Here is a 57671-nt window from a genome sequence, read left to right on the forward strand (position 1 = left end):
GATTGGGCGGGAGAGTCCATACCTTGGTAGCAGTTATATTAGCTAAATAAGACCATAAAAGATACGCCGTTAGTAAGCCATGAATAAGTCCATAAACTCATTTACCGGTGTTTGTTCTAGTCTTTCTTGATCGTCACACAATTCAATGATCTGCTGACAACGGCTGTCGACAAAGCGGGTTGCCAGACTGGCACGGAACTTTGCCTCCAATACAGGAATGCCTTCGGCGCGTCGGCGTTTATGACCGATGGGATATTCAATGGCAACTTTTTCTGTGCTGCTACCATCTGCAAAAAATATTTGAATGGCATTGGCGATAGAGCGCTTACTGGGATCATGATAGTCCTTTGAGTACTTTACGTTTTCTTCTACTACCATTTTGCCGCGTAGCTCATCGATGGATAGATGCTCCTCGTGATAGTCGTCCTCGTAGTGCTCCGCCATTAGATCACCTGTCAATAGTGGCACAGCTACCATATATTGTAAGCAGTGATCGCGATCCGCTGGGTTATCAAGCGCGCCTTCTTTTGAGATGATGCGAATCGCTGAGTCATGCGTAGTCAAAACTATTTTTTCGATATCATCCACTCGGCCTTTGACATGTGGATGCAAAATGACCGCTGCTTCACAAGCGGTCTGGGCGTGAAATTCAGCAGGAAAGCTTATTTTGAATAAAATATTTTCCATCACGTAACTGCCAAAATCACGCTGAAAGGTAAAACGGCGCTCGTCTTGTGGCTTTGTGGCCAGATCCTTATTGGTATGGCTAAATAGCACATCATAAAACCCCCACTGCGATGCGGTGAGTGCTCCAGGAATGCCCATCTCGCCACGCGCGGTGATATCTACTAGGCGTACTGCACGACTGGTAGCGTCACCGGCTGCCCATGATTTGCGGCTGCCAGCATTGGGGGCATGGCGATAGGTACGCAGTGCCTGACCATCAACGAGGGCTTGTGAGATAGCGGCCATGATACGCTCACGGGTTAACTGGTAGAGTTTGGCAATCACCGCAGTTGAAGCAAGTTTGACCAAAAACACATGATCCAGGCCCACACGGTTAAATGAGTTTTCAAGCGCGAGTACGCCTTGAATTTCATGCGCCATGATCATCGCCTCAAGCACAGTTTTCATTGTGAGCGGCGCTTGTCCTTGGCTGATGTTTTTCTGACTGATATAGTCCGCGACCGCCAAGATACCACCTAAATTATCGGAAGGATGGCCCCATTCAGCAGCGAGCCACGTATCGTTATAATCAAGCCAGCGTACGATACAGCCGATATCAAAAGCGGCTTTGATTGGATCTAGCCGATAAGCAGTACCAGGAACACGCGCGCCATGTGGTGTTATCTGGTCGGAACAATTAGGGCCTAAGTGCTTGGTACACTCAGGAAATCTCAGCGCCAGCAGACCGCAGCCAATGGTGTCCATCAGGCAATAACGCGCGGTGCTCCATGCCTCAGCAGCGTTCGATGATTCGTCATCTATTGAATAATTAAGCACATAATCGGCAATCTTTTGGATTTCGACGTCGTATTCCGGACGAACATTGCTCTCTACGGTTGCATTTTTTGTATTTGCATTGGCTGTATTTGAATGATTATTTGACATGGTTGTGTCCTCTTCCTTGAGTGTGCCGCTTTATTAACCAATGATTCTGGTTATCCTTTTAAAGCCATCGTCATTTAAAAGTAGCACACTCAATATGGAACAACCAATTTGAATTGTGTTAAGAATTAAGACCTTACTTGCCGTTTAAATCATGAGATATAGCAACCCTAAGATAAACAGCGCCGCTATAATAAACAGCAGAAAACTCAAAACTTTGGTTGTGGTTGATGCGGTGTCGGTGCTCTCTTTTTTGACTTTATTTTTCTTGGCGACATACAGTACCATCTTTACATGCTCGATATTGTCCTCGAGATAATGCTCGCCTTCAGGCACAAAGCCCAAAGACTCATAAAAACTTAGCAAGTACACCTGGGCCGAGATAATAATCGGGCGCTTTTTGCCATATTTTTTGCGGCAGTGGGCAATCGCTTGTGTCATCATTTGCCGTGCTAGACCGTCACCTCTATGCTCGGACAGTACGAGCACTCTACCAATAGCTGGCATAGTAGTGTGGTTGGTTTTGATGGCAGGATCAGCAACCGATAGATTTGATTTTAGTGTATTAAATTCGGGCGGGACGATGCGGCAATAGCCTACTAACGCTGCGTTTTGATGGGCAATAAGGTGCAAGCAATCGAAATCGACCTCATCCATATCTTGATACGCACAGTTTTGTTCGACAACAAAAACTTGCGAGCGTGCTTTTAGGATATGATAAAGATCAACTGAGGTCAGCTCGTCAAAGGTTTTTAGAGAAAATTCACAATTCATAATGGTTTAGGTTCTGGCAATAGGCGGTAAAATAGGGGCATTATAACGATTTAAACAGGCATTCACCATGCCTAACCATTGAGGGTTTGGCTAATCTTATCTAAGTTTAGGCTATCAGACATAGCGCTAAAGATCTCAAAATACTTACCGCGCTGGGCATACAGTACTTCATGTGTGCCTGTCTCAACCACTTCACCATTTTCTATGACTACCAGATCATCAGCATCGATGATTTGAGCAATGTTATGTGAGACCATGATGACGGTACGGTCCTTTTTGATGAGATCTAAGCTTTTTTTGACCTGCTGACTGGCGATAGCGTCTAGGCTGGCGGTCGGCTCGTCCAAAAACACAATAGGTGGGTCTTTTAGAAACATCCTTGCCAGCGCGATACGCTGCTGTTGACCACCTGATAAGGATTTGGCGGTACTCTCATAGCCATCAGCTAACCCTATAATCTGCTCGTGGATAGAGGCTTTTTTTGCCGCAATAATAATGTCATCAATGCTGGCATTCATATTGCCATAGCGGATGTTTTCACTGATCGTACCCGAAAAAATATGATTGCTCTGTAGTACTAGCCCAATGCGTTGACGCAGCTCGTGAGTATCGCAGTCAGTCAAATCATGACCATCTAAACATATCGTGCCAGCGTCTGGCGCGTAGAACTTGACTAACAGATTAATAATGGTGCTTTTGCCAGCACCAGAGAGACCCACTAATGCAGTGATACGATTGGGCTTGATGGTAAAACTAACGTTTTTTAGCGCTTGTGTACCATTCGGATAGGTAAAATCAACGTTTTTAAGCTCGATATGGCCTTTTAGATTGTCGCTACTGATGCCAGCAATATTTTCGACTTGTTTATCGTCTTCTAAAATATCAAAGAAACCTTCGGCATAGGTCAATGCATTATTGATCTGGTCGTAGATACGGTGTAATTGACGGATAGGGGCGGCGACATTCTGAAATAGCATGACATGAAACAAAATCATACCAATAGTCATCTCACCTTGTAGCACAAAATACGCGGTGAGTAAGATAATAACCACGACGCCAATCTGCTCGATAAAGGTTTTGATAGCGTCATAAACAAAACCAATACTGCGAATACGCAGCTGATTATCCGTCATTTCTTTTTGAATGGCTAAGTGCTTCTCAGCTTCGATAGACTCACGAACGAAAGATTTGACGACGCTGATCGAATTGATCAAGGAGATTACCAAACCACTTTTGGCTTCGCGAAACCCGCGCATCTGCCGACGAAAGCCTTGCAGACGGCGTGCTTGCTTTTGGCTGATAAAAAAGTAAATAGGTATGATGACAAGGCCGACCATGCCAACCCAAAAATTGGTCGAAAACATGATGATAAGTGCCACAATCGCATTGGCAAATAGCGGTAGCATATCGATAAAGAAGTTTTGCACCAGGCTGGTAAGACTGTTGACACCGTAATCGATACGGGTTTGCAGTTTGCCACTGTCATTCTCACTGCTGGTATAAAAAGCCATGCGATAGGTCAGGATGCGCTCAATGATGCGCTGTGATAAATCGCGCGACAGATTGATGCGAATTTTTTCACCAAAAAAACGCTGACCAAAAGAGATAAATATCGACAGTATCTCTTTAGTCAATAACACCGCGCTAATAATACCTAGCATACGCAGACCCGCCTGCCATGGCTCAGCAAGCGTGGCAATCTCGGTCAAGGTATCGACGGTATAACGCAGCACAAACGCGTTGACCTGCGCGGTAAAGGAGCCTAATGCGGTCAGCGCCAAGGTAGCGATAATAAGCAAGCGATAAGGTTTAGCAAATACCGCCAGTTTTTTTAGAATATCCCACAGCAGCGCCCGTCGTTCTTTTTTCTCGACGGGAGGTTTTTTATCTAATTGCACACGGCGTGGCTGGGGAGATGTTGGCATAAAACTCTATCGTAAATTAAAATAAGCCATGGCTACGCTTAAAATGCATCCGCTGGTACAAAAACTTCACCAATCATAATACGCCTTGCTGAGCGACTCATCGACACTTTTTTGGCTTGCCAGCGACCGTCGACTTGTTCTGTTTTTCCGCCGACGAGCAATGTCCCTGATGGATGACCAAAACGTACCTCTGTCAGCTCGCCAGCACCTGTCGCTTGATTGACGAGTGTGCCTTGTGTGGTTGCAGCAGCGGCAATAGCGACGGCTGCTGTACCCATCATGGCGTGATGCAATTGACCCATACTCATGGCGCGTACGACTAAATCAATCTCGTCTGCATCGACCGATTTACCACTAGAGGCCGTATAGCTCTGTGCTGCACCCACCCAAGCAATTTTAGGAATGTGTTGACTGATCTGTGCCTCGCTCACGTCTTTGAATAATCCCATCGCTACACCACCTGTAGCGCGGATTTTCTCAAGGGTGGCAAGTAGCTCGCTATCGCTATTGATGTCGCCTTGCAACTCCGTACCGGTAAAGCCCAAGTCTTCCGCTTTCATAAAAATGGTTGGGATACCAGCGCTGATAAAGGTGGCTTTGACGCTGTCAGAATTTAGACCACAGCCCGTCACATCGAAATCATCGACCAAGTTGCCAGTAGGGAACATGTCGCTGGTGGCATCTACAGGGTCGATAAACTCAATTTTTACTTCAGCCGCTGGGAAGGTGACACCGTCTAATTCAAAATCGCCCGTCTCTTGAACCTGTACCTTATCATTTGCATCTTTATAAACTGGGACATGGGCAATGATGGTTTTGCTAATATTTTCTTGCCAGATATGGACTTCGCAAATACCGCTATCTGCGTTGTCATCGATGCTGTTAGCAATCTTGCCAGCGTCCACCAAACCCATATCAATGGCACAGGCACCAACGGCTGCAGTTAAGTTGCCACAGTTTCCCGCCCAGTCAATCATTGGCTTTGCGATATTGACTTGTCCGAACAGATAATTCACATCATGATCTGAGCTAGAGGAGGCCGATAAAATAACCGTTTTGGAGGTGCTAGAGCTACCATTGCCCAAGCCATCGATTTGCTTACCATAAGGGTCGGGGCTACCGATAACACGTAGCAGGAATTGATCACGTGACTCACCAGCAACTTGGCAGCGTTCAGGTAAATCAGACAATTTAAAAAACGTCCCTTTTGAGGTGCCGCCGCGCATATAGGTAGCCGGAACTGATAGTTGCGGAGCAAAAGAAGGCTTAGATTTAGAATTGATTTTAGAATTAGTTTGAGCCACTGTATTAAGTCCTTTTTATATTGTTATAAGATTGGGTGCGGTGTCATTAGCAAGTAAGTATGAACGACTAAGGGCGCTTGTCAATAATGATAGCGACAAGAGATAATCGTCAGATAGTTGTCATCGACGGCGTATACCAACCGATTGGCATTATCGATGCGTCTTGACCAAAATCCGGATAGGTTCTCTTTTAGAGGTTCAGGTTTGCCAATACCTTCAAACGGATTACGCTTACATTCGGTGATGATTTTGTTAATACGTTTGAGTGTTTTTTTGTCTTGGGTTTGCCAGTACAGATAGTCCTTCCACGCAGCATCTGTCCAAGCTAGTTGCTCACTCATTATTAGACCCTTTGGGTTGATTAAAGTCTTTGAGTTCAAGTATTTTCAATATCGCTATCCGTATGCCCATTGTCATCGCTGCTTTCTGCTGTATCAATTAGCTCACGCGTGACAGTCTTGCCAGCTTTATATTGGGCAATAGATTCCGCTAAGTGCGCCGCATTAGCAGGAGAATTGAGTAGATAGACGGTTTCCATCAGGCTATTGTAATAATCAAGCGACATCACAACCGCATCATCAGCGTCACGGCGGGTTACGATAGTAGCGTTGGCATCATCGTTTACCGTATCTAAGACGGACTTTAGATGCTTTCTGGCTTCTGAAAAACTAACGACTCTCATGGCTCACTCCTCTCATGATGTACTTTATAACTTGTACAATATATAGTACATATTACGCCATTAATTAAGCAAACTCAATATTTAGCTACTACCTAATATTTAGATACAAATGAGGAAGCCAATGTATAGAACGTGAAAGCAAATAAAAGCCGATGTCATATAAACAAGTTATACAACATCGGCGACTTTTATATCTTGCTATTCATCATGCTAAAACCTACAGGATAATGCTAGACAATATCTAGCGTACCTTCGATAAACTCTTTAGCAAAACGTTGTAGCATACCACCAGCATTGTACATTTTTACTTCATCAGCCGTATCTAAGCGGCAGATAATAGGTGTCTCAGTGGTACTACCATCGGCACGATGAATCACTAGAGTCATCAGCCCGCCAGCAGACACTTCGCCCGTAACATCAAATGTTTCTGTACCATCGATATTTAGCGTATGGCGAGTCGTACCTTCTTCGAACTGTAGCGGTAGCGCGCCCATACCCACCAAGTTTTGGCGATGAATACGCTCAAAATCTTCAGCAACGACGGCCTCTACGCCAGCAAGACGAACGCCTTTGGCAGCCCAATCGCGGCTTGAGCCTTGACCATAGCCATCACCTGCGATGATGATAAGCGGCTGCTCACGGTTCATGTAGGTTTCAATGGCTTCCCACATGCGCATGACTTGGCCTTCTGGTTCGACGCGTGCCAGTGAACCTTGGACAACCTCACCACTTTCATCACGTACCATCTCGTTTAATAGCTTAGGATTGGCAAAGGTGGCACGTTGTGCGGTTAAATGGTCGCCGCGATGGGTCGCGTACGAGTTATAGTCCTCAGCAGGCAAGCCCATGGTATCTAAGTACTCGCCAGCAGCGGACGTACCAAGAATGGCATTTGATGGAGACATATGATCGGTTGTAATATTATCACCTAGGACAGCAAGTGGACGTAGGCCTGTCAGTTTGTTTTTCTTAGCCATTTTGCCTTCCCAATACGGCGGACGGCGGATATAAGTGGTCATTTCGCGCCAGTCATATAGTGGGCTTAACGCCTTACCTGTGTCTTTTTTGGCTTCATCAAACATAGGAATATATACAGAATTGAACTGCTCAGGCTTAACAGCCGCCGCAACGATGGCATCGACTTCATCATCATCGAACCAGATGTCTTTTAGATAGACGTCATTGCCATCCGTGTCTTTACCCAATGCGTCTTTTTCAATATCAAAACGAATGTTACCTGCGATAGCATACGCAATGACCAGTGGCGGTGACGCTAAGAATGCTTGCTTAGCGTATGGATGAATACGACCATCAAAGTTACGGTTACCCGACAGCACTGCCGTGGTAAATAAATCATTATCAATGATTTCTTTTTCGATATCAGGGTCTAGCGCACCGCTCATACCGTTACACGTCGTACAAGCAAAGCCAACCACATCAAAGCCGATTTCTTGCAATTCTGGCATCAGACCTGCTTCTTCTAGGTACATTTTGACCGTTTTTGAGCCGGGTGCTAAGGATGACTTCACCCAAGGTTTACGTAATAATCCTTTGGCATTGGCGTTACGGGCAACTAAGCCTGCGGCAACCATGTTGCGTGGGTTTGAAGTGTTGGTACAGCTAGTGATCGCAGCGATAATTACTGCGCCATCTGGCATTAGACCATCTTTTGGCTCTGGTAGTTTTTGATCGGGCGCATGGGCGATACCTTTGGCAACCAAATCATCAGTTGATACGCGGGCATGTGGACGCGACGGGCCTGCCATATTACGACCTACTGACGACAAATCAAACTCAAGCACACGTGCGTACTCGGCTTTTTCCATGCCGTCAGCCCATAGACCTGTCTGCTTGGCATACTGCTCAACCAATTTTATTTGTTCTTCACTGCGACCAGTCAGTCGTAGATAGTCAGTGGTTTGCTCATCGATATAGAACATCGCGGCAGTGGCACCATATTCAGGTGTCATATTAGAGATTGAGGCACGGTCACCAACGGTCAGCTGACGGGCACCTTCACCAAAGAACTCAATATAAGTAGAGACCACACCTGCATCACGTAAGAATTCAGTCATCGCCAGTACCAAGTCCGTACCGGTAATGCCTTTTTGTAATTTACCCGTTAATTTAACACCAACGTAATCAGGCAGACGCATATATGATGGGTTGCCTAGCATGACGCTTTCAGCTTCTAGACCGCCGACACCGATTGAGATCACACCTAGGGCGTCGACCATCGGCGTGTGACTATCAGTACCAACTAGCGTATCGGCAAACGCGACTTCTTCACCTGCTTTATTGCACACAACCTGTACGACAGGTGACATTTTCTCTAGGTTGATCTGATGCATGATGCCGTTACCAGGCGGTACGACGTTTACATTGTCAAAAGCATACTGACACCAGTTAATAAAGTGAAAACGGTCATCGTTGCGGCGCTCTTCAATCGCACGGTTTTTCTCAAACGCATCTTCTTCAAAGCCTGCATGCTCAACGGCCAAAGAATGGTCAACAATAAGCTGAGTTGGCACAATAGGGTTTACTTTAGACGGATCACCACCTTGCTCAGCGATGGCGTCACGCAAGCCTGCCAAATCAACAAAAGCAGTTTGTCCTAAGATGTCATGACAGACCACGCGGGCAGGGTACCAAGGAAAGTCTAAATCTTGCTTGCCTTCGATATGTTGCTTTAGCGCTGCAGTCAAATCCTCAGGTGGGCAACGGCGTACTAAATTTTCACACAATACTTTTGAGCAGAATGGTAGCTTGTCATAAGCACCTTCTTCGATACGCTCGACCGCTTCACGGGTGTCAAAGTAGTAAAGGTCAGTATCGGGAAGTGGTTTCTTGAATTCATCGTTCATGGGTTGAACTAGAGATTGTTTGCTATCAGTCATGGCGTAATTTCCTTGCTATTTTTTTTGGCATTTTTCTCAAGATTTTTAAATTTCTTATAATCATTGAGAATACTAATGTAACTTAAATGAGTACAGACAATTTCATCTCTAACTCTAAACTCTATTTCATCAAATTTTTTAGATTCGTAAAGATCCCAAACTGCTTTACCACTTTCAAATTTTTTACCAGGCAGGTATTTATTAAGTATGTGTCCCTTTGTCTTGGGATACGCAAAGCTTGAACTGTTATTGAAAGTCGCAATAGCTAATTGCGATATATCAATGATTCGGAAACTACTCTGGAATTGAAAAGCATCGTAGTTCGACATTATCTTGTAGCGTTTAAACAAATCAAATAACACAGGTACATCAGATGACGTTATACCTATACCACATAGAATTGGAGAAACTCTTCCATTGTTACCTTTTTTTGCCAAACCGTAGACTTCTTTAAGTAGCTCATATATCACAGTTAATAGTTCTTTTTCAGAATTATAGTCCCATAGCCAAAGGCATTGTATGGCTTTAGAACCTACTGATATTTCAGCTGAAAAATCTTTAGTGGGATTTGCTACAAAAAATGAACCACCTAAGAATTTGCATTTTTTATCCCATGGGTTATAGCATAGACCTTCTTTATCTCGACCAGATTCAGGCACATAAAACTCAAGATCAAGGAAGATAACTCTACATTTATCAATACTAATTTTAAAATTTTTCATTTGAAACTCAGCTATAAAAATATAGTGTTTTCATAAGCTGGTTATCTCAACTTATGAAAACGTATTTATCTTTCACTTAACGCGCACTCATATCTGGCACTGGACGTAACTCTTCACCCGTATATTCTGCACTTGGGCGAATGATACGGTTGTTAGCACGTTGCTCAAACACGTGAGCGGCCCAACCAGTCAGACGCGAACAGACAAAGATAGGGGTGAATAGCTTGGTTGGGATGCCCATAAAGTGATAGGCAGAAGCATGGAAAAAGTCAGCATTACAAAACAGTTTTTTCTCGCGCCACATCACTTCTTCACAGCGAACCGATACTGGGTATAGCACTTCGTCACCAACATCAGCGGCCAGCTTCTCAGCCCAACCTTTAATCACGACGTTACGTGGATCTGACTCGCTATAGATCGCATGACCAAAGCCCATGATTTTATCTTTACGAGCCAGCATGCCCATCATCTCTTCTTCAGCTTCATCAGGTGAGCTAAAACCTTCAATCATATCCATAGCCGCTTCATTCGCGCCGCCATGCAATGGACCACGTAATGAGCCGATGGCACCAGTAATGCAAGAGTGGATATCAGATAGAGTTGAAGCACAGACACGAGCAGTAAAAGTCGACGCATTGAACTCATGCTCTGCATATAAGATAAGCGAGACGTTCATGACTTTTTCATGTAGCTCATTTGGTTTTTCGCCTTTGAGCAAATGCAAGAAATGACCGCCAATAGTGGCATCATCTGTATCAGTCTCGATACGCACATTATCATGGCTAAAACGATACCAATAGTTGATAATCGACGGGAACGCTGCCAGCATACGGTCAGTTTGATCATTTTGCTGAGCAAAGTCAGTCTCAGTTTCAAGGTTACCGAGCATCGAGCAACCAGTACGTAGCACATCCATTGGATGCGCGTCGCTTGGAATGCGCTCAAGCACATCTTTTAATGCTTGTGGTAGCCCGCGTAGTTTTTTTAGCTTGGCTTGATAGGCATCAAGCTCGCTTTGCGTAGGCAAGTTACCGTATAGCAGCAGGTACGCCACTTCTTCAAAAATACACTTGTCGGCTAGCTCTGATACGTCATAGCCGCGATAGGTCAGACCAGAGCCTGATTTACCGACGGTAGATAGAGAGGTTTTACCAGCGACTTGTCCGCGTAGACCTGCGCCTGAAAGTTCTTTTTGTGCTGCCATGTTTACATTCCTTTTGTGGGTAGCTTTTTTGGGTGAAAACAGTATTTCTAACGATGTTTCTGATGAGAAACTTATTGGTTAATGACTGACTATAGCGCCAGTTGAGCGTTATGTAGGCTGTTCAGGCTGTGGACCGTCTAAGTCGACATTACAACGCTTAAACTCAGCTTCAATAGGGCCGTTCAAGACCTCCATCGCGCTGCCTTCGCCTTCTGCATTATTGATTTCCATATACTTGACACCCAGTGGCGACTCCATAAATGTCTGGATTTCAGTCATTTCTTCTGGGGTGGGGTCAGCCATTGGGGTTGCGACTTCTTCGCCATTCATGACGCGCAATTGCTCATTGCCAAAAGCAAGCAGCTTTTTACCTACATCCGACGTATAAAAGTTATCTAGCTCTTTTAACTCTGCATCGGTGAACTGACCTCTATAGAAGCTATCGACTTCGGCTTTACCCAAGTCCTTATCACGCGATTCAAGGCAGCTGACTTGCTCTTCACTGAGAGCACCACTATTGATAATTGGCGCAAACAGTAGACTGTTAACGGTATCTAACGTAATTGTCGTCATGACCAAGTCGTCTTGAGAGACAGCATCTGATGGCACAGCTTGGGTCGCAACTGTATCGGTTGCTTCACTGGTAGTTGTGTCAACGTTATCGACGGTTTCTGGCGTGTTATCACAGCCAGTTATGAGTAGTAGTGCCGCCAGCGTACTACTTAGTAGTGACGCTCTAAAAGCAGTATGAGAAGTAAGCAATGACATAAATAACCTAAAGGTAAATGAATACGAATTTTAAGAAGATAAAACACCCAGAGGTAGTTTATCTTCGCAGCGTTAATAACAACCAATTGCTAGTTACTTGTTACTAGCAAATAGCTTGTCTAATGTCTGCTCAAACTCATGATAGTTTAAGAAATCATAGAGCTCCATGCGAGTCTGCATGGTATCGACGACTTTGTCTTGTGTGCCATCATTGAGTAGATGCTGATAGACGTTCAGTGCCGCTTTGTTCATGGCGCGGAAGGCTGATAGCGGATACAGCACCATCTCGACGCCCACACTATAGAGCTGATCGGTGGTGTATAGATCTGTCTGACCAAACTCTGTCATGTTGGCCAGTACAGGAATGTCCAATACATCAGTAAACTTATGATACATCTCGATATCGGTTAGCGCTTCTGCAAAAATCATATCTGCACCCGCTTCTTGGAACGCAACAGCACGTTCAACCGCAGCATCCAACCCTTCTACCGATAAGGCGTCAGTACGAGCCATCACTACAAAATCAGGGTCAGTTTTGGCATCTAATGCGGCTTTTAGACGATCTACCATCTCTGAGATGCTGACGATTTCTTTGTTAGGGCGATGGCCACAGCGCTTTTGAGCGACTTGGTCTTCGATATGTACAGCAGCGACGCCTGCTTTTTCCATTTTTCTAATGGTTTGAGCGATGTTAAACGCGCCACCAAAGCCTGTATCGATATCTACCAGCAGCGGTGTATCGACTGCGTCAGTGATACGGCGAGCATCTTCTAATACATTATCGAGACTGGTCATACCAAGATCAGGTAGACCAAATGAAGCATTGGCCACGCCAGCACCAGAGAGATACAACGCTTGATGACCGACTTGGGTAGCCATCATCGCTGTATAAGCGTTGATAGCACCTGCGATTTGTAATGGTTGATTATTGTCATTTTTTTGAGTGAGAGCACTGCGAAAGCGCGCGCCTGCTGAAGAAGTTGTCATGCTAGTATCCTTGCAGATAGAGAAAGTATTATCGTTGTTGTGACTGATTATACCCAATTATTGACCTCTAAAAAGCTTGCTGATAGAATTATTAATTATCTAAACTAAAAAAGCATATTAAAATATTTAACAGTATTCATAATATGAATAGCATTATGTGTATGTTGATGTTCCACTAGAATAAGTATTCATATTGCTCAAATAACCGTATTAAATAATAGTGCATATTTTACATTTAGTTACAATTACTAGACCTATATTTTCTCCTTTTTTGAGAGTTAACCATCAAAAAAGCCCTAATAGTTTAGCTATTAGGGCTTTTGTTTGAGCCAGACTATAAATCTTAGTTTAAGAGAATAGACCTGCTAGGTTTGCTAAGAACAACAATGCAAAACCTGCTAAGAATACCAAACCTGCGATAGATAGTGCATTCATACCTGCTGATAGTTTCTTATGTTTTTTGACCAGTGAGTAATTCAACCAACCAAAGATAGGCGCAGAGACAAATGCCGATATCATGGCAAACTTAAGCATGGCGCCTAATTGCCCTGTGAAGAAGGTAATAATCACGAGCCCGCCACCGATAGCATAAGTCGTCCAAAAAGCGATCTGCTTTTTGTTGATTTCACTCTCACCTTTGAGCAAACGCCAGCACTCAGCGTTGGCGCGTCCATAACCATCAGCACAGGTAATAGTCGTGCCGAACATACACATAAAGGCGACAAAGGCCACCAGTAGTCTCGACCATTCACCAATAGTTGCGGTATACATATTAATCAGCTGGTTGATATACGCACCGCCAACCAATTCAATCTCTTGCCCTGAGCCATACTGGACAAATACACCTAATGATAAGAAAAACAACGCCAAAACCGCTGAAACCGCATAACCCACATTAAAATCTAACAAGCCTTGGCTGTGGGTCGTGTGATCTGCTTTCACCTTGGCAGAAGTCCACATAGAAGTGATCGCTGCAAATTCAAGCGGTGCTGGCATCCAGCCCATCAGCGCTACAATAAAGCCTAATGTCGCCAAATTCCAAGGAGAGGCGGCAACAAAATCTACTGCCATCACGGTGGGCTTGCCAGCAGCAATGATAACCGCTGCGATAGTCGCTGTCGTAAGCGCAATCATAATCCACTTGGTGACGCCATCGAGTAGCTTATAGTGACCGGCTATCAAAAAGAACCAAGAGACCGCAACGATGATGAGAGACAACGCCATCGTCGATAGTCCAAGGGAGGCGGGTAGCATAAAGCCCAAAATTACTGCCGCAATCAGTGAGACCGCACCAGTGCTAATGACCGCTGATAGGATAGAGAGAATAAAATACACCCATAGATATAGCTTTGAGCGTTTGGCGTAGCCTGCAATCAAGCTCTCACCAGTATCGTAGACATAATCCGTTGCAAAGCGAAAAAACGGATACTTAAAAACGTTGGCCAAAACAATCATGATTGCAAGCTGCCAGCCATATATGGCACCAGCCTGTGTTGACGAAATCAGATGCGATCCACCGATTGCAGCGGTCGCCATTAAAATACCTGGACCAAAGATGCGCCAACTAAAGCCTTCTTGCTGTGCTGTGGCCGTATCGTCAGTGGTACTTGGGTTATTGAGTGGTTGTGTGGTCATGAATACCTCTAAATGTTTAAAACGGCAAATTATCACTTACCTGTGTCAGCTTGCCAATGATCAGTAGACAATCGATTTATGAGTTGTTTTCTCTATAACGATTAATCTTGTATCGACTTTAGCACACCAATACGCTTCAGGAGAATGATTATTCTATTTATTAATAGTGATAGTTATTACTATTTGTTTGCATTGCCATTCTTTTTGGTTAGCATAATCACTCGCTAATATCAAGCATTAGTGAGTGATTATTTTTTAGCGGTTCTTTATAACACAATATCTATCCGATATCTGCTCATTTAAGCTTGAGAGACAAACTTTTGCGGTCGGTAAGTAATACCTCGCTGCTCGTATACTTGATAGATGGCGCTCAATAAATTAGAGATACTTGGGTGGACAAAGTCTTTGAGGGTATGTAAGTAGATAGGGGAGGTGACATTTTCGTGTACCAAACGTTGATAGCTTATTTGTTCGGTACGTACGGTCTTTAGGCTGGCAGGTACCAAAGTAATACCTTCTCCAGCCGCGACCAAACCTAGTGCTACTTGCAAGTCACTTACCGTCGTCGTCATATACGGGGATATGCCGTACTGTGCAAATAAATGTAGTAAAGGTTCAGTGATTGGTTTATTAGATGCAAGTTGCTCACCGGCATCAGCTCTGATTGGTTCATCTAACTGGGTGTTGTCTGAATAACTACGAGCGTGCGCCGAAGGCGTTACTGTGGCTGCTATCGGTAAATGCGTTTGATGGTATAAAATCAAGCGGTTGTTTGCCAGATCTATCAACCGCTGCTCCTCTACATAGGCAAGAGGATGCGATTTGGGTAGTGCGACCACATAGCGCTCATGACGCAGTAGTATTTGCTGAATCCAAGGGTCTTGATGCGCAAAACGCCCAAAACCCACGTCAATATCACCAGACTTGAGCGCCTCCATTTGCTGATATGAGCTAATATCTTTTAGATTAACCTCGATATCAGGGTTAGATTGCTTTAGCTTGGCGATGATTTCGGGTAGTAGACCATATAGCACCGAGGGCACAAACCCAATGTTGAGCGCAGTACTTGGCGCGGATAAGCGCTGGGTCATACTGGTCACGGTCTCGATTTCTGTCAGTATGGTGCTTATCTTATCGTAAAAGAAACTGCCCGCTTCAGTCAGATGCAGAGGTCTATGGTAGCGATCAATCAGCACCACACCGATATCGGTTTCTAGCTGCTTAAGTAGACGGCTCAAACTTGGCTGCGACAGCCCTGTTTTTGTCGCAGCAGCACTAAAGCTACGTAAATCTGCGACCGCAATAAAGGCATTAAGCTGTTTTAAATCCATATTATTGAGCCTATCATGATATATAATCTTCATTAGGTGTTGTCTGAATAGGTGTGTATGCAATCATTTGAGATGATACGCATAAATATTAGTGATATCGAACAAATTGTGCTTGAAGATAGGAGTGTGAGCAACTATATTGAGAACTAATGGTGCTGTTACATTTTAGCAAGAAAATTATCATTCATTTTAGCAGTCATTTACTGCCAGTAGAACGAACTGGCTTGGTGTTATTCTATGAGCGACGACAAAAAGAACATCGGTACTGACTTTGATGAAGAGTTGGCCAAACTGGTGCAAGAAAAGTCGCGTAAGCGTACCAAAAACAACATTTATGAGCGTTTTATTAGCCGTGTTGAAAGCACTGAAGATGACGAGAACATAAGTAACACGGATAAGTCAAAACCATTGAACACAGCAGACAAGCTACCTGCTTTTGAGCCTTTGAGTGCAACAGAGCTGCTACTTTTTGAAGAAGACAATAGCGATCAAGCGCGAGTTTTAGAACCAGTAGATATCAAAACAACAAATGCTACCTTTGATTTTTCGAATCAAAATGCAGTGTCGCAGACCAGTCGACCGAGTATAGATGCGCCTAGGAACAAGGCTGTTAATAACAATATTGTTAATAACAATATTGTTATTAACAGTGCTCTGAGCAAGAACGATCATACGCAAACCCAGCGCCTCGATACCAGCTTGGATGATCAGTATGTAGACAATAATGAGGAGACGGATACTTCTTTTACTGATGAGGATTCGGATACTAAAGGGTCATCATCAGAACCACATATCGCAGAGACAGCACCCTCACAGAGTACTGCCACCAGTAATAAAAAACCTATCATCATTGGTATGATTTTTGGTTCATTACTGATCGCTATAATAGTGCTCACACTCATATTCACAGGTGTATTATCAACCTCTACATCTGATGCTGATCGTAGTCTCGACAATAGCACAGAAGCAACAGTTGCAACCGATACGCCAGCTGTAGACCCTGATTCAACTACTGCTAATGCTGAAAATCAACCTACTGTAGAACCCAGCTCTGACGACGACGAGCTAGTACCAGTTGTACAACAAAGCAATCTAGAGGAGGATGTACAAAACATACCTGTGAGCGATGAGGGAGAGGAAGAGCCTACCAGCGATGTTGCTACCTCAGAGGCCGAGGCAGCCATCACTTATGAGGATTTCAGGGAAGAGTCACAGACCACACTATATCGCGAGACCAACGATTAATTCAGTATGTAGTATCGTGTTGGCATCTATCATCATCCCGTAACATTCTATCTAGCAACTGACACCATCTAACCGCTATTTTCTAAATTTATTAAAAACGCTGTAAAAAACTGACACTTTAGTGCCATCGGTCATCTGATCCTGCCCATTGGTACCAAAAGACATTGCAATGTAACAAAAATACCATATTATTATACATATAAGGCGATTAGCAAACCGTCAATCATATGGACTGATTTGGTACTTACTTATGGACAGCTTAAAAAATTCAGATAGTAAAGGTATAAATCGACCTACCAGCACATTATCTCCTACAAATAACAGTAAACGACGAAGCACTGTGTTTACCATAGCTAGTGTCTTTCTTATTTTTGTAGTCGTGACCGCATTTGTCTCTTATCGCATCTCATCAACCCTCTCTCAAACCTCAAACTCGGGGACTGGTTTGACTACAAACCATGACCTCTACCATGACCTCTCCTTGTTTTCTAGCCCAGAACACACCCAGAGCCTAGGTATCCAAGCCAGCCATGTCATAACTGATGCTAGAGAAACAGACACTATTATTAACTATAATGAGTTTAAACAAGAAGCTCAAAACATACTGTTCCGTGAAGAAGAGGAAATCATACAGGCGCAGTCCAATCCACATAGTATCGCGCCTACGATTAGCGCGGAAGGCTTTAGATCTGAAGCGGAGAAAACCTTATACCGTGATAGTGAGTATTGAGCCTCAATAGTTGATGGTAATGGTTACCGTATCGGTGTACTGATCGGGCATAAAATCCGTACTCGGGACAGTGACGTATACTGTCTGAGAAGTGCTCGTACCGGTCCCACTACCAGTGACGCCATTGCCAGTCGCGTTTGCTACGTTACCCCATATGGCACCACTAGGACCTGCAGTACGGCGTAACTGATAAGGTACCTTCAACACTAAACTACTGAGATCTAGCAAGCTGTTTTTGAAGGGTTTTAAAAAAATTGAGGCTTCGCGAACGAAACCTCAATTGGTATAAGTGTTTTATTTGTCCCAAAACGGCTCTTAACCAGTATTGCGTAAACCCGCTGCTAGTGCATTAATACTACGGATTAATGGATCCTCTACGTTAATGTCGTCAGAATCTTCACTGCTCACAGTATCTTGCTGTCTGGCACGCTTTAATAGCTCAATCTGTATATAGTTGATGGGGTCTAGGTAAGCATCGCGCCATTGAAGAGAGGCAGCTAGATTTTGCTGGCTAGATAAGAGCGCCTCTTGATCTAATAACGAGTTTAAGCCTGAGTAGGTTAGGGCGTGTTCATCAATGACCGCTCCCATTATTTGCTCACGCAATGCAGCGTCTTCACATAACTGGCTATAGGCCTGTGCAATATTCATATTGGCTTTGGTAAACGCCATCTCAATATTACTGATAAATACATTAAAAAACGGCCAGTGCTTATTCATCTCTTTCATGAGAGCTTCATCAGCTTTAACGCTATCTAGCGCACTACCGACACCATACCAAGCAGGTAGGGTAAAGCGTGCTAACGACCAACCAAACACCCAAGGAATCGCTCGCAGTGTGGTCTTACTTGGTAGGCCTTTTTTGCGATGAGCAGGACGTGAACCAATATTTAATAAAGATATTTCTTGTACTGGAGTCACTTCTGAATAAAACTGATAGAACCCTTCGGTATGATCGGTCAGTTTACGGTAACGGTGCTCGCCCGCATCTGCCAATCGTGCAAACAGCGCTTCATAATTTGATAACTCAGGAGGTTGCACCACGAATCTGGACGAGCAGGCTTTGAGGGTGCCTGTGATAGCCATAGTCAGTTCAAACACAGCAGTATCCGTATTGGCATACTTGGCATAGAGCACTTCACCTTGCTCAGTCACTTTAATCTGACCATGTAGTGTACCAGCCGGCTGTGCAGCAATGGCTTTGTGCGTTGATCCACCGCCACGGCTGACTGAACCACCACGACCATGGAACAAGCGTGTTTTGATGCCATATTTCTCAGCAATACTATTAATGGTCTGCTGGGCACTATACAACTGCCACGCAGAGGTGATGATTCCGCCATCTTTTGAAGAGTCCGAATAACCTAGCATGATCTCTTGTGTGTTATCGGCACTTTGTAGCAAACCACGATACAGTCGATTGTCTAACACGGCAGGTAAGATTTTATCGATGTTTTTGAGATCTTCGATGGTTTCAAACAACGGCGCAACTGGCAAATCAGCAGACAATTGACCTTCATCATCCACTCTGCACAAGCCTGCAAATCGCATGAGCAGCAACACTTCTAGTAGCTGGCTGGCATTATTGGTCATTGAAATCACATAACTACCAAAAGTATCCTGTCCTACTAGCTTACGTAAGGTAGCGACTGAATTCATCAATGACAATTGCTCACGTGTCTTGTCTGTCAGGTTGTCAGTATAGATAAGCGGCGTGCCTGGTTTTTCTAGCAAGCGCGTCAACCATTCTTGACGTTCGGTTTCGCTTAGCGTCTGATAATCAGGCAGGTTGGAGGCACTAGCAAATATATCCGCAATCACTTCGCCATGGTAGGACGACTCTTGACGGATATCGAGCGCTGCCAAATGAAAGCCGCAAGTTTTGACCAAACGAATGACATCTAGCAGTAATCCTTCTGCGTGTGCCGTATCGTGTGTATTGACACTTCGACGGATAATGCGCAGATCTTCTAGTAATTCTTCTGGATTGGCATAGGCATCTTTTTCGGCTTCACTGTCCGTACCTTTGCTTTGGATGCGGCGATTGGTGGCTTTGACTTTAGTCAGGATTATAGAGAGCAGGCGACGATATGGCTCATTACTATAGTCATCGAGGTTATAGTCAAACACCCGCTGATCGAGCTCATCATAGCTTTTAATCTTGTCATATACCTCAGCTGAAACGGTGACAATAGTGTCACTATGAATCAGCTGGCGGCGCAGTTTTTTGAGTAGCACCTGATAGTGACGCAGCACGGTATCAGCATGCATCAGTACGGCAAGTTCTGTGGTCTCAAAAGTCACAAAAGGATTGCCATCTCTATCACCGCCAATCCATGAACCAAAGCTCATAAATGCAGGCAGTGGATAGTTTGTGAGCTCTGGATAGATATCGACAATGGCTTTTTTGATATTACGATATACTTTAGGAATGGCATTGAACAAACTGGCATTAAAGTAATGCAAGCCATTGTTAATCTCATCATATACCAACGGCTTACGGGTGCGCACTTCGTCAGACGACCATAATAGATCAATCGTTTGCGCCGTTTGTTCTTTAGCTTGCTCGTAGGCAAAGCTATTTTCAGACACGTTGTTTAAAGCGTCGCTATGCGTGAATAGACTTTGTAAGATATTCATCGTTGTACGGCGACGCGCTTCGGTAGGATGCGCCGTAAATACAGGTGTAAACTTCAGCTGATCAATCAGCTCTTGCATTTGAGCAGGCTCAATATTGCGCTCACGGCACTCAAGCAAAGTACGGCGAAATGATCCTTCCCAGCTTTGCTCAGATTGCATACGCTGCGCATGACGCTGCTCACGCAAGTAATTCTCTTCGCTTAGATTGGCTAGGAAAAAATAGATAGAAAAGCCGCGTATGACGTTTTTTAAGGTTTGATTATCCAAAGAAGCAATAAAATCGATAAGCTGCTGTTTATGTGCCTCATTCGGCTCACGACGCTGTTGAATAAAGCCTTTGCGCAGTGTCTCAATTCTATCTAGCGTCTGCTCACCAGATTGGCGAGAAATAGCATCGCCTAATAATGAACCCAACAAGCTGGTGCGTTTACGTAATACGTTGTTATCTAACGTCATCTTCAAACTCCTTCTCAAATGAATGGATATAATACTGTGGTTATCTTATGCGCAATATCCTATAGTTTTTTGCAATTTAACATAAATAGGTGAGACCTGCTTAATGTTAATGGTCAATTGTTTGTTTTGTTGATCATTATCATGCTATTGCTTATGTTTGGCTCAGTTGGTTTCTAACGTTCTTCATACATCTAACAGGTTTTGGTACAAGTTTGTCCTAATTACGTTCTAGGATTGTCTTGCAATTTATTTACCTCGTAGCTCATCTATATAATCAGCCCAATCTTGCATCATCTGTATCCTAGTATCGATTTCATCGAGTCTGTTGTAGGCCCCGCCATGTGTGTCTTTGATACGATGACCCAGCTGTAATTCTGTGACGATATCTGAATAGCGTAGCTCAGGCTGTTCCATAAGCAAAGTTTTAGCAGATGCTCGAAATCCATGCGCACATTGCACGTCTTTATATCCAAGACGGTGGAATATCTGCACCAGCGTCGCTTTACTAATATAAGCATTGCTTGAACCGCGCATCGAGGCAAATACATATTCCTTATGCCCAGTAATTGACTGAATGTTTCGTAATCGCGTAATCACTTGCGTGGCTAAGGGAACAACTAAGTGCGAGACCATGTCATCGCGTCCTTCGCCTTTGGTCGGAGAGAACGCCCATGTATTAGTACCCCAATCGATATCATCCCAGCGCATCGAGCGCAGATCGATACTACGTACAAACACATAAGGCAATAAGTTCATAGCCTCTAATGTGATTTTACTTGCGCCTTTGAATTCAGACATATCTTTTAGAAGCGTCGCAAATTGATCTGGTTTGGTGATGGCAGGCAAGTGATTGCCTGAATTGGCAGGTGCAAGCTCACCACGGGTATCAATCGCCACATTTCTATCGCACAACCCTCGAGCAACAGCGAATGAGAATACTTTTTCCGTATATAAACGAGTACTCGCGCCAACAAAGGTGGCTTGATTGTCATTGTTTTGAATTGACTCACACACACTCAGTATCATCTCGCTGGTAATATCGTTCATTCTCAAATCACCAATCTCGCTACACATATACCCCAAACATAAGTCCCAAAATTTAAGGGTAGAGTCACTAAATGCAGATTTTTTAGACTTATTTTGATGGCGACCTGCTGTTTTGTGGTCGCGCCATGCTTGTGCAATCTCAGAAAACGTTGCATTTTTGAGGTGTGTGTATCTGTTGACTTGTTCTTTTTGCTGAATAGCTTTAGGGTCAGAGCCTTTGGCGACCATGTTGAGGATAGTCTCGGCTTTGTACTTCACCTCATATAAATCAATATCTTCGACTTTACCGAGCATCATTCTGGGGCGCTTGCCCTCGATATGCGGATGAGAGTAACGCAGGTAGTATTCTTTTTTGCCGTTTGGATAGACACGAATGCTCAAGCCTGCCACACCTGAGACACTAACTGAATAGTCCTTGTCTAGGTATTCAAGCTTATTGATATCGTTTATGTGATCGACAGCCATAAGGTATATCCGTAAATTTGATTGGGCAGTTGCATAAGGTTAATAACCAAAGAAGAGTATTCTTCAAAAACGTACAAATAGTCATTGGACACCAATATGGACACTGGTATTTGTTATAAAAATAAAGAATCTCTTATTTTATAAGGTCTGAAACGTACAATTATCCCCAAGGTTCACTTGGGGATAATTGTACCATATTTGCCTATATATCCAGTAGACTACGTAAAAATTGAGTTATAGAGCATTTTTAGCCACTATTTAAAGACATAAATTTATAAAAAAATAAGCCAAACACTTTATTTGGTAAGCGTTACAGACGATTAATTACTAAATCAGTAGCCTTCTGCTTGCATAGAGTATAATAAACAGGGTAGTAGTACGGTTCTATGCAAGTAGGAGAGTATATTTTGAGGTCTGTATTTATATCTTTTATCCTAAAAATGAATAAGTTCTACAAGTAACAGATAATTAATTACAGAAATCTGAGAATAGCAGTGAGTGTTTTATGGACTACTTACGCCGAATCTATAGAGGATATCAATAATATTTAAATAGAGTAGGATAAATGACAAAGAATAAGATAAACTGCCACCGCAAGCGTTGACTTGATATGTTTTATTTCAGACCAAGCAGTGGTATTAGATTACCAAGAGCTATCAGCCAAAACGGATAACGCTGAGCAAGAGAATAGAGTAATCAGCTAGGAGTATAGTAGGTCGAACATAAAAGAGCGCTTATAAAAGATTATTGATATTAAGGTGAATTACTATGGAACCAACACAAAACGCTATAGAACATAAACCTGTATTCATGCCCAAAGTCAACAGTGATAATCTGGTAAAAACAGATATGGTAAGAGTTGAGCGGCATGTGGGATTTGCGAGTAGACAAAAGAAAAAAACGATCAATGACTTGCATCAAGTCATTCGTAAAAAGTATGGGTTTAAACAAGTGCTGGAGCTGTCCAGCAAATCAGGCAATAAACTGAGTTTTCCGCTGAGTCCATTTAGCCTACAAATCACTAATGAGTATGATGGCAAGCAGTATAGTGTCGAAAATGCTTTTCAAGCCAGCATGGTGTTTGAAGATGGTGGTCCTTACGAAGACTTGCTGACCGTAGCACCCAGACAGGCCAGAAAAGATGAGCGATTGATGACATCGGGAGAGCTCACTGGTTACGACTACTTCGGTATGGAATGGGACGTAGAGCCATTGACGACGTTTTATGATTGGCTATATGTGAATGCACTAAAGCAAAATCCTCATTTGCATGAAGAGGTAATGCAATATCAAGCCTTTACTGATATTACTTTTAATCCTGCAAAATCTATTCATAATGCAGCCTACGCACTGGCTCTGTTTGTGGCACTAAATAAACGTGAGCTGCTCGGTAATATCGAAGATCCAATGGCGTTTTATGACTTATGCAATGAGTTCAAAGTTAGCAATACTGAGCACCTGTTAGAAGAAGGTTGGATTTAATCGCTAGGCTAGCGCTCAATTGAGAGTAATAAGTAGTTTGAAATAAAGGTTGGGTTGCAGACAATAGTACTAATCCAGATCTGAATCATTCCGCAAAATGTCATTTGCGAAATTGAGACTACCGAGGATGATTCGGTAGTTCATAGTAATGATAGCGATAACTTATTAAATACTTAGAAAGCAGTTGTCGCAAATTTTGCGACAACTTAAGTAATAGAATAGTTTTAACTTATTCTGGTTTTCATGTACTTAATGTACAAGGAACTATGAACATAATCTATGAACCCAATCTTTTATAGACTTCATTTAACATAATATACATTATGCGAAAACAAACCAACGATTTTAATAATTGACTGAACAGCAATTAGTCATAATATAATTTGTATTTTTTGCCGTGTGTTTTATCTTGGCTCAGTATTTTCAATATTAGTTTGTCCGTTGTTAGCGACAAGTTTCAAGCAAATGATTACGCAAAGTATCGCCATCTTTGTTTAAGATCACGTCTGCAACTTGGCAATTGGCATTCTTATCATCACATGATAACTCATAATAAATATCGCTACCTTGCGCTAAGCTGACGTGAACCAATCCTTTATCAGTTACTGAAAACTTTTTATCCTGCCTATAGTCAGGATCTTGAGAGTTCCACAACACATCATAATCCACATTGCATGACATTTGGTGCTTATCAAAATAATCCTGTTCGAGCTGTATGGCTGCTTGCAGATCATCATCAGCATACTGCTGTAACACGGTAGGATTACTCATACCTTCGTCATCGATGTCTTGTTTATACATCTTGGTGATGGCAGCGATTTTCATAGCGGCTTTTGTGTCATCTATTTGTGTTACATCTGCTATAGCACTACCGACGGTTGTCAGTCCTATGATTGATAGCAATGTTAGCTTTCTATACGTTGACATGTCAGTCTCTACAAGCTTTATCCTATAAGTGTTACGGTCTATTACATCATAGCCATATTAGGACTATGATGTAATATCGTATCATTCAGGTTTACTTACCAAGATCTTGATTACATAGTGCTTTTATATTGTTCCCTTTATCGGTTTCTATGATGATTTGTAGAACTAATTCATTCATTGCCAAGGACCGTTTTTATGGCTATATTGACCACTTCTTATAAGAAAAAACCTGTAACATTGGCCTGTAGTAGCTTCTTATTAGCTACTTTGACTGCGACTGGTTGCCAGTCTACCGCTGAGTCCATCGAAACTACCAATTCTCAGACTATAAGTAGCCCATCAATGGTTATTAGTACTGACATAAGTAATCAAACCCTTAGACAGCAAGCATTACGTATACAACACGCACTGGCAAATAAGGACTTTTCTAGGATTACTAATGACATTCATCCCACACGTGGCGTTCGTTTTTCCATGTATGCTTATGTACGTCCTGAATCTGATAAAGTCTTTAGTCGCATGCAATATAAGCAGTATTTGAATCAGTCCAATATTCGCTTTACTTGGGGCAAAAAAGACGGCACTGGCGATTTACTCATCACGACACTACCTACATATTTGGATACATGGGTGAATGGTAAAACGTTCGATAACGTAGCCATTAGGGTTAACGAGTCAACCAATAATGGTAATTCAATCAATAACCTAAAAGAAATATACCCACAATCAGAGGTTGTAGAGTTTTATTATAATGGTACTGAAGCGTACGCGGGCATGGACTGGCGTGTACTGCGCTTGGTATTTGACGAATATCAAGGCAAACGTTATCTCGTTGCGGTTATTAACGATCAATGGACGACTTAAACACTGCAAAGATGGATACCAAAATTAAGGAAGAATTATCGTAGCGTACTACCCTTTTCTGATTTTTAATAATATATATTCATTTAAAAGAATGTTTTATTGTTTTGACTCGAGAGGCTCTTGACGAAAAAACTTCACCATAATCTCATAAATATCGGGATAAGCATCTACCAGCTTTTGCGGAGTTTCAAAAAACACCTCACTAAGCACCGCAAAAAACTCCGCGGGATTGGTCGCTCCATAGCGGTCTAATCCTGATTTACGATGTGTTTGAAAATCCTCAAAATCGCGGCTCATAATCTTTGTCCATCGTGCAGGATCCATATCGGGTTGCATCGGTGGAAAGCCATTGGCACGGCCATTCATCATATCGAGTTTATGGACAAACTCATGAATAACCACATTGTGCCCATCGCGTTCGCCTGAATGTTTGGCATCCTTCCATGAGAGAATGACAGGCCCACGCAGCCATGCTTCTCCACTACGATGCTGAGTACCTTCGTGGACAATACCGAACTCATCTACTGTGGTACTACTGCTCTTGTATGATCCGGGATAGATGATAATAGACGACCAGCCAGCATACCATTCAAGACTTAGGTTCAAGATCGGCAAACACGCTTGTAGTGCAATGGACTGTCTGACAGCATCGCTAATCTCAAAGTCATGGGCACCAGTGATTGATTTGTCAGCTAAGAATAAAGTCGCTAAATCAAATAAATGTGACCTCTCATCAGCATTTAATCGATCTAAGATAACGATACGTTTGGCAGCCTGCACCCAATCAGCATGAGTGAACTCACTATTGTCTAATATACGCTGCTCACGCCAGTCTTTTATAATGCCAAACATAGTCGCTACCCCTATTCTTAAGTTATATGTTATCTGTTTTTTATTGGTACTAAGCCTACTTGCAAGCCAAATGGGCGAAATACTTGATTAAGCAGATCCACACTATAGTTGCCATTATCATTTTCTATATCTGATATTGTCTTACGCGATACTTTTACGAGCGTTGCAAACTGCTCTTGGCGTACGTTTAATACTTGTACACGCAATATCTTTAATGCTTCACCTTGAGTAAGTATACCGTCTTGTAACTGTTCGACGACGTTGTTTTTGAATACCTTGCGTGCATGACTATCAAGTGGCAGCGCGTTTTTTGATGCACGCTGTTTTTGGTGATTATTGATGAGTAAAGCCTTGCCTTCATGAATATCTTTATGGTAATTCATCATCCTACCTTTATCTTCGATACGTTTGATAGTGCCTGTGCTATCGGTCGATCTTTGAGTTTCTCAATTATGCAGGTCACACAGTTCATATAGGTCATGTTAATTCAGCAATCGCCATGCTTCTAAATTTTGGGGTAAATAATCAAAACCAATGGCTGGAAAAGATAAAATGCGCTCAGGCACACCCCTATCAGCTAAGCGCGTCTTCAAATTCAACAGATTTTTGGCTGTGGTTTTAAGCTCGCCTAATAACACTTCAGGCGGTACTATGTCTGCTAGCTGCTCAGCGATCAAATCAAAGCGATAGCGACCTCCTGATTCAAGCTTATCAGGTGACCGTGCATCTGCCGTTTTCCATTTTATGCTACGCGGTATCCCCTCAGGGTCTGCACGCATCGGTGCAAAGTCGTATATAGGTGTCAGCCAAATCTGGTCTGCATCTCGCATAAAAGCATGATTACGTCCATGATTGTCTGAGTTGCCAAAAGCAATATTTAATAAATCGCGCTGTACCCATTCGATGACAAAGGCTTGCTTATCAAAATAAAAGCCCTCATCCACCATGTTTGAGCTTTCAATAATTGCAATAAGTTCATGTATCACTGCATAATGATCCAACATAGCACCAGCACCCTTCTTCAGCATGCTATAAATAGACTCCATCGCAAAGCGCTTATAAGGCGAAGCTAACTGACCTATCTGAATATCAAAACGAGGCAACCACAATGAGGGATACCTATCACCTTCGATTAGCCTCATACCATCAATATCAATCGTCTTAAACCCCATAGCCGTCAACTCATGATAATAATGATACTCTGCACGCAAGATGTCACAGTCTAGACTCGTCCGCTGACCTCGAGGGTATTTGACCAAATAGTACCTGTCCTCGCTGTCCGCCAGTTGCTGATTATCAATCCAAATTGCTTCGTCATCACGCCAGCGTAATAGTAACTTGGGGGCCTCACCGCCAGCACCCGTTGCACCGCCTGCCATGGCACCCTGCTCGCTTGCATACTCCAAAAAATTGACGTCGCGATCCGTGATGTCAGCCAGCGTAAATAAACGCTGCTCGTCTTGTGTAGGTAGAGGGACAGCCTCTTTGATACGCAAATGACCTATCGGTGCGATAGTTGCACGCCTGAGCAGCTCATAATCTTGCTCTGTCTTTGATAGCCGCGTTAAATCTAAACGTTGCATCCAATATCTGCGACTAGCGCCAGCCGGTATCATGTCATCTAAGACAGGTAACCAACCCTCTGTTATTGTCGTACCAAATAGTTCTACAGGATAATTGATAGATACGGCAAAATGATTATCAGCTAAAAAATGCTCATAGCTATAATTATCACTGCCTTTATTATCTTGAGACAGACTTGTCGTCTCATCACTATATATAAGCTCTATCAATTCTTTGTCATCATTAAATATTAGCTTAGCAATGTCTTGCCAGCTATCATCAAGAAAGGCTTGTATGGTTAGTGATAAATCAGTCATATCAACTCAGATATATGATAAATATATTACTCATTATATATAGAATTTATTGATTATGAGTAATATATTTATCATATCATACTAATTTACAAATTTATGAGCGTTATATTACTCATAAAACTGTATTATTTTTTACCTTATTCATCCTCTTCTAACCTATCGAATCAAGCTGTACTTCAACCACACGCAGCGCCATTGATTTCCAGTCCAAGTCCAAACCATCAGTAAATACCACATGATGACTGATACTGACGTACCCGTGCACAATTGCCCATATGTCTAGAGCGATTTGCTGACGCTCTATCATACTCGTATCTTCGGATAAGTAAGATCCTGCGACTCGTACCAATTTTGCAAATGCGCTGTCCCGTGCAGCAATGGCTTCCTCTGATGGCTGATAGCCTGCATCAGACTCTCCAAAAATTAGCCGGTAATGCGCTTCATATTTTTCAGCCACGTTGAGATACCCCAAGCACGACTCTAGTACTTGCGCTTTGCTGGCTCTGCCATCATCAGGTATGACATCCATGGCTTCACGTACCAGATGAAACCCCTCGATATACAATGCATCTAATATGCCCTGCTTACCTTGGAAATGACTGTATATGCCGATGGTAGATAGTCCTGCACGCTTAGAGATAGCACGTACACTCAAAGCACTCCCGCCACCCTCCAAAAACAGTTGGGAGGCTGCATTTAGGATTTTAGTTCTAGCGTCCATTAGATTCTCACTATGTCTTGACAATTATAACAGTGTTATTTTAGTATATAACACTGTTATATACAAACAGTTGTTATTAAATATCATGGATGAATCATTACCTTAGGAGCAAGGATGCGATGAGTATTCAACAACTAGAAACGGACTACCTAATTATAGGCAGTGGTGCAGTCGGCATGGCTTTTGCTGACGTATTGCTAGCAGAGACAGATGCCAATATCGTTATCGTTGATAAGCATCATAAGCCAGGCGGTCATTGGAATGATGCCTATTCATTTGTCACACTACATCAGCCATCATCATTCTATGGCGTCAGTTCGCGCGAGCTGTGCGGCGGTACCCTTGATAATATAGGCTTAAATAAAGGGTTGTCTGAGCTAGCGACAGGCGCTGAGATCATGTCTTACTACGATAAAGTCATGCGGCATACCTTTTTACCTAGCGGGCGCGTCCAGTACTTCCCTATGTGTGAGTATCAAGGAGACGGTCACTTTACGTCATTGCTGTCAGGCACTACTCACAAGGTCAAGGTCAATAAAAAAATCATCGATGGTACCTACTTTAAAACCTCCGTGCCAGCAACCCACACGCCAAGTTTTGATATTGCTGATGGCGTCAAGTTTGGTCCATTGAACGACTTACCAAACCTAACTGAACCATGCGATGTTTATGTGGTGGTTGGTGGCGGCAAAACAGGCATTGATGCGGTGTTATGGCTATTAGAAAACCAAATTGATCCCGATCAGATCACGTGGATTATGCCTAGGGATGCTTGGTTGATTGATCGTAAAAACACCCAACCATCACGCGACTTCTTTATGCATACTATTGGGGCACAGGCGACTCAAGCAGAGGCAATTGCTGAAGCTAAAAGTATCAGCGATTTGTTTGATCGTTTAGAGCAAGGTGGCGTGTTGATGCGCATCGATCCAAATGTACGACCGAAAATGTTCCATGGTGCCACCGTCAGTAGTGAGGAGATAAAACAGCTACGCCGAGTCAAAAACATCATACGTAAGGGCCGCATCACTCGCATAGATAAAGACACCATTCATTTTTCTGATACGCATATCCCAACGACGACCAACACTATGCATATTGATTGCTCTGCCCGTGCGGTACCAGTAACAGAGACCTATACCGTATTTCAGGATAACACCATCATCGTACAAAACATGCGTACTTACCAGCCTGTATTTAGTGCCGCATTTATCGCGCACATTGAAGCCAGTTATGATGACGACGCCATCAAAAATAATCTATGCCGCGTGGTACCACTACCCAATCATGACACGGACTGGTTGGTAGGTATCGTGGCACAAATGCAAAACCAGATGCGCTGGTCACAAGAGCCTGCACTACGTGAATGGTTGGTGAACAATCGCTTGGATGGTTTTACCAAGTTGGTACAGCCCTGTGAGAGTAGAACGCCTGAAGAGCTGGCTATCTTGCAGCGTCTAAAAAAATCGATGCCACAAGCTGCTGCCAATATGTCCAAACTGATGGGTGAAGTCATGCAAATCAATGCAGAGCGTCAAACTAATACTACCCACGCCTAAACAGATAGTTACCAAGGAGATAGACATGCGAGAATTTCAAACCAATAAATCAGATTTTTCTAAAGCACGTTTACAGGAAACGCCGGCATGTACCCTCAATGAGGGCGAAGTACGTGTCAAAGTTGATCGCTTTGCCTTTACGGCTAATAATATTACTTACGCTGTCATGGGTAATCAGCTGCGATATTGGCAGTTTTTCCCGCCGAATGGTGACGAGCCTGAAAAATGGGGCATCATTCCAGTATGGGGATTTGGTGATGTTGTGGAGTCTAGTAGCGATGCCCTACCTGTTGGTGAACGTCTATTCGGTTATTTCCCGCCAGCGAACGAGCTGATCATCACGCCCAAACGCGTCACGCAAACCAATCTGATGGATGGTAGCACCCACCGCGCCGAGCTACCCCCTGGTTATAACTTATATCAGCGCGTCAATCACGAACGAGGTTATGATCGCGCCAATGATAACCAGCGGATGCTGCTCTTTGTACTGCATCTAACTTCATTTTGCTTATATGACTTATTAAAGAGTAATGATTGGTTTGATGCAGAGCAGATCGTTATCATCAGTGCCTCGAGCAAGACCAGTATAGGTTTGGCATACGGTCTGGCCGAGGATACAGATGCCCCGCATGTCGTCGGTCTTACCTCGGACCGCCATACAGACTTCGTTGATTCGATTGATGCTTATGACAGTGTATTGAGCTATGACGCTCTTGAGCGAATTGATGAAACCAAACCTACTGTTATTGTAGATATGTCAGCCAATACCGATATCCTGAGTAGGCTACATAAGCACTTAGGCGACAACATGCGTTACACCAGCAATGTCGGTCTTACCCATTGGGATGAGCCGAGACATTCTGAGGGCATCATTCAAGCGCGTAGTCAGCAGTTCTTTGCACCCAGTCATGTGCAGCAGCGTATGAAAGAATGGGGCCCTGAAGCGTTCAATGAGCGCTCTATGCGCTACATTATGATGAGCATGGCAAAGACCAGTTCATGGCTGAACATTCAAGAGCTTGACGGAGTAGATGGTCTATTGAGTGCTTATCAAGATATCTGTGATGGCAAGATAGATGCTGATAAAGGCTTAGTGGTTGTCATGAAGGATGAAGATTAATATACGTCAAAGTGACTGTTTATTCGTTACTAATAACTAATTAGCTGCTAATAACATTATATAAAAAAGCAGAGAGCCAATTGCTGCGCTCGCTGCTTTTTTGTGTTGGGTCTTTATTGGGAAGTCTCAAGTTAAGGTTTTAGAGACTATAACTTCAAGACCTGAGCTGAACAAGCTCAAGGCGCCAAACCTTCCTCTTGTAAGTAGTCATGCAGTCCTTCTGCAAACTGACGATATCCTATAGCATTGGCATGGATTCTATCGGATTTTAGTGTGTCATCAGATAGTACCGCTGACCAGCCGCCTGAGTATAGCGGTATGTCCTTCTCATCAGCCACCTCTTCATACAACGGATTGTCACTCACCTTACCAAATAATGCACTGGCACTTAGGTATGGTTCAGCAATAAGGACGACATCAATATTTGCAGAGTGTAAGGTGTCAACCGTTCGCTCAATATTGGCACGGGTCGTATCAGGCTTAATACGCTGTAATACATCGTTACCGCCCACCCCAAGCAGTACCAAATCAGGGGACTGTTTGGTGATATCTTCTACTCGAGCCAGCACATCGGCAGAGGTATCACCGTTGACACCTGCATTCACCACTTCCCACTGGCTCAAGTCAGCAAGCACGCTAGGGTAAGCTGTCTCTGTACTAGCACCATAGCCATAGGTGAGTGAGTCCCCAAGCGCTATCACCGTACTACCAGCGGGCAATACCTGGTTCTGTGGTTCACTACTGCACCCAGTCAACCCGATACCAAATGAAAGTCCTATACTCGCCAGCAGCGAAAACCGTCCCCGTAGCTTCATGCCTGCTCCTATTCTTATACAATTAAATTAAATTTATCATCATCAAGCTGTTATTTTCTAAAACCTATTATTTAACTCTTGTTGTATGTTACTCAGTAACCGTTGTATAGTTCATACAGGAGATAGACTGCCTGTTGGGCGAAATACAAGTGCTACCTAGCTTAGCACAGACAGCGTAGTCGTCATAAAGTATAACTTTACCAAGGATACGTGAGGTACTTATGAACAAAAAATCATCTCAATCCCAGTCTCAGAGTCAATCTCAAGAAGACTCTTCAAAAGATCAAACCAAAGAACAAAGTCAGACGCAAAACTCGAATAAAGCCAAAGCCACCTCTGACACCAGTATAAAAAACAAAGACAAGGATAACGTTTCGGAGCAAGCGCAAAACCAATCACAAAATTCAGCAGATACCACTCCCTCACAAGCACCCAGCTTTGATGAACTCCAAATAAGCGAAGGTCAGTATCGTCCAGTTGCACAGGCCGTTGGTAATTGGCTTGATAACATTAATATGGATGCCCTCAATTATCTAAACGAACAGGCAGAAAACATCTTTTACCGCAAAGGGGTTACCTTCACGGTCTATAGCGATGCCAAGAATATTGAACGTATGATTCCGTTTGATATTATTCCGCGTATTATTGCCGCGAGTGAGTGGAAACAAATAGAGGCTGGCTGCAAGCAACGTATTACCGCTCTGAATGCTTTTTTGCATGATATTTACCATGACCAAGCCATTATGAAAGCCGATATCGTACCTGCCAGCTATGTGTATGCCAGTGGCTGCTATGAGCCATGGATGATGGGTATTGAACTCGACAAACCGATCTACTCACATATCAGTGGTATCGATTTGATTCGAGACGAGTCGGGTAAGTTTTGTGTTCTAGAGGACAATTTGCGTACACCATCAGGTGTCTCATATATGCTTGAAAGCCGTAACATATCAGAGACACTACTGTCCGACATGTTCGCTGATACTCCTATTATGGGTATTAGCGACTACCCTAGCCGTCTTAAAGCCTGTCTTGCCAGCTCAACCTCCAAATATGATCCACAAGTCGTCATTTTGACCCCAGGACGTTTCAACAGTGCCTATTATGAGCATGCCTTCTTAGCACATGAGATGAATGTACCACTTGTACATGGCTATGACCTGGTCGTTGAGGACAGCAAAGTCTATATGCAGGGTATTCGAGGTAAGGTACAGGTCGATGTGATCTATCGCCGCATTGATGATCCCTATATTGACCCGCTCGCCTTTCAGTCTGACTCTATCTTGGGTGTGTCAGGATTGATGAGTGCGTACCGTGCTGGCAACGTGGTTATCGTAAATGCACCAGGTACAGGCGTGGCAGACGATAAGAGTCTCTACCCCTTTGTACCAGATATGATCAAGTTTTATTTGAATGAAGAGCCTATCTTACCCAATATCGAAACTTACCAATGCCGTAAACCTGACGATCTTAAGTACGTGCTTGATAACCTAGACAAACTGGTGGTAAAAGAAACGCAAGGCTCAGGTGGCTACGGAATGCTCATTGGCCCAACCTCAACCAAAAAAGAAATCGAAGACTATCGCGTACGCTTGCTTGAAAACCCAGCCGGCTTCATTGCCCAGCCAACCATCTCGCTCTCGACCAACCCTACGGCTGTAAGCGACGGTATCGCGCCGCGACATATCGACTTGCGTCCCTTTATTCTCAGTCACGGTGATGGCACGGTAGATATTGTGCCGGGCGGATTGACCCGCGTGGCCATGGTTGAGGGCTCTTTAGTCGTCAACTCATCACAAGGCGGCGGTATCAAAGACACTTGGATTGTCGATGACAGTCATTCAGAGACTCAGCCAGCTGGCAAGTGTACATCTTTATCATCAGTCGACGCCAATGCGTCAAACAACGTTTCAGGGCATGCAAACTACTATGATCGCGTACAACCCTTGGAGGCAGGTTACGAGAGTTTAGACGATGCACCTATGATACTGCTACTCTCTACCGCCAGTCATTTAATATGGCTAGGTCGATACAGCGAACGCCTTTATCACTATGACGATGTCATGAAACAGCTCATCAAAGGTGATCTCAAAAAATCTCAGGTCAAACATCTGATTAGTCACTTAGGGTTCAATGCCGATAGTGAAGAGTCCCTTAGAGCCATGAAAGTACAAATGGTGTCTGATCTGGAACAAAACATCATTCCCAATATCGTGCAGTCGATTGAAGACAATGTACAAGAAGCCAAAGGTGTCATTGGTAAAGATACGGCTGAGCTCTATAACTTGATTAAGCGTCTATCAAGTGCTGGTACTTATCGCGCCGCGACTTTGCAGCTACATGCGTGTAATGCGGCGATGAAGCAAGAGAATCCGACAGTGACTTGTTTTTGGCAATTAGGTCGTCACTTTGAACAGCTTGAGCGAGCCGTCTTGTTGCAGGAGGACTCAATAGAGATCAGTCTTGACTTTAAGTACTGGATCAATCAATTACCAGAGAACACACGCTGGCGTGAGCTTATCCGCTTGACTAACCAGATGATTCGATCGAAGAAATTTAGTGACTTTGAGCTGATTAGCAAGGAGTTCAACCTCATACTGCGTCAGGGTGTATAGAAGGTGTCTAGCCAATAACTAAGAGTAATTGCTTATTGAGACATACGAAATAAACAAAAAATAGAAAGATGCTATAAGGAAAATGCCATGAAACTTCAAATCAGTCATCAAACCAACTATTATTACGATGAGCTGGCGCAGCGTAGTGTACAGTATATACGCATGACCCCTATGCAAATGCCGCACCAAACCATCCATAAATGGAATGTCATGCTGCCTAAAGTGGCAACCAGCCAAAAGGACGGTTTTGGTAATGACTGGCTCACGCTCAGTCGTAACGAGGCACATAACAACTTACAGATGCAAGCATCTGGTGTCGTTGAGATCAACACCGAAACCGAACGCTTGGAGGACATGGATCATGTCCCCTACCTGCTATTTACGGTACAAACCCCGCTGACTAAATGCTCACAAGCAATGCGCGAATTTGCAGCGCCGTATCTAAAAACGCCTACCCATGACAGCCTAAAATCTATGGCAAATGCACTCATCATGAAAATGCCTTTTGTCAAAGATGTCACGCATGTGGGCACAACTGCTGCAGAGTCTTTTGCGATTGGTGCAGGTGTGTGCCAAGATCATACGCATGTATTTTTGAGTGTCCTACGAGATCAACAGATTCCAGCGCGCTATGTGTCCGGTTATCTGTACGACGATACCGAAAACCATATGGCGAGTCACGCGTGGGCTGAGGTGTGGCTAGAGGGTTATTGGTATACTTTTGATATTTCAAATCAGGCATTCACGCCAAGCTCACACGTGTATGTGGCTATTGGACGAGATTATCTAGACACGGCACCTGTGCGCGGCGTACGAATGGGCGGCGGCTACGAAAATCTTTACAGTCTTGTACTGGTCACAAAGCTATCATAGCGTTTGCTATTTTTATTACATTTATTTATTGAGGATACCTTATGACCTATTGTGCTGCCATTCGTCTAAAAGACGGTATGGTTTTTGCCAGTGACACGCGCACTAATGCTGGTGTTGATCACATATCGACATTTAGAAAACTGTATCAATACGGAATTGAAGGCGAGCGCTTCATGGTGCTGCAAACTGCTGGTAGCTTAGCGACATCGCAAGCGGTATTCAACAAACTACAAAACGACATTGATCAGCGTCTTGAGAGTAATCTTAATACGGTCGCCACTTTGTTTGATGCTGCGCAAATGGTTGGTGAATGTATGCGTGAAAAAATGAACTATGCCAAATCAGTCGCCAATTCTAGTCGCGATGGTGCTTTTACCAGCTCATTTATGCTTGGTGGTCAAATCAAAGGGCAGCCCCCTGAGCTATACCTGATTTATCCTGAAGGCAATTGCATCAAAGCCACAGAAGACACGCCGTTTTTTCAGTTGGGTGAAAGCAAGTATGGCAAACCTATTTTGGATCGTTCTGTCAGCTATAACACGGATGTGAGACATGCAGCTCGCGCCTTGATGCTCTCATTCGACTCAACCATTCAATCAAACTTGTCAGTAGGTATGCCTATAGATTTTGTGCTTTATGACAATAATAGTTTAACCTTACCAGTAGACCGCCGTATCGATGAGAATGATGAATACTTTAATACGATTCGTCATCAATGGTCAGAGGCGCTACGTCGCACTTTGGTTGAATTGCCCAAATGTCCTGATGGTTATTGGGGATAGTATTTTCTACTAGGGCGTGCCCTCAAACCCAATTTAAAGACCGGTCGTCATATCCATAACATCACACCAGCAAAAACGGTGCGGTACGACTGTCTTTTGATTGGGCTACTTCTTCTGGCGTCCCTTGAGCGACAATCAGCCCGCCTGCATCACCAGCCCCCGGTCCAATATCAATCATCCAGTCGCTATTGCTAGCCACCTGCATATCATGCTCAACCATGATGACTGTGTTGCCTGCATCGACGAGACCATTTAACTGAGTCATCAGCATGGACACATCAGCAGGATGTAGTCCTGTGGTTGGCTCATCTAGTATATAAAGGGTATCACCTCGCTGGGTGCGTTGCAGCTCGGTAGCAAGTTTAATTCGCTGGGCTTCACCGCCTGATAGCTCAGTAGCCGGCTGACCTAAGCGTAAATATCCAAGCCCAACCTGTAGCAACGCATCTAGGGCACGCAGTATAGGCGCTTCATCAGCAAAAAACTCATGAGCGGCTTCAACCGTTAAGTTTAATACCTCAGCGATGTTTTTGTCTCGATACGTGATAGCAAGCGTCTCGTCATCATAGCGCTGTCCATGACAGACTTGGCAAGGCGCATAGACGCTTGGTAGAAATAATAGCTCCACACTAACAAAGCCTAAACCTTCACAGTTTGGGCAGCGTCCTTTGGTCGTATTAAACGAAAACCTGCCAGCATCATAACCGCATGCTTTTGCTTGCTCGGTTGCGGCAAATATCTTGCGTACGTTATCGAACAGCCCTGTATAGGTTGCTAGGTTCGAGCGTGGCGTCCGTCCGATCGCTTTTTGATTGATATTGATAAGGCGGCGTATATGCTCCATGCCAGCAACAATCCCCCCGCCGGTTACCGACTCAAGCTCTTGTTCAAGCAAATCAGCCTCACCTACTGGCGCCTCTGTAATTGTTTTTTGTCCCAGCGCTCCATTGATAAGATCAACCAGCGCTTGGCTGACGAGGCTTGATTTGCCCGATCCTGATACCCCTGTGACGCTCGTCATCACCCCAAGCGGAAACTCAACGTCTAAATCTGCTATGTTGTTTCGCTCGATACTTGCAAGCTTAAGCCATGCTGAGGGTTGCCTTGTATTAGATTTTGACTGAGCATTAGATGTCTTATCGGCAAAGAGGTATCGACCCGTATGCGACTGCGTGACGTTATGTAGCCCCTCTACAGGACCGCTATAGACAATCTCACCGCCACGCGTACCCGCTTTTGGCCCAACATCAACCACCCAATCAGCATGTCTGATGACACTGACATCATGCTCAACGACAAACACAGAATTACCTGCAGCAATCAGCTCATCTAACGCCCCAAGTAGTGCTTGCGTGTCGGCAGGATGCAGTCCAGCTGATGGCTCATCAAGGACATAAACGACCCCGAACAGCTGCGAGCGAATTTGAGTGGCTAACCGCAGGCGCTGTAGCTCACCAGGAGAGAGTGTCGGAGTGGTACGTTCAAGCGAGAGATAACCCAAACCGAGCCTTGTCAACGCCTCAACACGAGAAAGGATATCGCTGGCAATACGCTGAGCGACAATAGCCTTTTCGCGGTTTGGGGTGTTATCAGCGATTTTGGTACGCGCAGTTTTCTCTAGTTTTTTTGCCATATCTGTAAGCGTAAGCTGTGAGAGCTCACCGATATCGAGACCTGCAAATTTTACTGCTAACGATTCTTTTTTTAGTTTTTTGCCGTGGCACTCTGGGCACTCAGATATCTGCATAAACTGCGAGACACGTTTTTTGGTACGCGGGCTTTGGGTAGTGGCAAAGGAGTGTAATATAAAATTTTTGGCACTGGTGAACGTACCCATGTAGTTTGGCTTTTCGCCCTTTTCAATCGCTTCCCGTGTTTGCTCGATATTGTATTCAGGATAGACAGGCACTGTTGGCGTCTCGTCCGTGAACAAAATCCAGTCACGCGTTTTCTTCGGTAATGTATGCCATGGTTTATCAATGTCATAGCCTAGTGTGGTCAATATACGGCTAAGATTTTGCCCTTGCCATGCTGGTGGCCACGCCGCAATCGCACGTTCACGTATAGTCTTGGTGTTGTCTGGAACCAATAATTCTTCGGTAACTTCAAACACACGGCCAATCCCCGAGCAGGTCGGACAAGCACCATCTGGTGTATTGGGCGAGAAAGCATCGGCATATAGTATTTCTTGCTCTGCTGGATAATCCCCTGCACGCGAGTACAGCATACGCAAACCATTCGATATCGTCGTCACACTACCCACAGAAGATCGTACCGAAGGTGTCCCTCGCTGCTGCTGCAACGCGACTGCTGGCGGCAACCCTTCTATAGCATCAACATCTGGCTCATCAACCTGATCAATCAGTCGTCTAGCATAAGGCGACACCGAATCAAGATAGCGACGTTGTGATTCGGCAAATAATGTCCCAAATGCCAATGATGATTTTCCTGAGCCTGATATACCAGTAAAGACCACCAACGCGTTACGCGGTAAATCAACATCAATATTTTTTAGATTATGAACGCGTGCACCTCTAACCTGAATATTTTCTTGATCAGGGTTGTATAGAGCATTTTTCACTGCGCTAGTCTTATTGACCGTCTTTTCTATTTCTTTTGGGTTGACCATAATGCTATTTTCCTATTTAGTCGTATTGATTCCTGACATGTTTAGTTGTCTGTATTCTTAGTTATCTTTATTTGATTAGCAGAAATACTAACACGTACCTATGCAAGGCCATGGCTGGACTTACGTATCAATAGCATAGATAGACAAAACAATAACTCAAGCTCTCCAGTATTTAGTAATAAAAAACCCACATTGATGCAGGTTTTATTTAGTACTAAAGTTAGGATAACAGTGACTTGTAGGTTAAGACACGACCAACCGCATCAACTGGGTACTGATATAACCGCCAAACGTCCCGACGGCATAACCCAAAATACCCAAGAATACACCAACGGGCGCCAGCGACGGATGAAATGCAGTTGCAACAATAGGCGCAGAGGATGCACCACCCGTATTGGCATTGGAGCCAACTGCCAGAAAGAAAAATGGTGCGCGAATGAGTCTAGCGACGGCAAAGATAATCACGACGTGGATACTCATCCATAGTAAGCCGATGAGTAGTAAGCGCCACTGAGAGACGATCCCGGCCAGATTAATTTGCATACCGATCGCAGCGATCAGCACAAAGATGAATACCGTCCCTACTTTGGATGCGCCTATATGGTCAAGGCGACGAATTTTGGTGAACGAAAATACCACCCCTATCAAGGTGATAATGACAACCATCCAAAAAAATGAACTGGCAAAGCTATATTGTACTGCCCATTTGTATGGCGCAAAGAAGGCAGCAATTTGTCCACCAACAAAGTGTGCGACCCCAACCATGGCAAAACATAAGCCAAACATCACCATCAAATCATTGATAGTCGCTGGGCGGGCATGATCGCGCTCATAGCTCTCGACAGCTTTAATGACTTTATCGATACTACTGGTATCCGCCCTTAAGAACCGATCAATCTTTGCACTATGCTTTGCCATCACCAAAATAGCGAGTAGCCACAATGAGGCGTTGGTAGCATCGACCAAAATCATCATACCAAACAAATCATCACTGACCCCAAACAGCTCTTTCATGGCCGCTTGGTTAGCTGCGCCGCCGATCCAGCTACCCGCTACTGCAGAAAACCCGCGCCATAACGTATCGTCAGTGAACATTGCAGGTGATACCCATTTTGCAATCCCTAAGCTTATAGGTCCACTGATAACAATAGCGATACTAGCAGCAAAGAACATGGCAATGGCCTTCCAGCCTAAGCCCAATATCTTGGGTACGTCCATGGATAGCGTCATCAGTAGCAAACTGGCTGGCAACAGGTACGTAGCGGTAAACCCATAAATCTGCGAACCAACCCCGTCAGCGAATACCCCTAAGCTGTTTAGAGTTGCTGGGATGAAGCAGCAGAGTACAATACCAGGCAATACCGCATAAAACCGCCGCCAAAACTTACCCGGCAATCCTTGAGTATAAAAAACCAGACCGATGATGGCCATGATAATACCAAAGGCCAATGGCAAGTTATCGATTGCTAGATTTGAGGTGGCAGGCATCAACGTGCTCCAAGACAGACAATAGACAAAAGTAAATCAGTATAGACAAGGCAAAAAACTCGCGCAAGCAGCCATCAATGATTAATTTGCTGAATGCACTTTGATTGAAATAGCAAAACCACAGTAGCAACAGTACTTACTAGATGCCTAAAAGTATGACAAGTCCACATAAAAAACAGACACGCACAAAAAAGCCAGATAACAAGTATCTGGCTTTTTTACTATCATATTTAAGCGATCAATGACACTAATCGCTCAATATAGCTGTATTACGAGTTGTTACCACGGTTGCCGCCGTTTGAACGACCTTGGCCACGGCTGTCAGAACGACCCGCTGGACGACCTTGGCTACCGCTTGGACGACCGCGACCTGTTGCAGCGCGCTCACCACGTGGAACACCATTGCTATCGCCACGGCTAGGACCACCAGTACGCTTGCCTTGATACGGCTTGCCGCCTGAACGCTCATTTGGTTTGCCAGATGAGTCACGTGACTTACCTTGATAACCGCTGTCGTTACTCGCACGTTGGCCAGTTGAGGCGCTATCGCTTGAACGACCACGGCCACCGCCACTAGATTTGCCAGCATAGCCACCGCTTGAACGACCACGACCTTGACCACCACCGTTAGAGCGACCACGGCCACGGCCACGACCTTTACCTTTGTTTTCGCTAGGTACGTACGTTTTCTTAGGCTCCATACCTTCGATAACACATACTTCCATCTTACGATCTAAGTAACGGTTGATGGCGTTTAGCTGTGGACGATCATCCATGCTACATAGGCTGATAGCCACACCAGTACGGCCAGCACGGCCACAACGACCGATACGATGGACGTAGTCTTCTGTCTGGCGTGGTAAATCATAGTTGATGACGTGTGAGATGGCTGGTACGTCTAGACCACGAGCGGCAACATCAGTCGCTACTAGGATTTTGCATTTACCATTACGCAAGTCTTGAACAATACGGTTACGCTTGCTTTGTGGCAAGTCACCATGTAAGAAGCTTGCTTTATGACCGGCTTCTTGTAGCTGTTTTGCCAGTTTTTCAGTACTGCGTTTGGTCGCAGCAAAGATAATGATTTGTTCCATATCTTTATGGCAAACAATCTTATCAAGCAATTTGTTTTTGTGTTCAAAGTCATCACAATAGTACACTTTTTCTTCGATGTGTGCAGATTCTACTTTGATAGAAACACGCTCAGGGTTCTTAGTGAAGCTTGCCGCGATTTTACCTACTGGGCCATCCCAAGTCGCTGAACACATGATGGTTTGACGATCTGTTGGCGCTGCACGAAGGATGTCACTGATATCATCAGCAAAACCCATGTCTAGCATGCGATCCGCTTCATCAAGTACCAATACTTCTAGGTTTGACAAGTCAACACGGCCTGCATTGATATGGTCAAGCAAACGACCAGGAGTCGCAACGATAACTTGAACGCCTTTTTTCAAAGCAGTGATCTGACCGTTGTATGGCGCGCCGCCAACTAGTGGCACACAGAACAAACCGCGCATGTCTTTAGAGTAGGTACGTACGCTATCGTGTACCTGCTGAGCAAGCTCACGCGTTGGCGTTAGGATAAGTGCTTTAGTTAGCTTGTCAAAGCTAGTCGCACGGCTCAAGCGATCGAGTACAGGAATAACGAATGCGGCTGTTTTACCACTACCCGTTTGCGCTGATAATAGAAGGTCACGACCTGCTAGTGCAAAAGGAATGGCTTGTTCTTGAATAGGGGTTGGATTGGTATAGCCACTGCGATCAAGCGCAGTAAGAATTGGCTTAGCAATGCCAAGATCGGTAAAGGTGACTTTATTTTCTTCAGTGGCGTCAGTAGCAGCCGCTTCAGTATTTGTAGTAGTGTTTGGCGTGTCAGTGCTTTCGATGATACCGTTTTCAGCGGCAATTGTAGATAAGATGTCAGTCATAAGAATCCTTGGTAAGTATAAGCTGCTGTAAATTCAGCAAACTTGATGCATACCACTGATAACCGTTCACCACGCTGCTCTTATTAACTGACGACCGAGCAATATAAAATTGTCGATAGTTAGAAACCAAGCCAATATAGCTTAGCGTCTTTATAATAAATGCGTTCGTGCTGTCTGACGTATTTTGGTGGTAGTGCCGAGTGTCTTATCCTTGCTTGATATACGCTCATTATCGATGCTTTGTCCAAAGCAGATAAAGGCAAACAGCAACCAATCTAGACCCTATTTATGGGGCAGTAGATAAGATATGAGTCAAAAATAACGGATATTGTTATAAAAAGGTTATTTAAGTACACAAAATCATCGGCAACAATTACTTATGGTCATCCTAGACCCAAAATCGCAGGCGATGTTATCAATCTCATAATTCACGATAGCCTGAACTAACGTGGCGACGCAGTATAGCACAATAAAAAATTATATGTACCTATTTCTTCAGATACTGAGTAAATAGGCTTTATATCATCAATATTGAGACTATTAAATAGCTGATGTCATACGATATATGACTATCTGACGACTTTGACATCAGTGACATAGGTCGGTAGCTGCCAAGCACCGCCCGCGTCGATAAGTCGGCAAAGTCCAGTGGTGCTCTCGTGGCTTTTCTCAAACGCGCGTCCTGTCCATACCCAGTCGACTTTGCTCATACAGTCGCCGATACCGCGTCCTTTTTGTACCGAGCTCAGCTTACCTTTGTCGTAGCTTGTGGCACTGGTCGTCACCAATGTCGGTTTATATGGTTTGCTATCATTGAGGACCCATGCACCGCCACCTGCGTTATAAGCGGCTGTCCAGCAATCATGCTGTGCCAGCAATTGTGAACCATTCAAACGACTGACACGCCAAGGAGACTTGTCCGATAGATTTGGGCAGTCGCCATCTACATCCTTCATCGTGCTCTTCATTAATGACGCTAATTGAGAAGACTTCATGACAAATTTTTTGTCATTACTCGAATCAGTTTTACCACTTGGCTCTACAAAACGTAATACTGGTACCGCTCTAGGGGGTAGTACGCTGCTATTCGACTTCGCTATGCCATCACTAGTGATAAAAGCGCTTGGCGTGCCTACTCGTCCTTGGACATCATCAGCTTTTAGCATGACCGCACTAGCGCCTTTGTCTGAAAGCTCCCAGCGTGAGTTACGCAGCGTCAATGTGATCTTACTCGATCTCTGCAGTGCATTGATGAGCGCTGTCACCTGTGCTTGAGTGAGCTCAGCGTTACCTGCCGCTGTAGAGTATGGCTTTGTTTCACCGTAATTTCTGTCATTGATAGATAGGGATATTCGATGACGGTTACCCAACTGCATTAAAGCTTTAGAAGAGCTGTCTCTTGCACCGCCAAGTTTTACCTTGCCATCCACACTGGCATCTGCCCCTGCACGGCGTGTCAACAATATAGATACGGGAAACTCGCTGTTATTTTCTGCTTGATACCCTGCCAGCCGGCAAGTGCGGGTATTGTCACAGACCACTTGCCAGTCTTGACTGGTAAATTCAGTGTGTGCATGTGACACACTCGCTGTACCGAACAATGCAGCCCCGATAGCGGCAATCATGGGTAAGCGCATTTTGTTTTTTGTGCGAAAGACAGAGGCGTTTTTTATTATTTTAGCATCAGACTCCAAATGCCCGTCACTATCCACGTTATGAGCATCACAATTTCGTCCCTTTACATCCATGCGGTGATCAACCTCATTATCATCACTCAAGCCATTGACGCCCAAATGATCAGAACAGCTCAGCAGTGATCCTGTGTTCGTGTTGTTATAGTCCTTCATAGTCATTACCCATCAATCGAATAAGTATAAACACCTGTCCATTACGACAGTAAACCGCTATCTTAACGTACCAATGTTTCTATCTGTTATTCTAATGTAGCATTATGTAAGCATAAAATAAAGTGTACCTCCCTCTTTATATCCATAAATCAGCATTAAAGCAAAAAAGGCTGATAAGTGAACCACTTATCAGCCTTGCTATGATACTTAGACAGCTTACAACGTCTAGGTTAGTTGATTGGCTTTAGCTCTAATGCTATCGCACGTTTGACGGCAGGGCGCTCAGCAATGGCATGAGCCCAGCGCTGTACATGCTTATAGTCTTGTACTTGTAAAAACTCTGCCGCATCGTAGAGCTTACCGAGTACCAACTGTCCATACCATGCCCACACGATCATATCCGCTATATTGTAGTCAGCCTCGTCATTGCCACATAGGTATTGGTTGTCTTTTAGATGAGTATCTAATACATCAAGCTGACGTTTAGTCTCCATTGTATAGCGGTTGATTGGGTACTCTAATGGCTCTGGTGCATAGGCATAGAAGTGTCCAAAGCCGCCACCTAAGAAAGGCGCACTACCCATTTGCCACATAATCCAAGATAGGCAATCTGCTCGCGCTTTGCCTGGTGATAAAGGCAAGAATTTGTCAAACTTTTCTGCCAGGTACATCAAAATAGCACCTGACTCAAAAAGTGCGATAGGCTCGCCCGCGGTATCTGCAGAATGGTCAACCAAGGCTGGAATTTTTGAGTTAGGGTTTATTTCCACAAAGCCAGAGCCAAATTGCTCACCTTGAGAGATATCAATTTTATATGCATCGTACTCAGCGCCACTAATACCAGCTTCAGCCAGCTCCTCTAGTAATATATTTACTTTGACACCATTAGGTGTGTTTAGGGAGTATAGTTGTAGCGGCGCATCCCCTATCGGTAGCTCTTTGTCATAGCGTGCTCCAGATGTTGGGCGATTGATGCTAGCAAACTTACCGCCATTATCTTTATCTTGTGTCCAGACTCTAGGTGGCACGTATTTGTCATTTTGCACATTGTCAGTTGTTTCAGTACTCATAAAATATCCTTAGTGATGACTATTCGTTATTATTCAGCTTGTATTTGCTCTTATTGTTTGGTGACTATCTTCTTAGTCACTCGATAATATGACTGGCTGGCAAGACTTTACTATAACGACAACCTCTACTGACATTAAAGTCCTATCTTGTAATCAATGTTGCGATTCCATGGCTACCATGACGTTAGCCGACTAATAGATACCGTATGGAAAATGCTATAGCGCGCCACATAGTCTATTAGCAGGCTCTGCTATCGCCTCCGTTACCTTGAGTCACTTTTATTATCATTCAGGCTTTCTTATACTACTCAGCTTGTATGGCGCACTCTGATCGCAAACCTACGATCTTTCCTACTTCATAATCAGACCCCTAATGGGATTGACATGCTAACGCTTACCCCGACACAAGATAAATATCTACCCTATGTACTGGCGGTAGCGCTGTTTATGCAAATTTTAGACGCCACTATCTTGAATACCTCATTACCGCAAATGGCGCAAGCATTGGGTGAGTCTCCCTTAAAGATGCAGTGGGCAGTCATCAGTTACGCACTGACATTAGCGATTTTTATTCCTATCAGCGGGTTCTTGGCAGATAAATATGGCACCCGTCGTGTGTTCTTATCAGCGATTGTGATCTTCTGTATTGGCTCAGTACTGTGCGCCGCCTCGCCTACCCTAGATTTTTTGATTGGTTCACGGGTGATACAAGGTATTGGCGGTGCGATGATGACGCCCGTTGCTCGTTTGATATTGGTGAAGTCATACCCACGCAATAAGCTGCTCACCGTCATGAACTTTGCGGTCATACCAGCGTTGGTCGCGCCCTTAGTAGGACCCGTACTGGGCGGCTATATCGTGCAGTATGCCAGCTGGCATTGGATATTTTTGATTAACATACCAATGGGGGTAGCAGGGTTTATCATGGGCAAAAAACTGGTGCCTGCTTTATTTGAAGATACCAAGCGTCTGGATTGGACAGGGTTTTTACTGTTTGCCGCTGCCGCTTGTGGGTTTACGCTTGCCGTCGAGTTTGGTTCACATACAGGGCGCGGACTTTATGGCTTATTATTTGGTTTGGGTGCAAGTTTATTGATGGGCGCCTATGTCTGGCATGCCAAGCGACGATCAACGCCTCTGTTTCCCTTGAGTTTATTTGATATTCGCACCTTTCGTATTGGAATTACTGGTAACCTATTTACCCGCCTTGGTATCAGTGCTGTGCCGTTTTTGCTACCGCTACTGCTACAGGTGGTGTTTGAGTATTCACCCTCGCAAGCAGGGTGGTTGCTCGCCCCCATTGCTGTTGGCGCTATCGGTATCAAGCCTTGGGTTAGCAAAATTATCCAGCGTTTTAGCTATCGCAAGGTTCTGGTATACAACACTTTATTTATGGGCTCTCTCATCATTGTATTGGCGCAGTTCAACGATGCCTCGCAGTGGTTGTGGTTTATACCCATACTAACCGTAATGGGCGCTTGTAACTCAATGCAGTTTAGTGCAATGAACACCATTACTATTGGTGATTTGCAAGGAGCGCAGACCAGTAGCGGGAATAGTTTGATGGCAGTCAATCAGCAGTTAGCTATTAGCTTCGGCATTGCTTTTGGTGCAGCGGTACTAAATATCCTGCGTGAGCGCTTGCAAATGGATACGCTAGTCGCCTTCCAAACCACCTACTGGATATTGGGGATCTTGACGATACTATCAGGGTTATACTTTTTGCGCCTAAAACCTGAAGACGGTCGCGGCTTATATTGAATATTGACGATAACGGTTCTAAAAATACACATCGTTAAAGGTCGTTAAAAGACAATGCTGTCAAAAATCATGTCATAGATGACATCATTACTTTTAGAGGCAAAGCGTACACACATAAAAAAGCCAGCGTATCACTGGCTCAAAACCAATAGTACGCTGGCAAGTTCATATTATGCTTATCTATAATAATGACCTAAGGCGCGTCATCATCGTTGATCTGTGATTGGATATAGCGCTCTGCACCAATACTCTCAATCAGATCTTCTTGGGTCTCTAACCAGTCCTGATATTCCTCATTACCATCTTTCAAAGTGACTAATAGTTGACGAGAGACATAATCAGACTTTGTCTCGCATAGAGTGATGGCATCAGTAATAATACTAAATTTCTGTTTCTCTAAACGTAGATTGCAATCGATGACCTCTGGCACATCTTCACCAACCAACACTTTACCCAGTTCTTGTAAGTTTGGCAGGCCACCTAATAGTAAAATACGCGCAATCAAATCATCTGACCACTTCATCTCAGCAATAGATTGCTTATAGAGTGAATCGTTAAGCGCCTCTAATCCCCAGTGACGAGCGATACGCGCGTGCAAAAAATACTGATTGATTGCAATCAACGACTGCCCAAGCACTTTGTTTAGTGCGCGAATAACTTCTTTATCCCCTCTCATTACCTCTCTCCCTTTCATATTTATACTAAATGCTATGGTGTTTTATTCATGTCTATTATGATATCAGACAAGATTAGGAGTCACCTCAGCCATTTGGCTTTGTAGGTAATTGGGCAGACCAATCATATCAATCAAACGCAGCTGCTGCTCTAACCAGTGTGCATGATCCTCTTCCGTATCTTTTAGCTGCTCAACCAACATCTCACGCGTGACATAGTCATGCTCTGCTTCACAAAGCGCGATGCCATCTTTTAAATGCTGCTGTACTTGGTACTCTAAATCTAAATCAAGCTGCAACATCTCAGGAACAGTGCTACCGATGTTGATTTTATCGACTGTCATCTTAGGGGTGCCGCTCAGCATCAAAATACGGCGGACAATCGCCTGTGCGTGCAGCGTCTCATCATCCATTTCGTGATGGATACGATCATATAATTTGCCGTAGTGCCATTCAGCATACATCTCTGAGTGGATAAAATATTGGTCACGAGCGGCAAGCTCGCCGCCTAGCAAAAAATTCAAATAATCAATAACTTTTTGGCTACCTATCATAATGCGTACTCCTCTATTTATTTTTTGCACTTCACCTTATATTCACAATTAAATATATAAGGACAGCATGATTGGTAAACTGGTCAGTAAAGAGCAAAGTCAACAAAACATCTTACAATCTTAGACAGATATAGTAGCATACAGGCGCTATATAGCATGTAATGTTGTGAACTAAGAATAAGATGCTAATTGAGAATTATAATTGTCTACAATTGCTAATCAGGATACTTGATACAAGTCTGTAGCAAGTAGGTCGGTGTATCAAAGAGGTTATATGGACGCTTGCAACCTACCCCTTATGTATAATGAAAGAGTAAATGCAATATATTGAATATATATTTTTATGTTGGAAATACAATAGCTTACGCTAAATATACTTAAACTGCATATGCTAAAACATCGAGACTGGCATGATGCTCGTCCAAGTAGTCATTAACCATAGGCTCGCAGCATCCACAGCACGTTGCCACATCTAGAGTGTCTTTTAGACCATCAAGGGTATCGACACCCGATGCAATAGCTGCCTTGATTTGCTTTTCTTTTACGTTGTTGCAGATACATACGTACATGAACAGGCTCCTCTGAATACCACTACTTATTCGATGAATCACGATATGCAGTATAATAACGATAACTATTATCATTTTCAATAACATTTAACATCTTTTTTTAGTCGCAGCAGTATTACTATGTCTTTTTTCATCTATTTATGTAAGTGGATATAAGCGTGCATGTAACCGAATATTGTCGAAGGTAGTGAATTAACGATGAACTGTAATTTTGCTTATTTTTTAATCGATTTTGTAGATGACTGCTGTTATATTGAACCCCTATAAACGAAGCCCATTGGAATTTTCCTATGTCTGATAATAATTTTACGATACGACCTATTGATTTGTTTAAAGTCTTATCTGATCCGACACGCCTAAAAATATTTCAAATTCTTTTCAAAAAAGAAACACGTTGCGTGGGCGATCTAGTAGACATGCTTGATCAGCCGCAGCCCACGATATCGCGGCATTTGAACCATTTGAAAAAATTAGGTATCTTAAGCTGTGTACGTGACGGTACATGGATGTGGTATGAGGTCGCTGATGATTTACCAGAGTGGTGTCAGGATATTCTAGACATCACTTATGATCAACTCGCCCCAAGTGATATCGACAAAGACGAGTCAAAACCTGCTTAAGTATCATAATGGCGACAGTTCAGTTCACTGTAACTAAGATGATGAGAGCAGCCAATAAAAAAGCCTACATAAGTAGGCTTTTTTATTGGCTCGTCAACTGCTTATGTCAGATCTAAGAAGTCACTGATAAACGCATTGGCTGGCTGATGTATCAGCTCCTCTGACGTCCCTACCTGCTCTACTCGCCCTTGGTTCATCACCACAATCTCATCTGATACGGCGCGAGCTTCTTCCTGATCGTGAGTCACCATGATGCTTGTGATACCGAGCTCATGATGGATGTTTTTTAGCCAGGTACGTAGCTCTTTACGTACTTTGGCATCTAGCGCGCCAAATGGCTCATCAAGCAGTAATAGCTTTGGCTTTACAGCGAGTGCGCGCGCTAGTGCAATACGCTGACGTTGACCACCTGATAACTGATGTGGATAAGCATTGGCCACTTGTGGGAGCTGTACCAGATCTAGTAGCTCTGCCACACGCTTATTGATATCCGCTTTACTAGGTCGCTCATTTTTTGGTAGTAGTGTTAGACCAAAGGCGACATTGTCTGCGATGTTCTTGTGGCGAAATAGCGCATAGTGCTGAAACATAAAACCAATATGGCGCTTTTGTACAGGGGTATTGGTGACATCTAACTCATCAAACAATACCTGCCCAGAGTCAGCGTATTCCAAGCCTGCGATAATACGTAGCAACGTGGTCTTACCGCAGCCTGAAGGACCTAATAGCGTCGTCAACTTGCCAGTCGGTACAGTGATATTGATATTATCTAAAGCCGTAAAGTTACCGAATTTTTTATTAACGTTGCGAATCTCAATGCTCATAATCGTATCTCTTATTATGTCTTTTATCGTATCGTAGCAAGGTACTGGGTAGTTACTATATCAGTCCTATTAACACTGCCAAGTTGGATATCGTTGAATCGCGTCACTTATCACTTATCAACACTCTCAGCTGTTGCAGTCGTTGCATTGGCACTTACTGGTAGCTCAGGTGCACTCGCTAAGCGCTCAGACTTTGCAAACTTACGTTCTTGCATTTTGGTCATGACTTGCTGAATCAATAGCGTTATCAAGGCAAGTGCGGCCAGTAAGCTCGATAAAGCAAACGCAGCAGTAAAGTTATAATCGTTGTAGGCAATCTCAACCAATAGCGGCATGGTGTTGGTCTCACCGCGAATATGACCAGATACAACGCTGACAGCACCAAACTCACCCATCGCACGCGCATTGGTCAAAATCAAACCATACAGCAGTGCCCATTTGATATTAGGCAGTGTCACATGCCAAAAAGTCTGCCAACCACTCGCACCTAAGGTTAACGCTGCTTGCTCCTCGGAGTCGCCTTGGGTCTGCATCAGCGGTATCAACTCACGCGCAACAAAAGGAAAGGTCACAAATAGTGTCGCCAAAATGATACCAGGTACGGCATAAATCACCTGAAAGCCCATACTCTCAAGCCAGCCACCGATTGTAGAGTTCAGACCGAATAGCAGCACAAACATTAAACCGGCAACAACTGGTGATACTGAGAATGGTAAATCAAGCAACGTGGTCACCAGCTGCTTGCCTTTAAACTGGTAGCGTGTGACCAACCATGCAATCGCAATACCCATCACCATATTGATCGGCAACACAATGGCGGCGGTAATCAACGTAAGCTTGATTGCTTGTAGTGCTTCAGGATCAACTAATGAGGCAAGATATAACTGCCAGCCATTTTTGAACGCTTCATAAAACACAGCCAATAATGGCACCACAAGCATCAAGACCATAAACAGCACGGCAATAACAATAAAGGTGCGGCGTATCCATGGGGAATCTTTAGTCGCTGCGTTTTTTTGGTAGTCGTAGCTATTAGATATTTGCATATTAGCGAGCTCCTACACGGCGCGACAGTTTCCACTGCATGATATTAATGGTCAACAAGATAATAAACGATATGAGCAGCATAAATAGTGCGACCGCAGAGGCGCCTTGAATGTCAAACTGCTCAAGCTTACTGATGATAATGAGTGGCAAAATTTCAGACTGCATCGGTATGTTGCCAGCGATAAAGATAACCGAGCCATACTCACCAGTCGCACGAGCAAACATCATACCTGCACCCATCAGCAAGGCAGGCAATAACTCTGGCAAGATCACTTTACGAAATGTCGTGAGACGATTGGCACCCAAAACCGCAGATGCTTCTTCAAACTCGACTGATAGCTCAGCGAGTACTGGCTGCACGGCACGAACGATAAAGGGGAAACTGACGACGACCAGTGCCAACCAAATACCTATTGGCGTAAAGGCCACCTGAATATCAAACTTGGCAAACCATTGACCAATCAAGCCATTAGGCGCATATAGCGTCGCCAGTGAGATACCTGTGACTGCCGTTGGCAACGCAAATGGTAGATCGACCAAAGCATTGATGAGTGACTTTCCCCAAAACTCATAGCGAACCAGCACCCAAGCGACCAATGTACCAAACACCATATTGGTCAGCATCGCCAAAAACGACATCCATAAGCTCAGCTTGATAGCAGCAGTGACCTGCGGCTGAGTAATGGTATCCCAAAACCCAGTCCACCCCATCTGGGTTGTGGTATAGGCCATCATGGCAAACGGTAGGACTACCAATAACGACAAGCTAAAGACAGTTATACCCATGCTCAGACCAAACCCAGGTAGCACATTGCGCTGACGCAAACGGGTTAGCCAACCCTTTTTATTGGCGGGTTTACTGGCAGAAGAAGATGTTGCACTCATAGTGATGTCCTATTGCCTAACTGGTGGTACTTAGCGAGGGTGCTCACCGTAAGACCATTATTACTATTGTTATAAAAATTATTATTGGTCGGCTTATGATATAAAGGACATAGTGCGTACGACCATGTCCTTTATGGGGTGCTTCATAACTAACTGTCGAGCTAATCAATGTCTAGCGCAGTAGCTGCTCTTATGTACTTAGCAAGCAATTACTGAGGCGCATTAATCGCTAGCTGGTCAAACACACCGCCATCACTGAAGTAAGTTGTCATAATCTCATCCCATGTACCAAAGGCATCGTTCGGACGGAAAGTCTCAACTGGCGGCAGTTTGTCACCGTTTTTCTCAAGTACGCTTTGGACGCTAGGACGCAAGTATAGGTCAGCGGCTAGCTGCTGAGCTGGCTCACTCCACAAGTAATCAAGATACGCTTTGGCAGCATCTGTAGTGCCTTTTTTGTCTGTTACAGTCTTCACAACAGCCACAGGGCTCTCTGATTTGATTGAGTATTTTGGATACACGATATCTACTTGGCCAGCACCAAAATCAGTTGCCGCTAGGTTGGCTTCGTTTTCAAAGGTCACCAAGACATCACCGATGCCGCGCTGAACGAAAGTCGTTGTTGCTGCACGTCCACCGTTTTCATAGACTTTGACATTTTTTAGCATGTCTTTGACGTAGCCTTTAGCTTTTGTTTCATCTTCATTAAAAGCATGTAGACCATAACCATATGCACCTAAGAACGCATAACGACCGTTACCTGTGACCTTTGGATTGGCCATGACGATCTCAATACCATCTTGGGTTAAGTCTTCCCAGTCTTGAATATTTTTTGGATTGTCTTTACGTACCAAAAATACAATTGTACTGGTGAACGGCACTGCGTTGTCTGGGAATTTGCTTTCCCAATCTGACTCAACCAAGCCTTTTTTCTCAAGTAGCTCGATATCAGAGCCTTGGTTCATAGTGGCAACATCTGCTTGTAGGCCGTTAGCAACAGACAACGCTTGCTTGCTTGAGCCGCCATGCGATTGCTTAATTAAGATATCGCTGTCTGGGTTCTCAGCTTTATAGTGCTCAACAAACAATGGGTTGTAGTCTTTATAAAAGTCACGTGCCACATCGTATGAGACATTCAGTAGCTCAATGCTCTGCCCTTCTGCTGCTGCACCATCAGCGTTAGCAGCCGCATCAGTCGTCTCGCTATTGCTACAGCCAGCCAGACCAAGTGTCAAGGCAACGCCAGCAATACTTAAGGCACTAAGAGTTTTACTTTTTTGTTGATAACCGGCTACGTCTGTCATAAATACCTCAAAGATGTCTGTTGTGTGATGCAAGTATGCTAACAGTGCCATCTTATTATGTTTAATGATGAATATGCGTATGTTATTGCCAAAAGGGAATAACAAGCGGACAATTCTAAACATATCAATAATTTATCACACTACGAGTTATGTATAACTGTTGGTTTAGCAATGGACAGTGTTGCTACTGGCACAAATGCGATTTGCCTTACATATGCCTTCTTGTATGTACCTTAGTAATGATAGGCAAGATAGACAGTTCTACAAATTAGATAATCAGCGGCTACTTGCTGCTCGTCTTGGTGCTCGCCAGCTGATCAAAACGGCCGCCATCGACAAAAAATCCATCCATAATTTGGTTCCATGAGCCAAATACCGTCACAGGATCAAACGTCTCGATATCAGGTAATGTATCCTTGTGAGTGGCTAGGACTTGCTCGTTACTTGGGCGCATGTACATCTCTGCCATGAGCTCTTGTGCAGGCTTGTCCCATAAACCTTTCAGATAAGCATTTGCCGCTGCCGTCTTACCTGATTTTTCAGTCACTGCCGTGACCACTGCTACTGGGTTGGCGATGGTAATAGAGTAGCTTGGATAGACGATATCGACCTGACCTTTGGCAAACTGCTTGGCTGTCAAATGCGCTTCGTTTTCAGTCGTAATCAGCACATCCCCTAGGCCGCGCTGAGTGAAGCTGGTAGTTGCTGCACGCGCGCCATTGTCATAAGTGACTACGTTTGCTAGCAGCTTTTTGATAAAGCCATCAGTTTTAGTAGGGTTTTCGCTGCTCTTTTCTTTAAATTGATGCAGCCCATAGCCATAAGCACCTAAGAACGCATAGCGTGCCGTGCCACTGGTCTTGGGGTTAGGGATGACGACTTCGACATCATTACGTGCCAAATCTGACCAGTCTTTAATGTTTTTTGGATTGCCCGTACGAACCAGTAGCACCATCGTACTGGTATAAGGGACAGCGCCATTGGGTAACGCTTGCTGCCAGTCAGTGCTGACTAAGCCTCTCTCGACCAATAAGTTCATATCGGTTTCTTGATTAAAAGTCACCACATCAGCCTGCAAACCATTGGCCACGGACAGTGCTTGCTTACTTGAGCCACCATGTGATTGGTTGACCTTTACCTCGCTGTCTGGATGGGATTTGAGATAATCAGTACGAAATAGCTCATTGTAGTCTCTATAAAAATCGCGAGATACGTCATAAGAGACATTGAGCAGGCTAACGTCTTGTGAGTCGTTATTGCCAGCTGCGACGGCATCATTCTGTGTGGCTTCAGTTGGGCTACACCCAGTCATTATGGCCGCTGCAGTAATGATACTGCTGATACCAAGAGTCTTGGCGGATAGGCGGCGGTCACTCACGAACTGAATGTTTGTTGTTTTTTGCATGAGATTCTCAGTAAAGGTAATAGAACGTTTGTGCCAAAATAATTTTCACTATGAATGACTATTTTGGAGGACGTTTTTATTTTTGGGTTTTGGGTTTTGGGTTTTGGGGAGGATGAAAGCTATGCTATCAGCATAAATAGCAAACGCTTAGTGACGAATTCGCTTATCGAATAGTGATGTTGGCATAAGTGCTGTCAGTCTTTGTTTGACAGCATGAGGAGTAAAAAAAGGTACATCACTGCTGGCAGGTTTATTCAGTAGACTATAATTTGGGTAATCGGTACCATTGTTTGTATACGATAAGGTTTTCAGACCATAGTGATTTGAAAATCTATACTCTTACTCGACCAAAGGCATTTATATGATTCTTTCGTACCGTCGCTTTTATTCTGCTGGTAGACTCATGATGATCACCTCTACCCTTGTAACTTTAATAGGTTGTAATAATGTGTCGCCTACTATGAATAGCGCCAATCACAGCAGTATCAAATCAGTCACTAGTTCAGCAGATGAAGTTTTTGCAGACAAACTTTCAGCGGATTATGCTTCTGCAGACTACGATAAACGTGCTCAAGGCTATGACTGGGTTGGCGTAATGGTACGAGCAGAGAGTGATCAGCAGATTGACATTAAAGTTCGTTCACGCAGCGATATTAAAAAACCTACTTGTCACTTCGATGGCAAGGCGACACTCATGGGGCAAGATGCCGCTCACGGTACGATTTTTCAGGCACAGGTAAATGACAGCACCGCCTTTTTTCAATTTAAAGATGACACTCTCACCATCGACAGTACAGACAAGTATGCACTGAACTATTTTTGCTCAGGTGGTGGCTCGCTTGCTGGAGAATATAAAAAGCTGGCAGCAGGTCTAGAGATCTAATAGTCAGCGTTGGTGTTTGGAAATAGTAGAAAAAAAGGTGCCAGACCATAAGTCTGACACCTTTTTTATAACTGGTTTCGTACGCGTTATTTATACTGATGATCAGTCGTTATACCGCAGACGCCCCTGTTAATTTAACTTCAGCACGTTCTTCGCGAGCGATACCGGCGTAGTAATCACGCAAAATCTGTAATACTTCTGGACGACTAAAGTTATCTGGCACATCCATGTCTTCTGATAGTGCTTTACGCAGTTTAGTACCTGAGACTTTAACGTGCTCGGAGGCATCGTGCGGACAAGTCTTGTCAGAGGCCATTGCATTACAAGCATTACACCAGAACGTCCAGCCAATTTTTAGTGGTTGGGTGATAAGGTCATCTTTACCAACATGTTCAAAAATCGTTTGCGCATCAAACGCACCATAGTAATCACCCACACCCGCATGGTCACGGCCGACAATCAGGTGGCTACAGCCATAGTTTTGACGGAATAGCGCATGCAGTAGCGCCTCGCGTGGACCGGCATAGCGCATGTCTAACGGATAACCCGCTTGGATAACAGTATCTTGTCTAAAGTAATTATCGATTAGCGTTTTGATGGCTTCTTGACGGACTTCTGCTGGGATATCGCCCGGCTTTAGCGCGCCTAGTAATGAATGAATCAATACACCATCACAGATCTCAATTGCGATCTTGGCCAGATATTCGTGTGAGCGGTGCATTGGGTTACGTGTTTGGAATGCAGCCACTGTTTTCCAGCCTTTAGCGTCTAAGATTTCGCGAGTCTCTGCTGGCGTTTTATAGATCTCTGGATATAGTGTTGGGAACTCGCCTTCGCTAAGTACTTCAACGCTACCGGCAATATTGACAGCTTCTTGATTCAGTACTTGCTGAACACCTGGATGCTCTGAATCGGTAGTTGTAAATACTTGCTGGCACTCGTGCTTTTTATCGATAGTGTAGGTTTCTTCTACTGTCAAAATACCCATGACTTCGCCATCTTGAGCAACTAAGGCTACTTTGTCACCTTGACTCAAACTGTCCGCAGTCTCTGTTGGCGCAGATAGCGTGATAGGAATTGGCCAAAACAAGCCTGCGTTTTCGCCGCTCTGCAAGCGCATGTTGTCTACCACGCCCTGCCAGTCCGCTTGATTCATAAAACCATTTAGTGGCGTGAAGCCGCCGATACCGAACATGATCAAATCACCGCGCTCACGTGAGCTGAGGGTAATAGATGGCAATGTGCTGGCAAGCTCTAACGCTTCAGCACG

49 protein-coding genes and 1 pseudogene (2 of these 50 only partly in view) are annotated in these 57671 nt (G+C 44.0%); 14 read left to right on the forward strand and 36 right to left on the reverse strand.

What is annotated here, in order from left to right:
• Positions 1–30: the 3' end of an SDR family oxidoreductase gene (locus AC5JPY_RS01340; RefSeq protein WP_319051663.1), read on the forward strand. The gene continues 720 nt to the left of window position 1, outside the view; the window shows 30 of its 750 coding nt (coding positions 721–750); the start codon falls outside the window, past its left edge; the stop codon is at positions 28–30.
• A 39-nt stretch (positions 31–69) separates the two neighbouring features.
• Here AC5JPY_RS01340 and AC5JPY_RS01345 read toward each other — a convergent pair whose 3' ends face one another.
• The 13 genes from AC5JPY_RS01345 to AC5JPY_RS01405 form a co-directional block, all read right to left on the reverse strand.
• Entirely contained in the window at positions 70–1611 is a 1542-nt protein-coding gene (locus AC5JPY_RS01345) for a bifunctional 2-methylcitrate dehydratase/aconitate hydratase (RefSeq protein WP_319051665.1), read from the reverse strand.
• A gap of 144 nt (positions 1612–1755) precedes the next feature.
• Positions 1756–2382, reverse strand: coding sequence for a GNAT family N-acetyltransferase (locus tag AC5JPY_RS01350; RefSeq protein WP_319051666.1), 627 nt, complete (start codon positions 2380–2382; stop codon positions 1756–1758).
• A gap of 71 nt (positions 2383–2453) precedes the next feature.
• Positions 2454–4307, reverse strand: coding sequence for an ABC transporter ATP-binding protein (locus AC5JPY_RS01355; RefSeq protein WP_493851852.1), 1854 nt, complete (start codon positions 4305–4307; stop codon positions 2454–2456).
• 38 nt (positions 4308–4345) lie between these two features.
• Entirely contained in the window at positions 4346–5611 is a 1266-nt protein-coding gene (gene prpF, locus AC5JPY_RS01360) for a 2-methylaconitate cis-trans isomerase PrpF (RefSeq protein WP_493851853.1), read from the reverse strand.
• A gap of 80 nt (positions 5612–5691) precedes the next feature.
• Positions 5692–5952: a Txe/YoeB family addiction module toxin gene (locus AC5JPY_RS01365; protein ID WP_493851854.1), complete on the reverse strand. Its 261-nt coding sequence runs from the start codon at positions 5950–5952 to the stop codon at positions 5692–5694.
• A 35-nt stretch (positions 5953–5987) separates the two neighbouring features.
• A complete protein-coding gene (locus tag AC5JPY_RS01370) occupies positions 5988–6293 on the reverse strand; it encodes a type II toxin-antitoxin system Phd/YefM family antitoxin (RefSeq protein ID WP_493851855.1) in 306 nt (101 codons plus the stop codon).
• 230 nt (positions 6294–6523) lie between these two features.
• On the reverse strand, positions 6524–9157 hold the full coding sequence (acnD, locus tag AC5JPY_RS01375; protein WP_493852714.1) for a Fe/S-dependent 2-methylisocitrate dehydratase AcnD: 2634 nt from the start codon (positions 9155–9157) through the stop codon (positions 6524–6526).
• 29 nt (positions 9158–9186) lie between these two features.
• Complete coding sequence (locus AC5JPY_RS01380; protein WP_493851856.1) at positions 9187–9912, reverse strand: hypothetical protein; 726 nt, start codon at positions 9910–9912, stop codon at positions 9187–9189.
• Positions 9913–9988: 76 nt separating this feature from the next.
• A complete protein-coding gene (gene prpC, locus AC5JPY_RS01385) occupies positions 9989–11116 on the reverse strand; it encodes a bifunctional 2-methylcitrate synthase/citrate synthase (protein WP_493851857.1) in 1128 nt (375 codons plus the stop codon).
• Positions 11117–11224: 108 nt separating this feature from the next.
• Positions 11225–11884, reverse strand: coding sequence for a DUF2059 domain-containing protein (locus AC5JPY_RS01390; protein ID WP_493851858.1), 660 nt, complete (start codon positions 11882–11884; stop codon positions 11225–11227).
• 93 nt (positions 11885–11977) lie between these two features.
• Entirely contained in the window at positions 11978–12871 is an 894-nt protein-coding gene (gene prpB, locus AC5JPY_RS01395) for a methylisocitrate lyase (RefSeq protein ID WP_319051673.1), read from the reverse strand.
• A 348-nt stretch (positions 12872–13219) separates the two neighbouring features.
• On the reverse strand, positions 13220–14506 hold the full coding sequence (locus AC5JPY_RS01400; protein WP_443526477.1) for an NRAMP family divalent metal transporter: 1287 nt from the start codon (positions 14504–14506) through the stop codon (positions 13220–13222).
• Positions 14507–14805: 299 nt separating this feature from the next.
• Complete coding sequence (locus AC5JPY_RS01405) at positions 14806–15837, reverse strand: LysR family transcriptional regulator (RefSeq protein ID WP_493851859.1); 1032 nt, start codon at positions 15835–15837, stop codon at positions 14806–14808.
• A 237-nt stretch (positions 15838–16074) separates the two neighbouring features.
• Between AC5JPY_RS01405 and AC5JPY_RS01410 the strand changes: the two genes are divergently transcribed.
• Together AC5JPY_RS01410 and AC5JPY_RS01415 are read left to right on the forward strand one after the other, a co-directional pair.
• On the forward strand, positions 16075–17082 hold the full coding sequence (locus AC5JPY_RS01410; RefSeq protein WP_493843148.1) for a hypothetical protein: 1008 nt from the start codon (positions 16075–16077) through the stop codon (positions 17080–17082).
• 340 nt (positions 17083–17422) lie between these two features.
• A complete protein-coding gene (locus AC5JPY_RS01415) occupies positions 17423–17812 on the forward strand; it encodes a hypothetical protein (RefSeq protein WP_493851860.1) in 390 nt (129 codons plus the stop codon).
• A gap of 3 nt (positions 17813–17815) precedes the next feature.
• Here AC5JPY_RS01415 and AC5JPY_RS01420 read toward each other — a convergent pair whose 3' ends face one another.
• The 3 genes from AC5JPY_RS01420 to AC5JPY_RS01430 all read right to left on the reverse strand — a co-directional run bounded on the left by AC5JPY_RS01420 (position 17816) and on the right by AC5JPY_RS01430 (position 22420).
• Positions 17816–18016 carry a spore coat protein U domain-containing protein gene (locus AC5JPY_RS01420; protein WP_493851861.1) on the reverse strand — a complete coding sequence of 67 codons (201 nt, stop codon included), beginning with the start codon at positions 18014–18016 and terminating at the stop codon, positions 17816–17818.
• 111 nt (positions 18017–18127) lie between these two features.
• Positions 18128–20908, reverse strand: a complete 2781-nt coding sequence (gene ppc, locus AC5JPY_RS01425; protein ID WP_493851862.1) for a phosphoenolpyruvate carboxylase — start codon at positions 20906–20908, stop codon at positions 18128–18130.
• A 246-nt stretch (positions 20909–21154) separates the two neighbouring features.
• Complete coding sequence (locus tag AC5JPY_RS01430; protein ID WP_493851863.1) at positions 21155–22420, reverse strand: tyrosine-type recombinase/integrase; 1266 nt, start codon at positions 22418–22420, stop codon at positions 21155–21157.
• Between the two features lie 768 nt (positions 22421–23188).
• On the opposite strand from AC5JPY_RS01430, the gene AC5JPY_RS01435 reads away from it, so the two are divergent.
• Positions 23189–23902 (forward strand): DarT1-associated NADAR antitoxin family protein, encoded by a 714-nt coding sequence (locus AC5JPY_RS01435; RefSeq protein WP_493851864.1) that lies wholly within the window; start codon positions 23189–23191, stop codon positions 23900–23902.
• 444 nt (positions 23903–24346) lie between these two features.
• On the opposite strand, the gene AC5JPY_RS01440 is transcribed toward AC5JPY_RS01435, so the two are convergent.
• On the reverse strand, positions 24347–24829 hold the full coding sequence (locus tag AC5JPY_RS01440) for a hypothetical protein (protein WP_443526466.1): 483 nt from the start codon (positions 24827–24829) through the stop codon (positions 24347–24349).
• A gap of 195 nt (positions 24830–25024) precedes the next feature.
• On the opposite strand from AC5JPY_RS01440, the gene AC5JPY_RS01445 reads away from it, so the two are divergent.
• Positions 25025–25693 carry a hypothetical protein gene (locus AC5JPY_RS01445; protein WP_493851865.1) on the forward strand — a complete coding sequence of 223 codons (669 nt, stop codon included), beginning with the start codon at positions 25025–25027 and terminating at the stop codon, positions 25691–25693.
• Between the two features lie 96 nt (positions 25694–25789).
• On the opposite strand, the gene AC5JPY_RS01450 is transcribed toward AC5JPY_RS01445, so the two are convergent.
• The 4 genes from AC5JPY_RS01450 to AC5JPY_RS01465 form a co-directional block, all read right to left on the reverse strand.
• Positions 25790–26545 carry a M90 family metallopeptidase gene (locus tag AC5JPY_RS01450; protein WP_493851866.1) on the reverse strand — a complete coding sequence of 252 codons (756 nt, stop codon included), beginning with the start codon at positions 26543–26545 and terminating at the stop codon, positions 25790–25792.
• A 29-nt stretch (positions 26546–26574) separates the two neighbouring features.
• Positions 26575–26928: a helix-turn-helix transcriptional regulator gene (locus tag AC5JPY_RS01455; protein ID WP_493851867.1), complete on the reverse strand. Its 354-nt coding sequence runs from the start codon at positions 26926–26928 to the stop codon at positions 26575–26577.
• 99 nt (positions 26929–27027) lie between these two features.
• Positions 27028–28425, reverse strand: coding sequence for a type II toxin-antitoxin system HipA family toxin (locus tag AC5JPY_RS01460; protein WP_493851868.1), 1398 nt, complete (start codon positions 28423–28425; stop codon positions 27028–27030).
• Positions 28426–28576: 151 nt separating this feature from the next.
• Positions 28577–29146, reverse strand: a complete 570-nt coding sequence (locus AC5JPY_RS01465) for a TetR/AcrR family transcriptional regulator (RefSeq protein WP_319051687.1) — start codon at positions 29144–29146, stop codon at positions 28577–28579.
• Between the two features lie 119 nt (positions 29147–29265).
• Here AC5JPY_RS01465 and AC5JPY_RS01470 point away from each other — a divergent pair, with 119 nt between their 5' ends.
• Both AC5JPY_RS01470 and AC5JPY_RS01475 read left to right on the forward strand, forming a co-directional pair.
• Entirely contained in the window at positions 29266–30705 is a 1440-nt protein-coding gene (locus AC5JPY_RS01470) for an NAD(P)-binding protein (protein ID WP_493851869.1), read from the forward strand.
• A gap of 25 nt (positions 30706–30730) precedes the next feature.
• Positions 30731–31825 (forward strand): DUF2855 family protein, encoded by a 1095-nt coding sequence (locus AC5JPY_RS01475; RefSeq protein WP_493851870.1) that lies wholly within the window; start codon positions 30731–30733, stop codon positions 31823–31825.
• A 176-nt stretch (positions 31826–32001) separates the two neighbouring features.
• Here AC5JPY_RS01475 and AC5JPY_RS01480 read toward each other — a convergent pair whose 3' ends face one another.
• Entirely contained in the window at positions 32002–32640 is a 639-nt protein-coding gene (locus AC5JPY_RS01480) for a GDSL-type esterase/lipase family protein (protein ID WP_493851871.1), read from the reverse strand.
• A gap of 347 nt (positions 32641–32987) precedes the next feature.
• Between AC5JPY_RS01480 and AC5JPY_RS01485 the strand changes: the two are divergent.
• From AC5JPY_RS01485 to AC5JPY_RS01500, 4 genes and pseudogenes are all read left to right on the forward strand, one after another.
• Positions 32988–34484 (forward strand): annotated as a pseudogene (locus AC5JPY_RS01485) (circularly permuted type 2 ATP-grasp protein); the annotation flags it as partial.
• Between the two features lie 138 nt (positions 34485–34622).
• On the forward strand, positions 34623–35255 hold the full coding sequence (locus AC5JPY_RS01490; RefSeq protein WP_443526639.1) for an alpha-E domain-containing protein: 633 nt from the start codon (positions 34623–34625) through the stop codon (positions 35253–35255).
• 87 nt (positions 35256–35342) lie between these two features.
• Positions 35343–36128 carry a transglutaminase family protein gene (locus tag AC5JPY_RS01495; RefSeq protein ID WP_493851872.1) on the forward strand — a complete coding sequence of 262 codons (786 nt, stop codon included), beginning with the start codon at positions 35343–35345 and terminating at the stop codon, positions 36126–36128.
• A gap of 41 nt (positions 36129–36169) precedes the next feature.
• A complete protein-coding gene (locus AC5JPY_RS01500; protein WP_493851873.1) occupies positions 36170–36910 on the forward strand; it encodes a proteasome-type protease in 741 nt (246 codons plus the stop codon).
• Positions 36911–36971: 61 nt separating this feature from the next.
• Here the strand turns inward: AC5JPY_RS01500 and uvrA are convergent, their stop codons facing one another.
• The 5 genes from uvrA to yghU form a co-directional block, all read right to left on the reverse strand.
• The gene (uvrA, locus tag AC5JPY_RS01505; RefSeq protein ID WP_493851874.1) at positions 36972–39539 is read right to left on the reverse strand and encodes an excinuclease ABC subunit UvrA; all 2568 of its coding nucleotides are present in this window, start codon (positions 39537–39539) and stop codon (positions 36972–36974) included.
• Between the two features lie 243 nt (positions 39540–39782).
• On the reverse strand, positions 39783–41027 hold the full coding sequence (locus AC5JPY_RS01510; RefSeq protein WP_493851875.1) for a DUF819 family protein: 1245 nt from the start codon (positions 41025–41027) through the stop codon (positions 39783–39785).
• Positions 41028–41296: 269 nt separating this feature from the next.
• Positions 41297–42958 carry a DEAD/DEAH box helicase CsdA gene (csdA, locus tag AC5JPY_RS01515; protein ID WP_493851876.1) on the reverse strand — a complete coding sequence of 554 codons (1662 nt, stop codon included), beginning with the start codon at positions 42956–42958 and terminating at the stop codon, positions 41297–41299.
• A gap of 569 nt (positions 42959–43527) precedes the next feature.
• Positions 43528–44805 (reverse strand): DUF1176 domain-containing protein, encoded by a 1278-nt coding sequence (locus AC5JPY_RS01520; RefSeq protein WP_493851877.1) that lies wholly within the window; start codon positions 44803–44805, stop codon positions 43528–43530.
• Positions 44806–45035: 230 nt separating this feature from the next.
• Complete coding sequence (yghU, locus tag AC5JPY_RS01525) at positions 45036–45875, reverse strand: glutathione-dependent disulfide-bond oxidoreductase (RefSeq protein ID WP_493851878.1); 840 nt, start codon at positions 45873–45875, stop codon at positions 45036–45038.
• Between the two features lie 384 nt (positions 45876–46259).
• On the opposite strand from yghU, the gene AC5JPY_RS01530 reads away from it, so the two are divergent.
• Positions 46260–47636, forward strand: a complete 1377-nt coding sequence (locus tag AC5JPY_RS01530; protein WP_493851879.1) for a DHA2 family efflux MFS transporter permease subunit — start codon at positions 46260–46262, stop codon at positions 47634–47636.
• Between the two features lie 193 nt (positions 47637–47829).
• Here the strand turns inward: AC5JPY_RS01530 and bfr (AC5JPY_RS01535) are convergent, their stop codons facing one another.
• The 3 genes from bfr (AC5JPY_RS01535) to AC5JPY_RS01545 form a co-directional block, all read right to left on the reverse strand.
• Positions 47830–48312, reverse strand: a complete 483-nt coding sequence (bfr, locus tag AC5JPY_RS01535) for a bacterioferritin (RefSeq protein ID WP_443526441.1) — start codon at positions 48310–48312, stop codon at positions 47830–47832.
• A 63-nt stretch (positions 48313–48375) separates the two neighbouring features.
• Positions 48376–48864 (reverse strand): bacterioferritin, encoded by a 489-nt coding sequence (gene bfr, locus AC5JPY_RS01540; RefSeq protein WP_319051701.1) that lies wholly within the window; start codon positions 48862–48864, stop codon positions 48376–48378.
• Positions 48865–49241: 377 nt separating this feature from the next.
• Complete coding sequence (locus tag AC5JPY_RS01545; RefSeq protein ID WP_319051702.1) at positions 49242–49433, reverse strand: (2Fe-2S)-binding protein; 192 nt, start codon at positions 49431–49433, stop codon at positions 49242–49244.
• 290 nt (positions 49434–49723) lie between these two features.
• On the opposite strand from AC5JPY_RS01545, the gene AC5JPY_RS01550 reads away from it, so the two are divergent.
• Positions 49724–50053 carry an ArsR/SmtB family transcription factor gene (locus AC5JPY_RS01550; protein ID WP_493843121.1) on the forward strand — a complete coding sequence of 110 codons (330 nt, stop codon included), beginning with the start codon at positions 49724–49726 and terminating at the stop codon, positions 50051–50053.
• 101 nt (positions 50054–50154) lie between these two features.
• On the opposite strand, the gene AC5JPY_RS01555 is transcribed toward AC5JPY_RS01550, so the two are convergent.
• The 5 genes from AC5JPY_RS01555 to AC5JPY_RS01575 all read right to left on the reverse strand — a co-directional run bounded on the left by AC5JPY_RS01555 (position 50155) and on the right by AC5JPY_RS01575 (position 55518).
• Complete coding sequence (locus AC5JPY_RS01555; RefSeq protein ID WP_319051705.1) at positions 50155–50877, reverse strand: sulfate/molybdate ABC transporter ATP-binding protein; 723 nt, start codon at positions 50875–50877, stop codon at positions 50155–50157.
• A gap of 110 nt (positions 50878–50987) precedes the next feature.
• Entirely contained in the window at positions 50988–51923 is a 936-nt protein-coding gene (cysW, locus tag AC5JPY_RS01560; RefSeq protein WP_443526436.1) for a sulfate ABC transporter permease subunit CysW, read from the reverse strand.
• A 1-nt stretch (position 51924) separates the two neighbouring features.
• Complete coding sequence (gene cysT, locus AC5JPY_RS01565; RefSeq protein WP_443526434.1) at positions 51925–52809, reverse strand: sulfate ABC transporter permease subunit CysT; 885 nt, start codon at positions 52807–52809, stop codon at positions 51925–51927.
• Between the two features lie 209 nt (positions 52810–53018).
• Positions 53019–54113 carry a sulfate ABC transporter substrate-binding protein gene (locus AC5JPY_RS01570; RefSeq protein ID WP_493851880.1) on the reverse strand — a complete coding sequence of 365 codons (1095 nt, stop codon included), beginning with the start codon at positions 54111–54113 and terminating at the stop codon, positions 53019–53021.
• Between the two features lie 283 nt (positions 54114–54396).
• The gene (locus AC5JPY_RS01575) at positions 54397–55518 is read right to left on the reverse strand and encodes a sulfate ABC transporter substrate-binding protein (RefSeq protein WP_493851881.1); all 1122 of its coding nucleotides are present in this window, start codon (positions 55516–55518) and stop codon (positions 54397–54399) included.
• A 460-nt stretch (positions 55519–55978) separates the two neighbouring features.
• Between AC5JPY_RS01575 and AC5JPY_RS01580 the strand changes: the two genes are divergently transcribed.
• Entirely contained in the window at positions 55979–56401 is a 423-nt protein-coding gene (locus AC5JPY_RS01580) for a hypothetical protein (RefSeq protein ID WP_493851882.1), read from the forward strand.
• A gap of 109 nt (positions 56402–56510) precedes the next feature.
• Here the strand turns inward: AC5JPY_RS01580 and sat are convergent, their stop codons facing one another.
• Positions 56511–57671, reverse strand: the 3' portion of a protein-coding gene (sat, locus tag AC5JPY_RS01585; RefSeq protein WP_493851883.1) for a sulfate adenylyltransferase. It continues 90 nt past the right edge of the window; the window shows 1161 of its 1251 coding nt (coding positions 91–1251); the start codon falls outside the window, past its right edge; it ends in the stop codon at positions 56511–56513.

The organism is Psychrobacter sp. H27 (genome assembly GCF_059072655.1).

What these genes read in the sequence shown, in the direction of transcription:
- AC5JPY_RS01345 (WP_319051665.1), bottom strand. Translation starts at nt 1,611, where the DNA reads ATGTCAAATAATCATTCAAATACAGCCAATGCAAATACAAAAAATGCA.
- AC5JPY_RS01350 (WP_319051666.1), bottom strand. Translation starts at nt 2,382, where the DNA reads ATGAATTGTGAATTTTCTCTAAAAACCTTTGACGAGCTGACCTCAGTT.
- AC5JPY_RS01355 (WP_493851852.1), bottom strand. Translation starts at nt 4,307, where the DNA reads ATGCCAACATCTCCCCAGCCACGCCGTGTGCAATTAGATAAAAAACCT.
- AC5JPY_RS01365 (WP_493851854.1), bottom strand. Translation starts at nt 5,952, where the DNA reads ATGAGTGAGCAACTAGCTTGGACAGATGCTGCGTGGAAGGACTATCTG.
- AC5JPY_RS01370 (WP_493851855.1), bottom strand. Translation starts at nt 6,293, where the DNA reads ATGAGAGTCGTTAGTTTTTCAGAAGCCAGAAAGCATCTAAAGTCCGTC.
- acnD (WP_493852714.1), bottom strand. Translation starts at nt 9,157, where the DNA reads ATGAACGATGAATTCAAGAAACCACTTCCCGATACTGACCTTTACTAC.
- AC5JPY_RS01380 (WP_493851856.1), bottom strand. Translation starts at nt 9,912, where the DNA reads ATGAAAAATTTTAAAATTAGTATTGATAAATGTAGAGTTATCTTCCTT.
- prpC (WP_493851857.1), bottom strand. Translation starts at nt 11,116, where the DNA reads ATGGCAGCACAAAAAGAACTTTCAGGCGCAGGTCTACGCGGACAAGTC.
- AC5JPY_RS01390 (WP_493851858.1), bottom strand. Translation starts at nt 11,884, where the DNA reads ATGTCATTGCTTACTTCTCATACTGCTTTTAGAGCGTCACTACTAAGT.
- prpB (WP_319051673.1), bottom strand. Translation starts at nt 12,871, where the DNA reads ATGACAACTTCTTCAGCAGGCGCGCGCTTTCGCAGTGCTCTCACTCAA.
- AC5JPY_RS01400 (WP_443526477.1), bottom strand. Translation starts at nt 14,506, where the DNA reads ATGACCACACAACCACTCAATAACCCAAGTACCACTGACGATACGGCC.
- AC5JPY_RS01405 (WP_493851859.1), bottom strand. Translation starts at nt 15,837, where the DNA reads ATGGATTTAAAACAGCTTAATGCCTTTATTGCGGTCGCAGATTTACGT.
- AC5JPY_RS01410 (WP_493843148.1), top strand. Translation starts at nt 16,075, where the DNA reads ATGAGCGACGACAAAAAGAACATCGGTACTGACTTTGATGAAGAGTTG.
- ppc (WP_493851862.1), bottom strand. Translation starts at nt 20,908, where the DNA reads ATGACGTTAGATAACAACGTATTACGTAAACGCACCAGCTTGTTGGGT.
- AC5JPY_RS01430 (WP_493851863.1), bottom strand. Translation starts at nt 22,420, where the DNA reads ATGGCTGTCGATCACATAAACGATATCAATAAGCTTGAATACCTAGAC.
- AC5JPY_RS01435 (WP_493851864.1), top strand. Translation starts at nt 23,189, where the DNA reads ATGGAACCAACACAAAACGCTATAGAACATAAACCTGTATTCATGCCC.
- AC5JPY_RS01440 (WP_443526466.1), bottom strand. Translation starts at nt 24,829, where the DNA reads ATGTCAACGTATAGAAAGCTAACATTGCTATCAATCATAGGACTGACA.
- AC5JPY_RS01445 (WP_493851865.1), top strand. Translation starts at nt 25,025, where the DNA reads ATGGCTATATTGACCACTTCTTATAAGAAAAAACCTGTAACATTGGCC.
- AC5JPY_RS01450 (WP_493851866.1), bottom strand. Translation starts at nt 26,545, where the DNA reads ATGTTTGGCATTATAAAAGACTGGCGTGAGCAGCGTATATTAGACAAT.
- AC5JPY_RS01455 (WP_493851867.1), bottom strand. Translation starts at nt 26,928, where the DNA reads ATGAATTACCATAAAGATATTCATGAAGGCAAGGCTTTACTCATCAAT.
- AC5JPY_RS01460 (WP_493851868.1), bottom strand. Translation starts at nt 28,425, where the DNA reads ATGACTGATTTATCACTAACCATACAAGCCTTTCTTGATGATAGCTGG.
- AC5JPY_RS01465 (WP_319051687.1), bottom strand. Translation starts at nt 29,146, where the DNA reads ATGGACGCTAGAACTAAAATCCTAAATGCAGCCTCCCAACTGTTTTTG.
- AC5JPY_RS01470 (WP_493851869.1), top strand. Translation starts at nt 29,266, where the DNA reads ATGAGTATTCAACAACTAGAAACGGACTACCTAATTATAGGCAGTGGT.
- AC5JPY_RS01475 (WP_493851870.1), top strand. Translation starts at nt 30,731, where the DNA reads ATGCGAGAATTTCAAACCAATAAATCAGATTTTTCTAAAGCACGTTTA.
- AC5JPY_RS01480 (WP_493851871.1), bottom strand. Translation starts at nt 32,640, where the DNA reads ATGAAGCTACGGGGACGGTTTTCGCTGCTGGCGAGTATAGGACTTTCA.
- AC5JPY_RS01490 (WP_443526639.1), top strand. Translation starts at nt 34,623, where the DNA reads ATGATACTGCTACTCTCTACCGCCAGTCATTTAATATGGCTAGGTCGA.
- AC5JPY_RS01495 (WP_493851872.1), top strand. Translation starts at nt 35,343, where the DNA reads ATGAAACTTCAAATCAGTCATCAAACCAACTATTATTACGATGAGCTG.
- AC5JPY_RS01500 (WP_493851873.1), top strand. Translation starts at nt 36,170, where the DNA reads ATGACCTATTGTGCTGCCATTCGTCTAAAAGACGGTATGGTTTTTGCC.
- uvrA (WP_493851874.1), bottom strand. Translation starts at nt 39,539, where the DNA reads ATGGTCAACCCAAAAGAAATAGAAAAGACGGTCAATAAGACTAGCGCA.
- AC5JPY_RS01510 (WP_493851875.1), bottom strand. Translation starts at nt 41,027, where the DNA reads ATGCCTGCCACCTCAAATCTAGCAATCGATAACTTGCCATTGGCCTTT.
- csdA (WP_493851876.1), bottom strand. Translation starts at nt 42,958, where the DNA reads ATGACTGACATCTTATCTACAATTGCCGCTGAAAACGGTATCATCGAA.
- AC5JPY_RS01520 (WP_493851877.1), bottom strand. Translation starts at nt 44,805, where the DNA reads ATGAAGGACTATAACAACACGAACACAGGATCACTGCTGAGCTGTTCT.
- yghU (WP_493851878.1), bottom strand. Translation starts at nt 45,875, where the DNA reads ATGAGTACTGAAACAACTGACAATGTGCAAAATGACAAATACGTGCCA.
- AC5JPY_RS01530 (WP_493851879.1), top strand. Translation starts at nt 46,260, where the DNA reads ATGCTAACGCTTACCCCGACACAAGATAAATATCTACCCTATGTACTG.
- bfr (WP_443526441.1), bottom strand. Translation starts at nt 48,312, where the DNA reads ATGAGAGGGGATAAAGAAGTTATTCGCGCACTAAACAAAGTGCTTGGG.
- bfr (WP_319051701.1), bottom strand. Translation starts at nt 48,864, where the DNA reads ATGATAGGTAGCCAAAAAGTTATTGATTATTTGAATTTTTTGCTAGGC.
- AC5JPY_RS01545 (WP_319051702.1), bottom strand. Translation starts at nt 49,433, where the DNA reads ATGTACGTATGTATCTGCAACAACGTAAAAGAAAAGCAAATCAAGGCA.
- AC5JPY_RS01550 (WP_493843121.1), top strand. Translation starts at nt 49,724, where the DNA reads ATGTCTGATAATAATTTTACGATACGACCTATTGATTTGTTTAAAGTC.
- AC5JPY_RS01555 (WP_319051705.1), bottom strand. Translation starts at nt 50,877, where the DNA reads ATGAGCATTGAGATTCGCAACGTTAATAAAAAATTCGGTAACTTTACG.
- cysW (WP_443526436.1), bottom strand. Translation starts at nt 51,923, where the DNA reads ATGCAAATATCTAATAGCTACGACTACCAAAAAAACGCAGCGACTAAA.
- cysT (WP_443526434.1), bottom strand. Translation starts at nt 52,809, where the DNA reads ATGAGTGCAACATCTTCTTCTGCCAGTAAACCCGCCAATAAAAAGGGT.
- AC5JPY_RS01570 (WP_493851880.1), bottom strand. Translation starts at nt 54,113, where the DNA reads ATGACAGACGTAGCCGGTTATCAACAAAAAAGTAAAACTCTTAGTGCC.
- AC5JPY_RS01575 (WP_493851881.1), bottom strand. Translation starts at nt 55,518, where the DNA reads ATGCAAAAAACAACAAACATTCAGTTCGTGAGTGACCGCCGCCTATCC.
- AC5JPY_RS01580 (WP_493851882.1), top strand. Translation starts at nt 55,979, where the DNA reads ATGAATAGCGCCAATCACAGCAGTATCAAATCAGTCACTAGTTCAGCA.